Below are 57671 nucleotides of genomic sequence, written 5' to 3'. Positions count from 1 at the left end.
GGGGTATTTGTATGCTTAGGGGTACTAGCCCTGTTGCAGGGCACGATGACCATCCTACAAGCCATTTATTTAGCGACAGCGATTACGCATGTTTTCCACAACGAGCCGCTGTCTGAACAGTGGCTTCTTTTATTGTTATTTGCGGTGTGTTTTATTGGCAAACAAGTCATTGTTGCCTTACGTGAACGCTTTATTACGGCCTATGCGAAAAAAATCGGTCACCATTTACGCAATGATTTACTACATCATATTTTTGATGTAGGATCGCAGCGTACTGCAACCGGACAAACGGTGACATTAGCCGTTGAAGGGATTCGCAATGTTGAAACGTATATTAAGCTCTTTTTACCGAAGCTGATGAATATGCTGATAATCCCGACCATGATCGTCGTGTTCGTTTGGACAGAAAATGTGCGCTCTGCGATTATATTGGTTGTCGTCGTACCGATCCTCATTTTCTTCTTGGCGCTTGTAGGTCTTGCAGCAAAGGCAAAAGCTGATCGCCAGTATGAGTCCTACGAACAGTTATCAAACCACTTCGTAGATTCCTTACGCGGCATTATGACATTACGTGTATTAGGACTTAGTAAACGTTATGACCGTAATATTGAACGGGTTAGTGAACAATACCGCAAAGCAACGATGAGCACATTACGTTTGGCCTTTTTATCAACATTTGCCCTCGAGTTTTTTACGAGTTTATCCGTTGCCATTGTTGCATTGTTTTTAGGGCTTGGTTTAATTAATGGCACAATCGTGTTATTACCGGCATTAACTGTTCTCATTGTGGCACCGGATTATTTTTCACCAATTCGCGAGTTTGGTAGTGATTATCATGCAACACTTGATGGGAAAAATGCTTTTAAGACAATTCAACAAGCACTAGAGGAGCACCGACAATCGCTTGACCATACGCCGGTAGCACAGTGGGATGAGAAAAGCCAATTAATGCTCGATGGCGTGCGTGTTAAAGATCGTGTAATACCAAAAGCGTGGCATGTAACGGCACAAGGCTATGAGAAAATTGGCATTATTGGTGCGTCAGGTGCCGGGAAATCAACGTTATTATCATTACTTGGAGGGTTTTTAACTACGACAGGCGGCCGTATTACGGTTAATGGTCAAGTATTACCATCGTTATACAATGCAGATTGGCAACGCCAATTGTATTATATTCCACAACACCCTTATATTTTTCACGATACATTACGCAATAACATTGCCTTTTATACACCACATGCGAGTGAGGAGGCGATTATAGCGGCTTGTGATCGTGCGGGATTACGTGAAGTAATTGAGGCATTGCCCCATGGTTTAGATGAATGGATTGGGGAATCGGGAAGAATATTGAGTGGAGGACAAGAACAACGAATTGCGCTAGCACGTGCTTTTCTGGAAGACCGCCGCATATTATTATTCGATGAACCGACCGCGCATCTAGATATCGAAACGGAAGCGGAATTAAAGGAGCGCATATTACCGTTATTTGACGAGCGTCTTGTCTTTTTTGCAACGCATCGCTTGCATTGGATGCACAATATGGACCGGATTATTGTCATTGATGATGGTGAAATTGTCGAAGTTGGCACCCATGAACAACTGATGAAACAACAAGGTCACTATGCTGCACTTATTGCCGCACAAGGAGGAAAATGTCATGAACAATTGGATTAAGCCTTATGTAAAAGCGCATAAAGGCCTGCTTATATTGACGATTCTTTTCGGCGTGGGTGCACTCATTGCTGCATGTGCACTCTTGTTTACATCGGGATATTTAATTTCAAAGTCGTCATTACGACCTGAAAATATCTTGCTTGTCTACGTGCCAATTGTCTTAGTACGTGCATTTGGGATTTCACGTCCCGTACTTAATTATTTACAACAGCTTGCAAGTCATTCCTTTGTATTAGCCGTGTTATCAAAAATGCGCGTGCGATTATTTCAACGATTAGAGACGCAGGCGCTCGTTTTAAAAGAACGTTATGCAATCGGCGATTTATTAGGGTTACTGGCCGATGACTTAGAGCATTTGCAAAACTTTTATTTAAAAACAATTTTCCCAGCGCTATTTGCACTTATATTGTATGGCATCGCGATTATCGCATTGGGTGTATTTAGCATTCCATATGCTTTGTTGTTAGCTTTGCTATTTGGCATCCTTGTATTTGTATTGCCATATGTAGCATTAAAACGCAACCGACAACATATGCTTGATATGAAAATAGTGCGGGCGGAACTTTATAATGACTTAACAGATGCTGTAATGGGTGCAACAGACTGGAAATTAAGTGGTCGTGCAGATCAAATGATTGCCGGGAAACAACAAATTGCAGCGCGTTATGACCGACTAGAAGCAAAAATTGAAGCATCGAGTCGTCGACGTTCGATTGTTTTTCAAGTAGTCGCTGCTGCGTCAGTGATTCTATTAGTTATGTTTGGAAGCGACATGGCGCAAACTGCTGTTTTTCATCCAATGTGGATTGCGGCCTTTGTACTTGTTGCGTTACCGCTACTTGAAGCGTTTATGCCAATTAGCGATGCAATTAGCCATTTCCCAAGTTATGACACGTCATTTGCACGTCTTATGGAAGTCGAGGGACGAAGCGAAGACGCACAGCCATGCACTACATTACCTACTGGGCCTTATACCGTTGATATATCAAATGTCGCTTTTCAATATGATAATAGGACCGTACTCCGGGATGTATCAATGACATGGCACCCACGTCAAAAAGTCGCGATTTTAGGGAAAACAGGTACCGGTAAAAGTACGCTTGGGAAGTTATTACTGGGGGCGTATAAGCCGACTGCTGGTACGGTAACGATTAACGGCGTGCATATGCATACGCTACGTCATGACACATCACAGCTTATCGCGGTCTTAGAACAAAAGCCGTATTTATTTGATACGACGATTATGAATAATATTCGACTTGGAAATGTTTCGGCAAGTGATGCGGAGGTCATTGAAGCGGCGAAAAAAGTTCAGTTGCATGAGATGATTGAGACATTACCACATGGCTATGACACGCGTGTCGAAGAACTTGGCACACGCTTTTCTGGGGGAGAACGTCAGCGTATCGCACTTGCTCGTATTTTATTACAGCAAACGCCCATTGTATTATTAGATGAGCCAACTGTTGGTTTAGACCCCGTAACTGAGCAGGAATTGATTCATACGATATTTGAGGTTCTTAGCAATAAAACAGTCGTATGGATTACGCACCATTTAGCAGCAATGGCTCATATGGATACCATTTATATGCTTGAAAATGGTCGAGTGCGTGTAAAAGGTTCACATGAACAGTTGTTAGCAGATGACGCAAGATACCGCAAATTATACGACTTAGACTATCCATTTGACTAATTTTATGATACAGTAGCGGGGACGATTGCTAGGAGTGTCAGTGTGACTGACTGAGAGAGCGCTACAGCCGCTTAATCCTTGAAACCTGATCTAGTTCATACTAGCGGAGGGAAGCAACTTACAAAGATAATAAGGGCCTGGCTCTTTTTCTTTTGGCAATCGCATCAGAAAGAGAGGGGCTTTTTATATGAAAAAAATGACGTTATTAGCGATGTATATCGCGATTTGTGTTATCGGCTCAAGTGTTGTGAGCATCCCGATTGGTGTGGCAAAAGTGGCGCCCATTCAGCATATGATGACCATTATTTGCACGGTAACACTAGGGCCGATTCCGGCAATTATACAGGCTATATTGGCATCACTTATTCGACTGATGATGGGGACGGGGACTTTATTAGCCATTCCAGGAAGTGTTATAGGGGCAGTGCTTGCAGGTATGCTCTATAGGATAACGAAAAGACGCATAGCCGCAATCAGTGGGGAAATAATCGGCACAGGCATCATCGCATCCCTTGTTGCGGTACCTTATAGTATGTTCTTTATGCATGCACCCGCGGTATCTGCGTTATTTTTCATGCCGTCCTTTTTATTGTCGACGGTGACAGGCGCCATGCTAGCGCTCGCGATACTAAAAGCTGTCCCAACACGCTATTTAGCGATTCAGTAGTGTAAAAGCCGACGTATGAACGACGTCGGCTTTTTTATTGCCAAATACAGGCACAATAGAAGCCAATAGCGATAAGGATGCGGTATACTTTTTAGTAATGAATAATGGAAGAAGGGAATACTGTGCACTCAAAAGCTGTGCAATTTTTACGAACGATGGGCATTTTAGACGGCCTATCGCTATTAATTTTATTAGGTGTCGCGATGCCACTAAAATATGTGTGGGATTTGCCACTAGCGGTAACGATTATGGGCAGTTTGCATGGCGCCATTTTTATGTTGTATCTCGCGTCGATTGCGTGGGCCCAGTTACGTATGCAATGGCCCATTGTTTATTCCATTGTAGCGGTCCTTGTCGCCTTTATCCCATTTGGGAACTTTTTATTCGATCGATACATAAAGCGGGCTGAAGCACGTTATCGACCGCAACCATTTAAACAAATTTGGTTATTGTATGGTGCGATTTTCTTTACGTTTCTCGATTTATTCGCACAGCTTCCCGTCATGAGTACCTTTGCACTGTCATTAGGCGCTTCGACGATGATAGCCGGACTTGTCGTTGGGATGTATTCCTTTACGAATATGTTTGGGAATATGGCGTCGGGTATTTTAACTGACCGTGTGGGAGCGAAGCGTATTGCAATAATTGGACTGATGCTTACGGTGCTATCATTATGTGCATATATGGTTATTGATTCACCGACCACCTTGCTCGTACTACGTGCCTGTCATGGCTTTGTGGCAGGGCTTATTACACCGGCTGCCTTTACGCTTGTCGCCAATCAAACAGCCCAGCAAACACAGGGCAGTCAGTCGGCATTAACCGGCGCCTTTGTCGGCATCGCGGCGATTTTAGGTCCTGCTTATAGCGGCATCGTGGCAACGCGTACCTCCGTACCATTTGTGCTGATGACGGTCGCAATAATTGGTGCCGTTGTCGTTGTGGCATTAATATTTTTACAGCTAACGGTGAAAAAGAAATCGCAGACGACGCAACAAAGGTTTAGCTGGAATACACGCGCCATACGTGCCTTTATGGCCGCCTTTTTGCTGATGATGTCACAAGGGGCGCTGGCGTATTTATTACCAATTCGTATCGAATTATTAGGCTATGAATCGCGGTTAAGTGGCACACTAATGAGTATGTTTGGCATTGTGGCAGTCTTATTATTTGTACTGCCAACACGTTATGTATTTGATAAATGGTCTGCTAAATGGCTCATGGTGTTAGGGATTGCCTTTATTGGAATCAGTCAGTTTTTTATTAGTATCACAACGTCGCAAGCGCTGCTTTATGCGATACTTGCCCTGTATGGTATTGGCTTTGCGCTATTATTCCCCGCAATGAATCGCATGCTTATTGAAGGAACGACCGAACAAACGAGAGGGCGTGCGTACGGGTATTTTTATGCGTTCTTCTCGCTTGGTACGGTCGTTGGCTCATCGGGGCTGGCGTTATTACCATTGTCACTTACTGGTCAATTTTATGTCATTGCAGGGGTGTTGCTAATCGCAAGTTGTCTTCTAAGCGTTACGAAGGACCGCGACATGCTATAATAAGCGCATAGTTAAAGGGGGCATTTAGAATGGAATGGCAATTAGATGCGCACATGACGTTACAACAATTAAGTGATGCGCATGCAGAGGCGATGTTTGCAGCAGTAGATGGACACCGTAGCTACTTACGCGAATGGCTTCCGTGGGTAGATGGCACGAAAACGATTTTAGATACGCGTCAATTTATCGCCTTCACCGAAAAGCAATTTGCGGTATCAGGCATTTTAAATATGGCGATTTTATATAAGGGACAGTTTGCAGGGACCGTTGGCACACATGCGCTCGATCGTGAAAATCGTTCGACATCGATTGGCTACTGGCTTGCGGAAGACTTTCAAGGGCATGGTCTTATGACGCGCAGTGTCGCAAGACTTGTCGACTATTTATTTGATGCCGTAAAGCTTCATCGTGTGGAAATTCGTGCAGCCGTTGAAAATCGTGCAAGTCGTGCCATTCCCGAGCGCCTTGGCTTTACACAGGAGGGTATCGCGCGTGAGTCGGAATGGCTGTATGACCATTTTGTTGACCATGCGGTGTATGCACTATTGGAAGGGGAACGTTCGTAATATGAAGATTCCATGGCAATTTGTATTATTTTTTGCATTAGCGTGGCTCGTTGTCATGCTAATTGTTAGCTATCTCGTCGTTGGGCGTGTCGTGTTTGGTCCAACGATTGTCGGCCTTGTTATTTTTGTCGGTGGTTGGTATTTACTTTTAAAATGGTATGCAAAGAGAAAAAAATAGCATGAAAAAAGGAGGCGCAGTATTGCGGCTCCTTTTTGCTTACATTTCTAATTCCGTAAACGCAAACGGTAATAATTCTTTTAACGCAAGCTCTTTAATATCTCCCGCGCGATTTGTTAAATAAACCGGCATATTCGGTGTGAAAAATTCAGCCATGACTTGGCGGCAAATGCTACATGGTGGTAAGAAATCGTCCGTATCACCGGCAACGGCAATCGCTACAAAATCGCCTTTTTTATACCCCTGTGTTAGCGCCGTGAAAATCGCCGTACGCTCTGCACAGTTTGTGGCACCAAATGACACATTTTCAACATTGACGCCCGTAATGACCGAGCCATCTGTTAAAAGTAACGCAGCTCCTACTGGAAATTTGGAGTATGGGCTATACGAGTTTTTTAAGACGCCGCGCGCCTCGTTCATTAACTGTTCTTTATTCATAAAAAGTACCCCTTTGTTATGTAGTGTATAGATAAACATACTTGATTGCTCTGCCTTTTGTAAAGCAGTAGTGAATGTTAAAATGAAATTACTAGATAGAATGCGAGGGATTTTATGAATTTTCAAACGACAGCATCATTTATTTTAGCATCACAGTCACCGCGCCGTCGTGAGTTATTTGCACAGCTCCATATACCATTTGACGTGCAATCAGCCGATGTTGAGGAGACAAGCGTGGCATTTCAGACAGCACCGCAATATGTGCAAGACGTCGCGTTATTAAAGGCACAGGCCGTCTCGGCTAAACATCCAGATGCCGTTGTCATTGGCTCGGATACGATTGTTGTCTATCATGACCAGCTTTTACATAAACCAAAAACGACAAATGAAGCGGTACAGCATTTGCAAAAACTACGCGGTAAAACACATGAGGTCCTAACGGCAGTTGCGATTGTCACCGCACAGAATACCTATAGTTTTGTCGAAACGACATCAGTGACATTCCGTATGGTTTCGGATGCTTTTATTGAGGCATATGTCGCAACAGGAGATCCATTTGATAAGGCAGGTGGCTACGGCATTCAAACGGATGGCGTCTTTTTTGTCGAAAAAATTGACGGCGATTACTTAACGGTTGTAGGCCTTCCACTTAGTCGCTTAACCGACGAATTACTACAGCATAACCTACTACAACTCGAAACACAGGAGGTGCAGGCATGAGCATTGTCATATTAGCTGAAAAACCATCGCAGGCAAAGGCGTATGCAGAAGCCTTTCCTGTCGCGAAAAAAACAAAACATTTTATTGAGCTTGCGCCAAATGAGGTCTTTCCATCAGGGGCTGTCATTACATGGGGCATCGGCCATTTAGTGGAGCTAAAGGCACCGGCTGAGTATGATAGTGCTTGGAAGCGCTGGAAGCTAGATGTGCTGCCGATGATTCCTTCAAAATATGAATTTAAAGTAGCAAAAGGCAAGTGGGAGCAATTCCAGGAAGTGAAGAAATTACTCAAGGGAGCAGACGTCTTAATTAATGCCTGTGACGTGGACCGCGAAGGCTCGAATATTTTTTATTCGATTTTGCGTCAGGCCGGCGTGCGCAATAAGCCGATTCAGCGTTTATGGATTAATTCACTAGAGGCCGACGAAATTCGTGCGGGTTTTCGTCAACTTCAAGACAATGCGAAGGATTTACGGATGTTTAAAGAGGCTGAAACACGCCAAATTAGCGACTGGCTTGTTGGCATGAATGCGAGTCGTCTCTATACGGTGCTGTTAAAGCAGCAGGGGCTAAATGAGGTCATGTCGATTGGGCGCGTGCAATCGCCAACGGTCTTTATGATTTATGAGCGCCAATGTGAAATTGAAAACTTTAAGCCGAAAAAATTTTATGAGCTAATAGGGAAATTCAATGCGGCACAAGGAGAATACAGTGGCAAAGCGAAGGTGAAAAAGGAGACATATGAAGAAGCACTAGCGATTTTAACGCAGGCAGGTATTGCGGAGAATACGCCATTACCGGGTACGATTCAAAAAGTGACGAAAAAGATGAAGCGCAATTTACCACCAAAGCTGCATTCCCTGTCAACGCTTCAACAAAAGGCCAATCGTCTATGGAAATTTAGTCCGAAAATGGTGCTTGAAACAGTACAGAAATTGTATGAGAAAAAGCTCGTATCGTATCCACGTTCGGATTGTCAGTTCATTACACCAGCAGAGTTTGCGTATTTAAAAGAACAATTACCCGCCTTTCAGGACATTATGAAGGCGAATTTTGAGCCCGCTAGTCTTGCGCCGTCGAAGCGCTATGTCGATGCCTCAAAAGTAGAGGAGCACTATGCCATCATTCCGACGAAAACGGTACCGACTGTAGCGAAGCTCGCGAAATTAAGTGACCCAGAAAAACGATTGTACGTTGAAATTATGCGCACGACACTGGCGATGTTTCACCGAGATTATATGTACGAGGAAACGACGATTGAAACAAATGTACAGGATATTGTCTTTTATTCGGTCGGCAAAGTCGAAAAAGACCGCGGCTTTCAGGAGCTATGGCCACAGAAGAAGGATGACAAGGAGCCACCGAAGCTACCGATTGTCGAGCAGGACGAGGAGGTTGCCGCACTTATTCATGTCCATGAGGGTGAAACGAAGCCACCGAAACCATTTACCGAGGGCCAGCTCATTCAAATGATGAAAACATGCGGGAAGCTTGTCGATGATGAGACAGAGAGCGATATTTTAAAAGAGGTAGAGGGCATTGGGACCGAGGCGACGCGTGCGGGCATTATTGAAACGATAAAACGCCATGAGTATATTCAAGTGACGAAAAACATTGTGTCATTAACGCCAAAGGGTCGCGTATTATGCCAGGTCATTACCGGCTCACTCCTTGCGAGTCCAACGATGACCGCTAAGTGGGAAACGTATTTGCGGAAAATTGGCGAAGGAACGGGGACACAGGAGGCCTTTTTTGCGAGTGTCGAGAAGTTTTTACGTCATTTAATCGACACGACACCAGCTATGGTCGCGAAAACGGATTTATCGGAGGCGAAGGAAGCAGCGACACCGGTGTCATCGACGAAGCCAATCGTTACCTGTCCAGCATGTAAGGAAGGACAACTTATTGAGCATAAATCCTTTTACGGCTGTACGAACTATAAGGGCGGTTGCAAATTTACGGTATCTAAAATTATCGCACAGAAAAAAATTTCACCGAAGCAATTAACCGATTTAGTGACGAACGGTGAAACAGCTGAATTAAAAGGCTTTAAATCGAAAAAAGGCAATCCATTTAACGCGAAACTAATGTTAGAAAATAATAAAGTAACATTCGCCTTTGCGGACAAATAGGAGATGAGCATCATTGAGGAGTTAGCAGTTTTTAATGAGCACGATCAGCGAGTAGGTATCGCCACACGCGACCATATTCATGCGTCTGGTTTATGGCATGAAACGTTTCACTGTTGGTTGATTGAAGAGAGGGAAGGCGAGCGCTTCGTTTATTTGCAGCTGCGAAGCGCCAATAAAAAAGATTATGCACTGCGCTATGATATTACAGCAGCAGGGCATTTACTCGCAACGGAAACGCCAGAAGATGGCATTCGTGAAGTGGCGGAGGAATTAGGAATTGACGTGAAGTTTTCTGAGCTACAGTCCATTGGCACATTACAAAATATCGTGCTAACACCAGCGATTTCAGACCGCGAATGGGCTCGATGTTACGTCTATAAGGTGACGACACCTCAAACGTTCACACTACAGCAAGAGGAGGTAGCGGCTCTTTTAACATGCCGTCTAGCCGATTTTGCGGCATTGATTTACGGAGATGCACCAACTATATCATTGTGTGATGTTCAAAGCGGGGAAATCAAGACCGTAACACGTGCCCAGCTCGTACCACATCCGCAAAGTTATTATGAGGCAATTGTTGAGGCACTCATAAAAACACTATAAAAAAGACTAGACGAAACACGTCATTTTCCTTTTTTAGCGTTCACAACGAAAAACCGGAACCGTGCTATAGCACGATTCCGGTTTTTCTTATGCTCATAAGAGAGGTTATTTTTAAACGTATGTCAAAGCCTCTTTTTCGTTAATATTTTTTGAAAAGTTCTGCTAAACGTTTGATGCCCTCATCAATGACTTCTGGTGTCGAGGCCGTATAATTTAGGCGCAGGGTTGGCACATGTTGTGAACCTGTGTAGAAGGGGTCACCCGGTACGAAGGCAATATCCGCTTCCATTGCTTTTGAAAACATATCAAGTGCAGATTTATTATCCGGTAATGTCGCCCAAATAAACATCCCACCCTCAGGTTTTGTCCATGTCACACCTTCTGGCATGTATTTTTCAAGTGCGTCAAGCATCGCGTTTGCTTGTTTACCGTATAAATCAATGATTTTCTCAACATGCTCTTTATATTCATTATGTGTTAAATAATCATGCAGCACATATTGCGAGAAAATATTAGTGTGTAAATCAGCCGCTTGCTTCGCTGTTTCGACATGTGTCATTAATTCTTTGTTTTTTGAAATGATAAAGCCGATACGCATACCCGGTGCGACTGTTTTTGAGAATGAGCCTAAAATAACGCTATTTGGAAGGCGTCCACCACCAATATATGGCAGTGCTGTGCCTTCAAAGCGTAGCTCGCCGTATGGATCATCTTCGATTAATACGATATCTGGGTAATCTTTTAGAATGTCATACACTGCGTCACGTTTTTCTTGTGTATACGTTAAACCGGTTGGATTTTGGAAATTTGGTACAGTGTAAATGAATTTTGCATTTGGTTTTTCAAGCGCTTCTTTTAATTCATCAAGGTTTAAACCATCCTGCTCGAGTGTCACAGGGTAGAAAGTTGGCTGCGCAAGCATAAAGGCTTGAATCGCACCGAGATAGCCTGGCTCTTCGATAATAATGCCATCGCCCTCATTCACTAAAACTTGACCAAGTAATGTCAGTGCTTGCTGTGAGCCGGTTGTAATAATAATATCATCCGCTGTAATGCCTAAGTCGAAGTTATGATTGTACTTGTCTGCAATGTATTGACGAAGTGGTGCATAGCCTGTTGTTGTTGAGTATTGGAAAAGCTTACTACCGTCTTCATCGATGGCGCGGTTGACAGATTCACGTAGTTTTTCAACCGGGAATGAGATTGGATTTGGTAGTCCACCCGCAAAAGAGATTACATTTGGTGAATCTGTTACTTTTAAAATATTACGAATAAATGATGAAGGAGTGTCTAAGATTCGTTGAGAAAATTCCATATGCCTAACTTCCTTTACTTAAATAATTTTTTATAATTTTCTAAATTGTATCACTAAACAAATAGTGAACACAATATATCACCGACATCTATTTTCAGACAATTTTTAAAATTAAATGAATTAAATGGGTGAGTGCCGAAAATATTATCACAAAATAGCAAAAAAGCGCATAGGAAATATTCTGCGGGTGAATCAGTCATAAATCGCCGTAGCGAATATAGATGTCGCCATTTCTTCTAGAATCGATTTCTCACGTAATATATAGCATCTTCCGTCTTTTTGGAGAAGACCGCGCTCTACAAACTGTGCTAAAACATGCAATAAATGACGATATGAAACGCCTAAAAATTCTGCGGCTTCGGTATGTTTTTCTTTATAAATGCCATTATTTTCAGACATCAAAATAAATTCAGCCAAACGATTTTCAAGCGGATAGGCTAAACTTTGCGACATTTTGGCGGAGTTATGCATGATTTTTTTACTCATATACAACGCTAAATGACGTAAAAAGGTGACATCATTTAATAAAAGCTCGCGCACATGCACGGTCGGGAATGCGAGGCAGCGTGTTTTTTGAGATGCTTGAATGCCCTTTGAATAATACCGTGCCTCAAGCAGCTCCATATCACCGATAAAAGAATGCGTGCCGAGGAAATGCAGCAGCGCGACTTTGCCGTTTGATTGGGTAAAATAAACCTTCACTTTACCGGATAAAATATAATACAAATACGCTGGCTCATCGCCCTCGACATTAATAAATTCACCGGCTTCAAAGTCATGAATCTCTGCAAATTGTTCAATGCCCTTTGGGAAAATCGCTTGCAGTGTGTCCTCTTCAATGAAGTGTTGTCTCGTTTCAGTCATTATTTTTTTCATCAAATGCCTCCAAAATATGAGATATCTCCTATTATACTAAAAAGTTTTCATGATACGATGCGAAAAAGGAGTGAGTGACATGAACGTACAACGCTGGATGTCCGTCCGTTTTTTCTTATTTTTTATGGGCTGGGGCATCTTTTTACCGTATTGGACGGGCTATTTAGTTGATGGCAAAAACCTCTCGATTGAGCAGGCAAGCGTCATTATGAGCATCGGCTTACTTATGCGCGGGTTATCGACGATTACGCTTTATCCCATGATGAAAAAAACCGCGAGTGATTTACGTGTCTTACAGTGGGTCAGTGCGGCGGCCTTTTTGCTTGCTTGTAGCTATATCCCAGCACAGGGCTATATGCCACTGCTTATAATTACCGCTTTATTTAATTTCTTTTTCCCAATGCTGATGCCCGCGCTTGATGCGACGGCCGGTTCACTTACGCAACATAGTCAGCTACGCTATGCGAAGGCGCGCTCATTTGGCTCAATCGGCTTTATTTGTATGGTACTCATTATTAGTATGCTATCAGGTGCATTTGGGGACCAATTATTCCTCGGTGGCATGATTGTCATTTTGGCAATTTTTACTGCGCTGACATGGACGAAGGCGCCGGATAGTGTACGATTAGCACCCGCAGCGACCACAGAACGCCCATCCTTTAAAAAATTATTTCAAGTGCGCCATTTCCCGCTTATTTTACTGCTGGCGATTTTACTACAAGGTGCACATGCTGCCTATTACAACTATGGCTATTTATATTTACAGGAGCTTGGCGTGTCGAAGTATTACATCGGTATGATTATTAATGTGTCGGTGTTATTTGAAATTATGCTGTTCACATACGCCGATCGATTGTTTAAAAAATGGACGCCTGGCATGATGTTTGCGCTTGCGGCGGCAGGTTCAACTGCGCGCTGGTGCATCATTTATTTCTTCCCAAATGTCGAGCTGTTTATCGTTAGTCAGCTGTTCCATAGTTTATCGTTTGCGCTTGCACATTATGCGTTTATGCGCTTTATTACCGCGAATGTACCAACGAATTATTTACCGAGTGCACAAGGACTGTATGCGACATTTGCACAAAGTTTTGCGACCGCGCTCATGACCTTTTTTTCGACGTACTTGTACACAATGTCGATGCAGGCGGCTTTCCTCGGCATGATTGTCTTTACAATTCCCGCATTTTTCATCGCTTTTTACATTGGTAGAAAACAGTTGTCCAGTACAGAAAAACACGCATAGAACAGCTATTTTCAGAAAAAACTTTTAACAGTTATTTCGCGATATTTTGCACTATAATTACGTTGATTAAAGCATTTGAACGTAAAAGGGGATAGAGAAATGCATCATGTACGCGACATTAGCATGATTTTAATTGGCTCGATTATTATTGCACTTGCTTACAATTTTTTATTAATTCCACACGAAATTTTAAGTAGTGGTTTAAGCGGGATTGCGATGATGCTCGGGATTATTACACCATTTGATACCGGAGTACTTAACTTTTTATTAAATTTACCATTATTGATTTTAGGCGTTTGGAAATTAGGTAAGAAATTTATTACGTATACGATTTTATCGGTTGTGACCATTTCAGTGAGTTTATCGGTTATTCCAATTGTCGGCTTTACCGAGGACCCCATTTTAGCGGGTATTTTCGGCGGGGTGATTGCGGGGCTTGGGATTGCGATTGTCTTTAAGGCATCGGGGTCATCAGGTGGCTTTGATATTATTGCGATGCTCCTTAGCAAGCGTAGTAATTTCCCACTTGGAACGATTATTTCTGGTTTAAATGCAGTTGTTGTCATTGCATCTGGCTTTGTATTTGGTTGGGATGCGGCATTAAATACGCTTGTCAGCATTTATGCGACAGGTAAGGTAATCGACTTAATTCACACGAATCATATTAAGCTAACGGTGACGATTATTACCGCCAAAGGGGAAGAAACAAAAGATGCACTGCTTTCAGGACTGTATCGTGGTATTACGATGACAGAAGGTAAGGGTGGTTACACGGGCGAAAAACGTGACATTTTAATGACGGTTATTACACGTTATCAATTAAATGAAGTGAAAGAAATTGTCAAACAAGTCGATCCACAAGCATTTATGAACATTACACAAACGGTTGAAGTGGCAGGTAATTTTGACCGAGGCTAATACGAGGGAATCGTGCAGTTGCACGGTTCCTTTTTTAGATATTTGGTATACTAAACATACTTAAAGCGTAAGGAGTTTTTTTAGATGAATGAATTCAAACAATTTTTAGTCGACAGTGTCGCACAGGATTATAGTCAAGCGTTCGACAGCTTATCAAGCGAGGAAAAACAGCAAGTGACGATGAAGCTCGCGGAAATTTATACCATACTAAATGAGCCACAAAAGGCGCAGCGTATGGCTGCAGTCATTCCGACAGCCGAGGCACGTCAAATCGAGGCACAAGCTCTTTTTGCGCAACAAAAAAAGGACGCGGCGATTACGCGTTATTTGGAGTCTTTTCAAATGGAGCCGACAGCCGCAGCCTATTTACAACTCGCAGCATTGTATGAACAAGCCGGTCAACGAGAAGATAGTGCCTACTATACGATGATGGCACATAAATTAAATGCCTACAAATCACTCGCGGCATTACACGACATGGCAGTGCAAGAAGCGGTTTTTGAGCAGGCTCGTCAAATGATTGACCATCCAGGAAGCTTTGATGGCTGGCTTGAATCCGTCATGCGTTTAAATGATGACGAATTAGCGCAGTCTGACAATGTGCTACTGATTGAAGAACCAAAGCGCACGACAGTAAAGCCGAAAATTGTAGTAGCAGCAGCGACAGAGCCTGTCATCGCACAAAAAGAGGAACGACCACTAGTAGAGACGCCACTGCTCGCACCAGAACAAGCGATTCAGCCACCAGTGATGCCACCACAGCAACAGGCATCACCTTATGTCGACCCACATGCATTTATTGCTGCACAGCAAGCACAGTTAGAAGAGACGAAAGAAACAACGGATAATGATGATTTAAATGACTTTGAAAGCATGTATTTTGGTGAGATGTACGAGGACTAGGTAGTAAGGTATGTGAATTTTCATTCGTTAAAATCAACTAGAAGTATCATTCAACCGCCGGTAATAAAGGGAATAAACCATATAGGAAGCGCTAATGAAGATGTTCGATATGATTTTATGGCCCATTTTTATCGGCATGCTTGTCGGATTTATCGCATTAAAACTGACGATGCGCTTTCGAGCGAAACGGAAATCCTTTGCGGTAGTAAGTGGACCAAGCATTGTACTCATGGTGCTTGGGGGTGTATGCGCCGTATATGGTGCATTGAACTACAGCTATGTCGGAAAATCACTATTATTTTTAGGCATGGCCCTTGTGGCATTTGGCTGTATGGCATTTGCGACATCACGTCCAGTTAAGCCTCATTAAAAAATCGAGCAATCACACTATTTGCGGATTGCTCGATTTTTTGCGAATTCGTGTCAAATTAACAGAATATATTGACAGAACAGACTTTGTAGTGCATGATAGACAACAAATATAAGCGTAAGAAAGATTAGTACATGCAGCATGCACGGGTAGAGAACGCTCTCCATCGGCTGAAAGGGAGCGACGCAGCACTACATCGAACCTACTTTCTAGCTCCTATGCAAACATAGGCGCAGCCTCAAGCGTTATGAGAAGAGCGGAATATAGTCATGTACTATATTCAATTAAGGTGGTACCGCGAACAAGCCCATTTCGTCCTTAAACTATAGGATGAAATGGGCTATTTTAATGGAGTGAATCGCATGGAACAGAAACGAATTGTCGTAAAAATTGGGAGTAGTAGTTTAACAAATGCAAAAGGAGAGATTGATGACGCCAAAGTGCAAGACCATCTAGCAGCCATTGCACAATTAAAGCAAAATGGTCATGAGGTGATTCTTGTGTCATCTGGAGCTGTGGCGTGTGGCTTTAAAAAATTAGGCTATCCGTCGCGCCCGGTGACATTAAAAGGTAAGCAGGCAGCAGCTGCCGTTGGGCAAGGCTTACTCGTACAAAAGTATACAGAAGTATTAGCCAACTATAACATCACGCCGGCGCAAGTTTTATTAACACGCACCGATTTTTCAAAGAAAGATCGCTATCAAAATGCCTATGAAACATTCGAGGAATTACTTGAACGCGGTATTATTCCAATTATTAATGAAAATGATACCGTATCGGTACAGGAATTAACATTTGGTGATAATGATATGCTATCTGCCCTTGTAAGTGGCTTAGTTCATGCCGATCAGCTCATTATTTTAACCGATATTAATGGCTTGTATTCAGACAATCCAAAGAAAAATCCGGATGCTATCCATTTTAAGCATTTGACGAAAATTACCGATGAACTGCTTGGTTTTGCGACATCGGAAGGTTCGAAGGTAGGTACAGGTGGCATGCAGTCGAAGCTACAAGCCGCAAAAACCGCGTATGACCTAGGAGTTAGCGTGTTTATTGGTCGAGGTGAAGGGAAAAATAAATTAATCGATGTGTTAGCAGGTCACGGCGATGGTACGTATATCGAAAAAGAACATGCTATCGTTGTACCAAGTAAAAAACAATGGATTTCTTTATTTTCCGATGCAGCAGGTCGTATTTACATTGATGAGGGTGCTGCAGAAGCACTGCTTTATAAGGGGAAAAGTTTATTACCTGCAGGTGTTTACATCGTACAAGGGGCATTTGAAGCGGGAGAAGTCGTTGAGGTATACCGCGAACGTCAATTAATTGGACGCGGCGAAGTACTGTACGACGCACAAACATTAAAAGAAGCGATGGGTAAACGCACAGATGAAATCGACGGCGCACTCGATGTCGTCATTCACCGTGATCGTTTCGTACAAACAGAGAGGGTGGATTAAAATGTCAGAAGTACATGACAAAGGGTTATTAGCAAAGCAAGCAAGTTACTTAATGAATGAGCGTACAACCGATGAAAAAAATGAGGCATTACGCTTAATTGCACAGCAGCTCGTTGAGGATGCTGTCTATATCGTTGATGAAAATAATAAAGATTTAGAGGTAGGCCAAGAAGTTGGTTTATCACAATCGGTGATGGACCGTATTTTATTAACAGAGGAGCGCATTGGCGACATGCATGATGCCATTATGCAACTGATTGATTTACCAGACCCAGTCGGTGAAGTATTGGAAACGATTGATAAAGAAAACGGTCTGCATATTGAAAAGCGTCGCGTGCCACTTGGCGTCATTGCGATGATTTATGAGGCACGTCCAAATGTTACAGTTGACGCCGCGACACTGGCGATTAAAACAGGAAATGCCGTTATTTTACGAGGCTCTTCATCAGCAAAGTTTTCAAATATTGCCATTATGAATACCATTCATAAAGCACTTGAAAAATCAACGCTGCCAATCGATGCCGTACAACTCATTGAGGACACGAGCCGTGAGACAGCGAGCGATTTATTTAACTTAACAGAATACTTAGATGTCCTGATTCCACGCGGCGGTAAAGCCTTTATTGATATGGTCATCCGCGAGGCAAGTGTGCCGGTCCTTGAAACGGGTGCGGGCAACTGTCATATTTTCATCGACGAGGATGCCGATGTTGCGATGACCTTTAATATTGTGAAAAATGCGAAGCTACAGCGCCCATCTGTTTGTAATGCGGCGGAAAGCTTATTAGTAGAGCGTACATGGTTTGATGCACATGGGCAAGAGCTTGTCGATATGCTATTAGGCGAAAACATTATCGTGCATGGTGATGAAGCGGTATATGAGTTAAATCCAGAAAATATTAAGCTTGCGACAGAAGATGACTGGAGCACGGAATATTTAAATGAGGAACTTTCTGTTAAAGTAGTGGGAACTCTTGACGAAGCCATTCGTCATATTAATGCGTATGGCACAAAGCACTCAGAGGCCATTATTACACCACATCCAGAACGTGCACGCCGTTTCCAGCAAGGCGTCGATGCTGCAGCGGTGTATCATAATGCATCAACGCGCTTTACCGATGGCTTTGAATTTGGCTACGGTGCGGAAATCGGTATTAGTACACAAAAGTTACATGCACGCGGACCAATGGGCTTACCAGCATTAACGTCCACAAAAGTGTATATCGAAGGCACCGGCCAGGTTCGAGGCTAATCATCGCCAATCAAACGTTTTCTTGATATAATAAAAGAACAATAGACAGAAAGTAGTGATGTGACGTGGCAGAAACAACGTATAAAACAAATATCGCAGTAGAACAACAAAAAGTATGGTCTTTCGTATCTGATATCGAAAAATGGGCAAAATTAGTACCAGGATATCGTCAGCACGAAATGTTAAATGATAAAGAATCTACTTGGACATTCGGTGGTACAGTAGCGGGTATTACGAAAAAAGTAGATGCAAAAATCACGATTACAGAATGGCAAGAGCCATCAAAAATTGGCTTTTCATTAGAAGGCCTAAGCGATAAATTTACGGGTGCTGGTTACTTCCAAGCGAGTGAAGTAAGCCCAACTGATACAGAAATGGTTATGCATCTTGAAGTGAAAGCGGGCGGTGTTGCAGGTGTTGCACTAAACCCAATCTTTAAATTAGCATTGCCAATGGCTGCAGAAAAATTAGCAAACCGTGTTGTGAATAAAATTACAAAAGCATAATTGATAAAAAAGAGCCTTTTCCATTGTCGGAAAGGGCTCCTTTTTTGTATAGTAAATTGTAGGAGGAAGGCAATGAAACAATACTTTTATACACACCCGAATACAATTGTAGAAACACCTGAAATTTTTGTGAAAAATGAGGCTACACAAAATGTTGGTACGGTTCAACGAATGTATGGCAATGGCGTGAGCCGCTTTTTTGATCGCATGATGGATTACAAATATTTCGTAAAATACGAGGCACATATTCAAGACTATGACCGCGCAATGTGCCGTAAAATTTCACGCAAAGGTCGCGTCTTTTATCGTGCGGAAATCGAAGGCGAAAAACCTTTTGAAATCGGCTATATTGGCTGGCGTGATTTAATTCCAGATTTACAAATTACAAATGGCGACACGACAATGATTTTGCATAAGGAGCACGAGGGCTGGTCTAATTTTGAGTGGCAGGATACTGACTATGCCCGCTGGCAAGCAATATTTAATGAAGAAACGAATCATTTTGATATAGAGTTGCAAATTGAAACGATTGCACCGATTCAAAATCCAGCCTTTTATATAGCGATTGCTCAAACAACCTTATTTATTGGTGGCTAGTTGACCAAAGTAAAAACCGTTCAAGATTTTGACTCTTGAACGGTTTTTTTATTATTATAAGGATTTTTTAAAATAATACGGGTTTATCATTTGAGATGATTTTAAAGTGAATGCCAGGAACTTCCGTAGCAATTTTTTCTTTTAAAACATCTAAATTTATAAGTTCTTCATTCGTAATTAATGCCGCGATATGTTCAAGTAAATGATCAAATGCTTTTGTGAATAAATCACGCATATTATCAAAATCTAAGCTACGAAAGCTACCATTAATATCAAATGCTTCAATTGAATTTAATTGCTTTGATGCGCCAGCGAAGCGATCATCATAGACCGTATAATTTTCATCAGTCACCGCGATAATAAATAATTCCTCACCTGTAATCGTTTGAAGTTGTAAATTATTTTTATGCTTTTTCACGTCATCAATAATATGTATGCCGTCTGTATGTTTCATTTTAAATAAATGCATCCAATTCCTCCTTTAATCATTCTGCATTTTATATCGGTTAAAGAGAATGGAATTTTTACCTATTTAAATCAATATATTATGATGAGCGATTATCGTTATGAGCAAAGCCTATTTTTTAGCCTGGCTAAGTAAAAATTGCTCATTACCTCATGGAGCGTGTTTTGGATACGACATATTTTTCGATAAGTGACAGCCACGGGGCTAATGAATTAGTAATATGCTATGAATTTGCTTAAAATCATCGAGATGATAAAAAAATAGTATGCTAGCGCCTATTTTTTTGCGCATTGACAAGTTGTTTTTTAACAAAAGTTTGCTGGAAAAGGATAAAATCGGGCTATTTTTGTCCCGAAATGGCTTGTTTTAGGTTCGGAAAAGCCGTTATTATCGCCAACTTCATGCCTGTGAATAAATGACACACTTTTTATGCCACTAGGTCTTTTTTTAGGGGATTATTGTGTTGAAAACACCCCTTAAAGCATCCCTAAAGGCTCTTTTTTAGCCTTTTTTGTGATGTTAAGCCCCTGTTTACGGTCATGTTTTTTTAATAAATGACATGCTTTTACTACGTTTCCTGCTTATTGATAAATAATAGCATAATCATTTGCGCATCTGACACATATTTTTAAGTAAGTCGTAGTCAAAAGACGCTCCTTAGGGAAATGCGTGATTTCATCTAAATTAGTTGCGCTTGGCTAGGTGAAAATCATTGCTAACGAAAAAATTAAAACAAAACATTTGTCCAGATGTTTCGTGCGATGCGTAGTATGCTGCTACGAAATTTTTCGGCGGTGTTACTCGCTTGTTAAAAACAATAATCAATGACCGAACTTAATAAAAATAATGACGTCTTAATTAGAAGGAAGAGGCATCGAGAAAATGGCAAATAGACGTGCGTCATCGCAAAAGTGTATAGGTGCAAGCTGTCTTTAAATTGACACAGCTTGTAAAGGATTTGTTAAAAAAATGTGATGTTAAAAGCGCGAGTAATCGTTTTTTCTGATAAGATAGAAGGGGAAAACTTTTGAAATTGAAGAAAGCAGGAATTCAAACACATGAAACATACTAAATGGCCGCGGCATACATTGTTACTCATTGCAGTGCTTGCGACTTGGTTACAAACGTATTATACGTATCGTACGGCCTTTGATTTAGACATTGAAAATGGCATGCAGGCGTTTATTTTATTCATTAACCCACTTGCCGCGCTTCTTTGTGTGTATGGTATTTCACTATTTTTTAAAAGCGCAAAAGGTCGAAATGCGTATATCATTACCGTAAAAGTTATTTTATCGGTTGTTTTATACGGTAATGTCGTATTTTATCGTTTTTACAATGATTTTATTACGCTGCCTGTGTTGTTCCAAACGAATAATTTTGGTGATTTAGGTAGCTCGGTTGCAGGACTTGTTGGGTGGGCAGATGTTTTTTATTTTGTCGATTTAGTGCTCATTATTTTAGCTGTATTATTTTTACCAGCAGCAAAAGAATTTAACCGTATGGCAAGCAACCGTCGCAACACGTATTTTGCGCTTAGCTTTGCCTTATTATTTTTAAATTTAGGCTTAGCTGAAAAAGAACGACCTCAGTTACTAACACGTAGCTTTGACCGTGAATTATTAGTGAAAAACATTGGAACATATAATTATCATTTATATGATATTTACGTGCAATCAAAAACACACGCACAAAAAGCATTTGCCGATGGTGGCGAGTTGACGACAATTGTTAACGATGCTAAATCAAATGAGGTAAAGCCGGATAAGGATTTCTATGGTATTGCCAAAGGAAAAAACGTCATCTTTATTTCACTAGAGTCTACACAAAATTTTGTTATTAATGAAAAAATGAATGGTCAAACAATTACACCATTTTTGAATAAGTTAATTAAAAGCGATGACACCTTGTATTTTGATAACTTCTATCATCAAACAGGGCTAGGTAAAACATCCGATAGTGAATTTGTGATGGAAAATTCATTGTATGGCATTGGCGGGGGGGCAGTATTCTTTACGAATGCGGGCAACTCACTAAATTCAATGTCTGAAAAGCTAGGCGATAATGGCTATGCGACAAGTGTACTGCATGCTAATAATAAATCGTTTTGGAATCGTGATTTAATGTATCATGCAATGAATATCGACACGTTTTATGATATTGAGTCATATGATGTCAATGAAAAGAATTCGGTCAACTGGGGCTTGAAAGATATTCCATTTATGAAACAGTCAGTAGAGATTATGAAAGACATGAAACAACCATTTGCGACACGTATGCTGACGCTCACAAATCACTTCCCGTTTACATCGGATAAGAAGGATCAATATATTGATGCTTATGATTCAGGCGATAAAACAGTGGACCGTTATTTCCAAACAGTCCGTTATACAGATGAAGCGGTGAAAGTATTATTTAAAAAGCTGAAAAATGCCGGGCTGTATGACAATACAGTTGTTGTGATGTACGGTGACCACTATGGTATTTCTGAAAATCATAATAAAGCGATGGCGAAATTTTTAAATAAAGAAGAAATTACACCGTATGATACGGTCATGCTACAAGAAGTACCATTTATTATTCATGTGCCAAATACTGACATTAAAGCAAAAGCTGATAAAAAAGTGCATGAAGTAGGTGGGCAAGTAGATATTCGTCCAACAGTATTGCATTTATTAGGTGTAGATACGTCAAACGACATTCAAATCGGAACGGATTTATTAGCGAAGAAGCATGATGATTTAATTGCGTTCCGTGATGGCCGTTTCGTCACGAATGATGTCGTGTATACACAGGAATTGTTCTATGACCGTAAAACAGGCGAGCCATTAGGGGAAACGGCAGAAAATCGTGAGCTTATTGAGCGCGCAAATGCCAAAACAACGTTATCGGATAAAATCATTAACGGAGATTTATTCCGCTTTTATGATGAAAAAACAGGTACGGTGAAACAATAATGAACTCAAAAACCGCGTATTTTCGCGGTTTTTTTGTGTTTTCACATCTATTCACATAGATTTATTGTACAGTAAATACCAATTCCGATAAAATAAGAGATACAATATGTAGACGAATGGAAACTTTTATCGAATAGCCGGCGTCATAACGCTAGAATAGGTGGACGGACTAACTACATCCAGAAGGAGAAGACTGCATGGAAGAAAAACAACCTGAGAAACAACCGAAGAAAAAACGCCGCGTGCTACGATGGCTTATTTTTACACTTGTAGGTATATTTATTTTCGCTGCCTTTACAGTAGGAGGCTATGCCTATTATTTATATGAAAAGGGTGAAAAGGCTGTCGCTGAGTCATACGATGCGGGCCGCGATGTGAAATCTTCGTTGCGTGAAGAGGAAGTAGAGCCGCTAGAGGATAATTTGTCGATTTTAATTGTTGGGATTGATGATAGCACAGAGCGTGCACAAGGCTCGAATCATGCGCGTTCAGATGCTTTAATGCTTGCAACATTAAATAATGCGGATAAAACAATTGATTTAGTGAGTATTCCACGTGATTCGTATACCTTTATCCCAAGCGTTAATTATGCGACAAAAATCAATCATGCCCATGCATTTGGTGGCATTGATAGCACGATTGAAACCGTGCAAAATCTATTAAATGTGCCAGTTGATTATTATGTGGAAGTAAACTTTAATGCCTTTATTGATGTCGTTAATGCACTAGATGGTATTGAAGTGGATGTACCGTATGATTTACATGAGCTAGACGAAAATGACAAACGTACGGTGAACTTGAAAAAAGGTACACAAGTCGTTGATGGTCGTGAAGCCTTAGCACTTGCGCGTACGCGTCACCAAGATAGTGATATTGAACGTGGTAAGCGGCAGCAAATGATTTTAGAGGCGATTACCGATAAAGCGATGTCAACATCATCATTAACGAAATATAGTAGTTTAATTACAGCGCTAGGCGATAATATGACGACAAACATGTCCTTTGATACGATGAAGTCTCTATTTGTGTATATGCAATCTGGCTCGCCGTCCATTAAAAGTTTATCTCTAGAAGGTGATGATGACATGTCTACAGGGGTGTATTATTATAAATTACGCCAAGATAATGTTTTAAGTGTTCGTCAAACATTACAAAAGCAATTAGCATTACCAGAAGATAAAGAAATTACATTAGAGAATAGCTATTTAGTTGATCATGTAACGAAAAAAGATAGCGCTAGTAGTAATAAATAACGGTCGTTCCGAGGATAGAGCCTGTGCTTCTATCCTCTTTTTTAAATGAACAATGTCAGAAGTAGCATTCAAAAGCGGTCTTTGATATGCTCTATAGTGGAGGTGTACTATGTCGTACATAAAAGAATTTATTATTTACATATTGGTGCTGGCAATTTTATTACGCGATAGCTTTAGTGAGTGGGCGATTTGGGAAAGCTTACCGACGAAACCATTTTATATCGTCGTTATCGTGTTATTGCTCGTATTATTTTACCCAACAAAGAAAGTATCGCTTATGCAAAACTTTTGGATGCAGCTGCGCGTGATTGTCCTTATTTTAGCAGCCATCGTTATTATGCCGCTGCTAGGTGGGCATTCAGCAATTGGTCTAGATGTGCGTCAGCCGATTTTCTTTATGATTATCGTGCTTAGCTTGTTTCAATTATCGATGCAGTACAAGCGTGCGAAGCAACAAGTAGCGCGTGAGAAAGAAATTGAAGAAGAACTAAAGAAACAGCATCAAGTAAAGTAGGCAGAGTCTTGGGACTTTGTCTTTTTTAGGAGGGAACCACATGCATGATGTAACGATTATTGATTTTGCATGGAATGGCACGACATTATTTATTGAATTTACAGGTTTTGATGGCGAGCGCAATGCACGCTTTAACGGCATGGTACGCGTTGTTGGCGACATACCATACGGCGATATTATTCATGAGCGACGCAGTGAATTATCCCCGTCATGCCGCGCGTTTGTCGTTGAAACATTGACGGCAAAAATTCAACAACATGCATTTGATTAAGGGGGGATGATTAATGTGGTGGGCAACAGCTATTTTACTAGCAATTTTTATCATCGTTTATTGGCTTGAACCACGCCGTTTTGTGAATGTGTATGTGTTTGGCATTGTCTTTGGATGGTGCTCACTGATTGGCCTTGTGTGGGTACTGCCAGATATTTTAAGTGAATCCCCGATTGTCGTGCAATTTTATTATGTATTGCTCTTTGCAATTATTCCACTATCTTTATTGGTCATTAGCTTTTTAACATTTTTCAATGGCAAAATTTTATTAGAAAAAGAAGGGCGTCGCCCACGCAATTTATTGTTTAGCTCGATCGGCGTTATTATTGTCGGGATGGTCATTTGGTTTTTATACAATTCTATTATTCGTGATTTAACGCCTACCGATGAAATCGTCTTTTTATATGTCGCTGGCTTAGTCGGATATGGGCTGTATTTATTTACGAGTACGACGTTGTATGCCATTTTGTATCATTATCGTCCGATTTTATATAAGCCGGATTTTATTATTGTATTGGGCTCAGGATTGATTGGTAAAAAAGTGCCGCCGCTACTAGCAAGTCGTATTAACCAAGCAGTAGAAGAATGGCGTAAAAATCCTTCGGCAACGATTATTATGTCGGGGGGACAAGGGGCAGATGAGCTTGTATCCGAAGCAGAAGCGATGCGTGATTATGCTTTGGCGCATCACGAGGATTTAGACGAAGGGAAAGTTCTTATTGAAAATAAATCCACGACAACGTATGAAAATTTCTTGTTTTCAAAACGTATGATGGATGATTTAAAGGACACATATCGTATTGTTTTCGTGACGAATAATTTCCATGTTTTTCGCGCAAGTTTATACGCACGTAAGCTCAAATTAGCCGGGCAAGGTGTTGGTTCTAAAACAGCTACCTACTATTTAGCGAATGCCTTTACGCGTGAATACATCGGCTTAGTTGTCATGACAAAGAAAATTCATATCGTATTCTTTATACTTTGGACATTGTGTATGGCCGTACTTTATCGAGCCTATTCCTAGTAAATAGAAACGGCAATCAGAGAAAGACGTGATTGTCGTTTTTTGATGTTATTTTTTTGATAGAATGAAAGACAGGAAAAGAGGGATTTACATGGAAGATGTTCAATTAGTCGCACTTGATATGGATGGCACAACGTTGTTACCTGATTTAACAATTGCACAACAAACAAAAGAAAAAATTTCAGCCTGTATCGCAAAAGGAACGGCGGTTACGATTTGTACAGGGCGTACACTTGCAGAATTAAAATGGGAATTAGAGGAGCTAGGCGATGTACCGTATGTCATTACCGGAAATGGTTCTGCGGCATGGTGTCTTCGCGATGGTACTAAGCTATACGAGGATACAGTAAGCTATGACGATGCCATGCATATTATGGAGATTTTACGTCCATATGATATGCGGATTGAGGTATATTATGATGGCAAAGTGTTTGTGAATCAGCATGTACTCGATCATATTGTGGCGTATGGCGCGACGGAGTTTCCGGAATTTATTTTAGAAACACGTACAGCGGTTGAGGATATTTATGCCTTTATGGAAAAGCTACAGCAACCGATTGATAAATTTAATTTATTTTTCAAATCAAGTACAGAGCGTCAAGCAGCTTGGGATGCATGTATTGCAGCAGGCTATAATGTCACAAGCTCGTTTTTGCAAAACATGGAAGTGAATTCGAAAACGGCGAATAAAGGCAATGCCTTAAAACATTTAGCACAATCATTACATATTCCGGCGCAGGCTGTCATGGCCGTTGGGGATCAATTGAATGATGTGTCGATGCTAACGTATGCTGGCGTGCCGGTCGCAATGGGAAATGCGGTGTCTGAGGTGAAGGAATTAGCGGTCTTTATTACAAAATCAAATGCTGATAATGGTGTGGCTTATGCACTTGAGCGTTACGTTTTAGGAGGACAGGCATGAACATTATTTCACTAAGCGGTGCGAGTGGTACGGGGAAAAGTACGGCCGCATTAGCGTATGCTTATAGTCATCGTATTGATGCTATTATTGATGATGGTCTGCTCATTATGAATGGCAAAAAACGTGCGGGTACGTCGGCTAAATTTGAAAAAAGTGCCCTAAAGGCTGTACGCCGTGCGATTATTTCAGATGATGCCCACCGCGATGAATTATGCGAGGCTATTGATGAGGAACATATCGAATCTTTAATGATTATTGGCACATCGGATAATATGACATCAAAAATTGCTGAGCGCTTACACCTAACGATTCAGCAACGAATTTATATAGAAGATATTAATTCGGAAGCGGAAATCAAGCTGGCGCGTTTTATGCGTAAAAATGAAGGCCAGCATACGATGCCGTTACCAATGCAACAAATTGAACAAAACTTTTTTAAACGTTTAATGCGTCGAGGTGCAGAAATCTTTTCACCGAAACGTGAAAAAATTGGGGAAACAACGATTGTGCATCCAGATTTCCACGACGACTTCACACAAATCTCAACAAAGGATATGATGGAAGCCTTTAAGGAGGCTATTGAGCAAAAGAAACGCTTAACGGTGAAAAAGATGCAATTTAAATTATTACCACTACCAGCGCTTGAAGTACAAGTTGTCTTGAAAATGTCGTCACAAATGGAACTAATGACGACACCGAATGCGATTGAAGAAGCACAAAAAACATTAATTGAATGCTTTAGTCAGCTATATGATTTACAGTTTGGAACATTAGCGATGAAAGTGGTCGACATTGAATTTGTAGAGGAAAGGGGAGCGTCAAATGATTCGAAAAGCAAACATAGATGATTTAGCGCGTATTATGGACATCGAACGTGCGGGATTTTCTGAAGCGGAAGCTGCAACAGAAGCAGCGATGAAGGAGCGTATTAAAAAAATCAGCGATACCTTTTTTGTGGTAGAGGAGCAGGGGGATGTGCGTGCCTTTGTCGTTGGCAATGTCATGACAAAGCGCTACATAACAGATGATCAATTTGAAACATTACAAGCCAATCAGCTAATCGGTGGGCACCAAAGTGTGTTAAGTATTGCGGTGGACCCTGCGTATCGTAGTAGAGGTTATGGATCCCAGCTACTGACGCATATCGAAGCGGTTGCGCGTGAGGCAGCGCGTGAAAGTGTATCGCTTACATGTTTAGCACGTTTAATTGGTTATTATGAAAAACAAGGCTACGTGAATGAAGGTGCTTCATCGTCAACACATGGTGGTGAGCAGTGGTTTAATTTAGTGAAGCCATTGTCATAATAAGTGAAAGAGGCTTTGACATATGTATAAAAACAACCGTTCATATGAGCATAAGAAAAACCGGAATCGCGCTGTAGTGCGGTTTCGGTTTTTCGTTGCGAACGCTAAAAAAGAAACATGACGTGTTTTGTCCCAGCCTCTTTTTTGTTGAAACAAAATACTTGTCTTTTAAACCCCTATGAGGTATATTTATATCAACATCAAGTATCTTGAGTTACAGATAAAATTCAAGTATGTTAGATGTTAGTTTAATTGGAAGAGGTGGCAACATGATTCAAATCTTACCACGTATTAATGAATTAGCAAAAAAACAAAAAGAAGGCATGTTAACAGCCGCAGAAAGCGCTGAACAAATCATCCTTCGTAAACAATATTTAGAACAATTTCGTGCACAAGCGCATGGCATTATTACGAATGTAAAAGTTATTGACCCAAACGGGGACGATGTAACACCACAACAAGTAATTGATGCGAAAAAAGCGCGTCTAGATAACAATAACGATTAAATTACGCAAGTGTGTGATACAAATAAACGGCTAAGACAATAAAATTGATCTAGCTGAAAAGAATAGCATAAGAAAAGAAGGCATTGCGCCCGGAACTGAGCCTCAAAAGTGAGACAAAGAAAAGGCCAATATTCTTCAATAGAATTTGACGGACGCTTTCCTGGGGCATGGCGGAAGCCGCCTCGCTCGCAAGCTCACTGCGGGGTCTTCCGCTCATGCTAAGGGCTCCCCTAGGAGTCGCCGTCAAATTCTTGTTTCACATCTTTTTTTGTAGTCAACTGGCGTTCCACTTTGCCAAAATGCGCGTATTATTATCGTAACTAGTTACGATAGAACGTTTCACACTTTATACTGGCGTTATCAGCGAGCGTACCTTTACTGGCCATGCTCATGATAACGCCTTTTTGTTTGACTGCTACTACTTATGCGTTGTCACTTCATCTAACCGCTCTTTAGATGATATTTCCCCGTCTTCGTACCACTGCATCTATTGGTAAATTTTAATCATCATGTCCTTCAACGCTATTTTTTACGACTCCAAATTAAGGACTTTTAATTTTGTTTCGTATAAATACGCGTGTTTTTGCCCACTAAAAAACACCTCCAAAGATTTATACTCCTTGAAAGTGTTCTTCTTTTTGGTGTAATTAAATGCGACGTTTAAACTGGGCAGGACGTTTTTCAACGAAGGCTTGCACGCCCTCGGTAAAATCCGAACCAACAAATGGTGTCGAGCCGTTCCATAAATTCGGTACAGAATCGATACATTCTTGTACCGATGTTTTAACAGCAAGTAGTGAGGCTGGTGACATTGATGCCACTAATTTTCCCATGCGAATCGCATAACGATCCAACTGATCATCACTCGCAACATAGTTCAGCATCCCAACGCGGTAAGCATCATCGGCTTTTAACATACGCCCTGTATACACAAGGTCCTTTGCCATACTTGGGCCAACAAGACTTACGAGACGCTGTGCGAATTGATTATTTAATGTAATGCCTAATTTACCGACAGGAATGCCAAGCTTCGCCTTATCAGAGCCAATGCGCAAGTCGCAAGCAAGTGCAAGTTCTAAGCCAGCACCCATGGCAGGGCCATTAATAACGGCAATCGTTGGGATTGGTAAACGCTCGATTGTTGAAATCGTACGTTCCATATCGACAAATGCCGCTTCCGCTTTTTCAAGGGAAATCGCATTAAATTCTTTAATATCTGAACCAGCAGTAAAGCTTTCGCCATAGCCACGAATAATTAATACTTTATTTTTTGGATTTTCTAATGTTTGCAGTGCAATACTGCGAAGCTGCTGCCACATATTTGCTGTTAATGCATTTTTAGCTTGTGGACGACGAATTGTAATAATCGCTAAACCAGCCGTCTCTTGGTAAATAATTTTGGCATCTTCTTTTTCTAAACGTGTTGTTGATACTTTCATATGTAAGTCCCCCTAGACGAATAATAATACTATTGTATAACAGTTTTCGCTGTTATAGTATTGAAAGCGATAAATTGACTGATAAATGGCATATTTGCGAAAATTAATGCACCGAAAGGTAGTCGAAATGCGAATTCAACGGTAAAATAAGAAGGAGTGTTAAAGAGTATGATATCGTAGTGGAGTTGAGGCATATGGTCGGTATAGTAATCGGAGTGATTGTCGTTGCAGTTGTTCTTTTTTTTGCCATGCAATCATCTTTGCCACTAAAAAAATCAGATGATATAAAAGAATCGTTTAAACAACTCGAAGGAAGGTTATGGAGAAGCTATGTGGATTTTTCCATTACAAAGCAAAATGAACTATATGCGCGTTATCTAGATGAAGAAAGCAGGGCGCGGGTAGTGGAAACAAATGAGCTACCGAATGAACTTGTTTTGGCAATTCGTGAATTTCATGAACAGTTAGGCAAAGAACTTATGGAAATGGAGATGTATTATGCGTCGATAGAAGAGCCAGCGAATCAGGAGCTAGTGCGTTATTTTATCACATATTTACAAGCACGTAATACATTTTTAAATAAGGAGTGGGGCTATACGCGCGCGTTATTAAAACAGCAAGAAGATGCTCTTTTAGCGACGCAACTGTATCGTCATGCACGAAACCAGCAAACCGCTGCATATGAGGTGTTTGCTGCGCACATTAATCAACGTGCAAAAAAATTAAAAGTAGAAAATCGATTTCAATAATAACAAAGGACGTGGTGACGACGTTTTTAGAACGAGTCAAAAAGAAAACCCGTGAACAGCAGGTAGCTGAAAAACTATGGAATGCTTATTCCCACGCGGTCGCACTTATCATTACGCTGCCGATGGCGTATTTTTTATTAAAACAAGCGAATACAAAAATAGAATGGATTAGCTATAGTATTTTTATGCTATCAATGATGCTATCATTTGCTACATCAACCATTTTTCATGCATCGTATTCAAAATGGCGCGAACTGTATCGTAAACTCGACCACTCCGCTATCTATATGCTAATTATCGGAACATATGCGCCGATGATGCTGATTGCAGTTGGCGGCACGCTAGGAATTGTCATCTTTAGCATCGTATGTGTGTTAGGCACGGCTGGGATTATCTTAAAATTATTTTATTATAAAAAGATTCAGCGTATTTCTATCCAGTTATACGTAGCACTTGGGTGGTTAATGATGCTTGCCATTATTCCGATTTTTCATCATATCGGCTGGCCAGGGATGTTTTGGCTTCTTCTGAGCGCGGCATTTTTCATGAGTGGTGTATATTTCTTCAAGGAAACAAAATTACTATTTAGTCATACGGTATGGCATGTGCTCGTATTATTTGGGAGTTTTGCGATGTATGTGTGCATTTATTTATATGTATAAGGAAAAAAGCCGAAATTGCGTCCTGCAATTTCGGCTTTTTCTATGAATGATTAATTATCAAATTCTTGTTCAAGCTGGTTTAAGCGTGCGCGGATTTCATCGATATTATGACGAACGTTTGCATCCGCCTGTTTTTTAAATTGCGCTTCATATAATTTATCTGATTTGGATAAAGCAATGGCCGTAATAGCACCTGTAGCAACGATGCCACCAATCGCGAATAATAGTTGTTTTTTTTCTTTTTGCATACGACAAGCCCCCTCCTCTAATCATAAACTCCCTCCTATAAAAACGCAAAAAGTCTTGTAGTAAATAGGAAAATACGTCGTAATTAGCGATAAAAAAACGCCGAATTAACATATTAGAAGGGTTTCATCTCAAAATGATATAGATAAATTTACAGAAAATATAGACAACGGAGAAAGATTGTGAAGAACTTCACGAACCCTTGATATGACGGGATTTTGCTTATGCTTGAAGGTATCATAATCATTACAAAAACGCATAAGTAATTTAAGGTTTATATAGTGTACATTATTGAAGAAAGGTGTTAGAGTGTATGTAGCTTCAAGTTGTGTACAAAATTTGTGCAACTTATTCATAAAAAAACTTATTTATAACTATAAACAATTGACATATTAAATGGATTAATATAAAGGAGACGTTTTACATGAAACTACTAGCACCTCAACCATTTACATTAGAAGGTGGCAAACGCGCCGTACTATTATTACATGGCTTTACTGGAAGTACAAAAGACGTGAAAAAACTTGGCCAATTTTTAAATAAACGCGGCTATACATGCCATGCACCAATGTATCGTGGTCACGGTGTCGATCCAGAGGAAATTTTAAACTATGGCGCTAAGTATTGGTGGGAAGATGTAACACGCGGTTACATGCACCTTAAAGACTTAGGCTATGATGAAATTGCTGTAGCAGGAATTTCTCTTGGTGGCGTATTTACATTGAAAGTCGGAGCAGAATTCCCGGTAAAGGGTGTTGTCGCAATGTGTGCTCCTATCAAACGTCGTTCAAAAGAAGGACTATTTGAACGTCTTTATAAATATGCGGAAGTTTACAAACGCTTAGAAGGTAAACCAGAAGCCCAAGTTCAAATGGAATTAGATGATTTAGAAATGATGGATCGTCATGCCTTAACGGAAGTACAAAAAATGATTGCTCATACAAGTGATGAAATTGAAGATATTCATACACCAACACTTGTATTACAAGGTAAATTAGATGATGACTTATACCAACAAAGTGCACCATTTATTTACGATACCGTTGAAACAGATGACAAAGAATTAATCTGGTACCAAAATTCAGGTCACATTATTACACTAGGAAAAGAGCGCGAAAAAGTATTCCAAGATACGGTTGAATTCCTTGATACATTGGACTGGAGCGTACCTGTAGCACAAAAACAAGTAGCAGCACTATAATAATAACGATGAAACACGTTCCAATTGGAGCGTGTTTTTTTATATGAAAACTATGAATGATTATTCATTTTGCGTGCAAATACGTCTTTTCGAGCATATAATGATGTTAAAAGAGTAAAAAGGAGGATTTTTGATGGCGACAATTCAAGATGTAATAGATGGGAAGATTGATATTCCAGAAAGCGAGCGTTTACTGGGGGTAAAGGTGATTGGTGGGGATATGGCAACGAATGAAGTCGTCTGTGAATGGACGATTGAGGAACAACATTTAAACCGAGCAGGTATTGCGCTTGGAGGATTTACGGCTGCGGTTGCGGATGTCGCAATTGGCTATGCGGGAGCGCTTGTAATGGAAGAAGGTTATACGTTTACGAGTGTGAATTTAGTGACGACCTTCCATCGTCCGATTCATTTAGGTACCGCTATTTTTACGGCTCGTTTAAAACGTCGTGGGCGCACGATGCTTTACGGCGAAGTCGAAATTACACAGGAGGGCAAGCTCGTTGGCGATGTGGTCACAAGCCTAATGACATTCCCGGTACGTTAAAATTCTTAAAATCCCTGTTTTTTAGTGTCCTTAATGTTAGAATAGGATTGTTCATCTGGCTAGTGGGAGAGCCTGCTAGAGTAAGGTGAACCCGGATTATTCCGGCTAGAGCAGAGTTTGGAGGAGTTTTTATGCAACAAAAAGGTCAATGGTCAACAAAACTTGGCTTTATTCTGGCATCAGCAGGTGCCGCGATTGGTCTCGGAGCGATTTGGAAGCTACCATATGTGACCGGTGAAAATGGTGGTGGCGCATTTTTCTTATTATTTGTGCTGTTCACATTACTAATTGGCTTACCGATGCTAATTTCAGAATTTATTATTGGACGCAGCACGCAAAAAGAAGCAATTTCTGCGTATAAAAAATTAGCCCCAAAATCATTATGGACATGGATTGGGAAATTCGGCGTTATCGGCTGTTTCCTATTATTATCGTTTTATAGTGTAGTAGGTGGATGGATTTTAATTTACACTGTGAAGGCATTAGCTGGCAAAGCCATCGTACCAGGTGTTTCAGCAGGTGACATGTTTAATCAAACGGTCGGAAGTCCTAGTATTACAATTTTAGGTGTCGCATTATTTACATTATTAAATGTCATTGTGGTCGCATTAGGCGTGCAAAATGGTATTGAAAAATCAAATAAATTTATGATGCCATTATTATTTTTATTCTTTATCATTTTAGTTATTCGCTCATTAACATTAGACGGGGCGATGGAAGGGGTACAATTCTTCCTGCAACCCGACTTTTCAAAAATTACCGGTGAAGGTGTGTTGTATGCGCTTGGGCAATCGTTCTTTGCGCTCGCAGTCGGCTTCTCTTGTATGGTGACGTATAGCTCCTACTTGAAAAAGGATGAAAGTTTACCATATTCAGCAGGTTCTGTCGTTTTAATGAACATCTTTGTCTCATTATTAGCAGGTCTTGCCATCTTCCCAGCCGTTTTCGCAACAGGACTTGAACCAACAGGAGGACCGGGGTTATTATTCGTCGTCCTCGCAACTGTTTTTGGTCACTTACCATTTGGTGAAGTGTTCTTTGCAATCTTTCTCTTGCTGTTCTTATTTGCAACGTTGACATCATCATTTAGCTTATACGAAATTATCGTTGCTGCATTTGAGGCAAAATTCCCAAATGCACGCCGCATGATTACGATTTTACTAGGTGTTATTGTGTTAGTCGCTGCGATTCCGGCCGCATTATCAACGTCTACATTAAGCGATGTGACAATTTTCGGTAAAACGGTATTTGATGCAACCGATTATTTAGTGAGTAATGTTATGCTACCACTTGGCAATTTATTAATTGCGATTTTCATCGTCCATAAAGTGGATAAAAACTTAGTCGAGCAAGAATTTTTCAGCGGTAGCCGTATTTCAACAGGTTATTACCGCGTATGGCGCTTTTTAATGACCTTCATTGTGCCGGTCATTATCGCCATCGTGCTAATGTATACCGCTAATCAATAATTCGAAAAGATAGTGCCGTTCATGGTGCTATCTTTTTTTTGTTGCTATAATATGAATCAGAACAAACATTCGAGGAGGATGGACGCATGAAAATTTTACATACCGCCGATTGGCATTTAGGAAAACTTGTGCAATCGGTCTATATGACGGCAGATCAGCGTCATATTTTAAATCAATTTATCGAGCATGTGGATATAGAAAAGCCAGATGCCATTATTATCGCGGGCGATTTATACGACCGCTCTATTCCACCAACAGAGGCCATTCAACTCTTAGATGATACGCTACAAAAAATCGTCGTCGAGCGCGGTATTCCAGTACTTGCGATTGCAGGGAATCATGATAGTGCGAGTCGCATTGATTTTGCGACGTCACTAATGACACAAAGTGGCTTATACATGGTCGGGAAGTGGACCCCAGACAGTGAGCCAGTGTGCTTGCAAGATGACGAAGGCGAAGTGTATTTCTGGTTAATTCCGTTTATGGACCCATCCGAAGTACGTTATGTCCTGAATGACGATAGCATTCGCACACACCAGCAGGCGATGGAGGCGATTATGGCATCGATTACCCCAAAAATGAAGGCAGATGCACGCCATGTTTTTGTTGGCCATGCCTTTGTAACAAAGGGTGGTGTAGAGGAAGAGAAGGATAGTGAAGGCGAACGTCCATTAGCAATTGGTGGCTCTGAGTGCATTGATGCCGCGCTTTTTGACGCCTTTGATTATGCAGCATTTGGTCATTTACATGGCGCCCATTTCGTTGGCAAGGAAACGATTCGCTATGCGGGGTCACCGCTGAAGTACTCGATTTCTGAGGAACATCATAAAAAAGGCTATTTAGTCGTAGAGCTGTCAACAGAGCAAGCAACGATTACGAAAAAAGAGCTACAGCCCCTACGTGATATGCGCCGCATTAAAGCGTATATGGCCGATATTTTAGCGAGCGAGCCGAGCGATGATTATGTTTTCGTGACGCTATTAGATGAGCAACCGATTTTATCACCGATGGAAAAAATTCGTGGCATTTATAAAAATGCGATGCATGTCGAGCGTCAAACAATCGTTCATGTAAACGACAAGCAGCAGACGACATCACGCCGTCAAATGGATGATGTCGCTTTGTTTAAAGCATTTTATGCCGAAATGCTCCCGGGGGATATACCGGATGATACGTTATCATTATTTAATGAGCTCTTAGCCGAGCAACTACAAAATGAACGTGAAGGGGGCAATTACGAATGCAACCGTTAGAACTAAAAATGACCGCTTTTGGTCCGTATAAGGACTGTGAAACGATTGATTTTCGTGCGCTAGGTGACCGTAAATTATTCGTTATTTCTGGGACGACAGGTGCTGGGAAGACGACCATTTTTGATGGCATTTTTTATGCGCTTTACGGTGCAGCTAGTGGTGAGGACCGCAGTGAAGTGAAAGGCTTACGTAGTCATTTTGCTGACGATAAAGTAGCGACTTCTGTTGAGCTATTATTTGCGATGAAGGGCCATACATACCGCGTTTATCGTCAGCTACCGTATAAAAAAGCTGGCAATAAATCGGAAACACCTGGGAAAGTTGAGCTTTATGAGGTAACGGATCAAGGCGATGTGCCACTCGTTGACCAGCAAAAGGCCACGGAAGTAAGTGATAAAATTCGTGAGCTGCTTGGCTTAACGAAAGAGCAATTTAAACAAATTGTCATGCTGCCGCAAGGAGAATTCCAAAAGCTTTTAACATCAACAACAGCAAATAAAGAAGAAATATTACGTAAAATCTTTAAAACGATGAAATATGACGATATGGTGCATCGCTTAAAAGACAAACGCAATGATGCGCAGCAAGCATTAGATAAAGCGCAGGCACTTCAGCAACATACAGTACGTACCATTCACCAAGCGTTGCCACTGCGCGAAGCGAGCTCACTTGAACAGCTATTAGCACAAGAACATTTTACAACAGCGCGCTTAGTGCAAGCATTAGCGGAAGAACAGCAGCATTATGAAGCGCTATTACCGGGGCAGCAACAAGCATATGAAGAGGCCATGGATAAACAAAATGTCCTACAGGAAATGCGTGCAAAAGCTCGTCAATTCAACGAAGAGTTAACAACGTATCAGAATCTAAAAACAGAATTAACGAAGTTGAACGAGCAACAGCCCGCAATCGACACAATGCAAAAACAATATGACTTTGCGGAGAAGGCACAGCAGCTTGCGCCCTATGATGAGCAGTTCCATACATTAAATCAGCATAAGAAGAAATTAGAAAATCGGTTGCCAGCATTACAAGAGAAGCTTGTAGATGCAATCAAGAAGCAGGAAGAAATATCGCTGCAATGGCAACAGGTAACCGAGGATAAAAAACAACTACCGGTACTCGAGCAACAGCTACGAACATGGCAGCCACTTATCGCAATGTATGAACGTGTCGATGATTCAAAGGCACGTCAACAAACGTTACAACAACAGCTTCAAAGACACCAACAACAAGTGCAAAAAAACCATCATGAGCAGCAACAGGTCATGGCAACATTTGAAACGCAAAAAGCACAGTATACACAGGCGATGGAAGCCGTTCATGCCTTGCCGATGTTACAACAACAGCTGTTTGATGAGGAAAAAAAGGTCAACGCCTATACACAATTCACGCAGCGAAAAACACAGCTTCAAACACTTGCAAAAGCGCTACAAGAAGCAAAAAAGGAACAGCAGCAAGCACAAACCGCCTATGAAACGATGCATCAAATATCACTGCGTAATCAAGCGTATACATTAGCACAGCAACTAGTAGAAGGGGAAGCGTGTCCAGTATGTGGCTCAGCCGATCATCCCGCTCATGCACAGCTGAGTGACGCTGTAGATGAGCAAGTACTCGAACAGCAACGCGTGCAGTATGAAGCAACGCAACGTATGTACTATCGTGCGGAAAGTGCATGGCAGTCTGCACAGCTACAACTAAATGAGGCCACAGCAGCATGTGATGCACTGGCAATCGATACAACACGTACGTATACAACAACACGTTATGAGCACATAAAGGCACAGGTTGCACAGTTAATGCAGGCACAAACGAAAGCAGAACAGCAACAGCACACGCTCCAACAGCTCGAGCAGCAATTAAAGCAATTTGAACAGCAACAGCAAACGCTTCAGCAGCAGTTGATTGTAACAGAGCAACAACTTCAGACCAATACCGTCTTATTAGAAGAGCAACAGCAGCAACTGCCGGAGCAATACGGTACGAAAGCGGAATTACAACAGTATTTAACGGCTGTTGAACATCAAAAAATACAGCTTGAGCAGCGAGTAGAAGCGGTACGTCAGCAGCTTGAACAGGCGACCCAAACGCTGCAACTAACAAAAAATGACCATGTGCATTTAACGACGCAAATCGATGAAGCTGTGCATAATCTTCAAGAAGCACAGGAGCATTTTAAAGAGCGTGTTCTTGAACATTTTGACAACGGGCAGCACTATACGGAGATGAAGCATTTTATTCCGCAAATGCCATCGATGCGCACGAAGCTTGAGCAATTTGCACAGCAACTGTATGCAACAACACAGGCGTGTGAAAAACGCCAGCATTTAGAGGGCAAGGAGCCGCATGATATGGCGACGATAGAGGCACAGCTACAGCAGGCACGTCAGCAAGGAGAACAATTGTTCACGAACTGGCAGCAAACGAAAAGCTATGTGAAAAATACACAGGCACTTATGCAGCAACTCGATGAAAATCGTGCGCAAATAGAGGCGCTTGAACAACGTGCCACACATATTATTGCGCTGTATGACCTACTGCGAGGCAATAATGAGCAGCGCATTTCTTTTGAACGTTATTTACAAATCGAATATTTAGAGCAAATTATCGAAGCGGCGAATGAACGCTTGCAGCCCTTATCAAATGGCCAATTTTTATTACAGCGTAGTGAGCGCTTAGAATCTCATGGCAAGCAAAGTGGGCTTGGCTTAGACATTTACGATGCTTACACGGGTCAAACACGTGATGTGAAAACGATGTCGGGCGGCGAAAAATTCAATGCGGCGCTTTGCTTAGCACTTGGTATTAGTGATATTATTCAAAGCTACCGCGGCCAAGTCGAAATTGATACGATGTTTATTGATGAAGGCTTTGGGACATTAGATGAAGAGGCACTAGCTAAGGCGATTGATACGCTTGTTGAGTTACAAAAATCCGGTCGTATGATTGGCGTTATTTCACATGTTGCGGGCTTAAAAGAGGCGATACCGGCAGTCCTTGAAGTGAAAAAATTACGTGAGGGCTACAGTCATACGAAGTTCCATATCGATTAGGTGTGTTCTTGACTTGCGAATTTGAAATGCGTATCATAAATAGCAGTGTTAAATAAAAAACGATATACGAGTCGTTTTGAGGAGTAAAAATGATATGGAAAAATATATACTAGCACTTGCTACGAGTGCTATGCTGTTTATTGTATTTGCAAGTAATCCAGCATTAGCAGCGACGACTACAGCAATTGAACAAACGAACTATGACAAAATTTATTTTGGATTAATGATCTTTTTTCTGATTTTGGCATTGTTTACATTCCGTATGAAAACAATTAAAAAGAAAAAATAAAGCGTCTTGTTGACGTCGAACATATAAAGTACTCAGGCACATTCAGCGTATGAAAGACGGTGAATGTGCTTTTTTTAATAAAAAAGAGGCTTTGACATACGTGTAACAACCGCTCCTATGAGCATAAGAAAACCGGAACCGCGCCATAGCACAGTTCCGGTTTTTCATTGCGAACGCTAAAAAAGAAAAATGACGTGTTTTGTCTCAGTTTCTTTATATAGTCTATTAACTATTTGCTAGTTCACGTGATTTTGCTTCCGCATCAGCAATACATGTCGTGAAGGCTTCTTTCACATTGAATTTTTCAAGTGCTTTGACGCCCGCTTCGGTTGTACCGCCTGGGCTCGTAATTTTTTTACGCAGTAATTGAGGCTCCTCATCAACACGCTTTAACATTTCTGACGCACCAGCCATCGTTTCAACGACAAGCTGTTTCACCGTTTGTTCATCTAAGCCATACGTTAAGCCGGCTTCCTTCATCGCTTCAACGACATAGTAAAAATAAGCTGGACCACTACCTGAGATAGCAGTCACCGCATGAAGCTGATCTTCTTCTACTTCAATGACGGTGCCAATCGATTGGAGTAGCGTCGTAATCGCTTGTTTTGTTCCATCATTAACGGCCGCATTGTACGCAACACCTGTCGTGCTTAATGCGATTTGTGCCGATGTATTCGGCATAATACGCGCTAATGGACGTGCACCTAAAATGGCTTCAATCGATGCCATCGCATAACCCGCCACGATTGATAGTACAGGCGTCTGTGCTGGAATATGTGCCGCGATTTTTTCAAGTGCCGCTTTGACATCTTTTGGTTTCATCGCAAGAACGACTAAATCGGCCTGCTGTAAGGCGTCAGCTAATTCGTACGTTGCTGAAATACCGTATGCCTCATGTAATTGAGTTAATTTCGCTTCGTTTGATTTATTCGTAACGAAAATATGCGCTGCATCGATCACTTGTTGTGCTGTTAAGCCATGGATAATTGCCTCTGCCATGGACCCTGCACCGATAAATAAAATATTTTTCATATTGTCTCCTCCTTCATTTTAAGCAAAAAGAAAAACATACTCATCCGAAAGGACGAATATGTTGTATTCGCGGTACCACCTTGATTCGCTAGTTGAACTAGCGCACCTCATTCCTTGTTATCGCTAAGGAAACGGCTATGTTTGCATAGCGGCTCAAAAGTAGGTTCCACTACGACTTCACGCATCGATTGCAGCAAGCACGATGCTCTCTTTAGAGAAGTGATGTAATGTACTAGTCTTTGTCTTGGCCTTAATGTATATGTGATGATTATAAGCATAATGATAAATAGAAGTCAATGGTTGAATTTGGAATAATCAGAAAATGACGTCCCTTTAAAAAACGGGTATGATAAGAATGTAGTGACATAAGGGGGACTTGGATTATGGAAGAAATTATTCGCATTGAAACACCGACACCATTTGGGGTAGGGACAGCAAATTCATTTTTAATAAAAGGGGATACATTATCCATCATCGATGTTGGGACAAAATTTCCGCCGGCCTATGAGGCACTAGAGGCAGGCCTGAAAGCGCAAAATTATCGCTTTGAAGATATTGAACAGGTCATTTTAACGCATCATCATCCAGACCATATTGGCTGGACAGATGCATTTGCGAAGGCGGATGTGATTGGTCATGCCTATAATGATTACTGGCTACGCCGCGATAAAGCATTTTTTAATTATCAGCGCCTATTTTATAAAGAACAACTAGCTGAAGAGGGCGTACCACAATTGTATGATCGCTGGGTTGATAAGATGATTCGTGAGGTCGATTATATGGGGACGACACCACTTTCTACTATAATAAAAGACGGGGATACATTACCAGGGCATCCAAATCTCGTGGCAGTTGAAACGCTTGGGCATGCGCAAAGTCATTTCATGTTTGTCGATGAAAACGCGCGCTATGCTTTTGGTGGCGATTTATTAATTGACTTTATCGCCTCAAATCCACTCGTTGAAGTACCAATGGGCATGACCGGACCACGCCCGAAATCACAGCTACAATACAATGACTCATTAAAAAAATTAGCGTCCTATGATTTTGAGCGTGTCTATTCAGGGCATGGCAATGTAATTACGAATGCCACCGAGCTTGTAGCAACACGACTAGAAAAACAGCATCAGCGTGCCATGCGTGCCTATGCTTTAATTGATGCTCCGTTATCTGTTTTTGAGATTACAAAACGCTTTTATCCAACAAAAATGCAGGCAGAGCTCGGCTTAACATTGTCGTCGACATTAGGACAGCTTGATTATTTGGAGGATCAAGGTCTTGTAGTACGAACACTAGACGAGGAGGGAGTAGCGCGCTATGAGCAAGTATAAAACGGTATTAGTGACCGGTGCGACCTCAGGCGTTGGCTTTGAATTAGCGATACAGCTACATGCGCAGGGGCATCGCGTGATTGCGACTGGGCGTAATGAGGTCAAGCTACAGCAATTAAAAAAGCAGCGACTCGAGACGATTGCGGCAGATTTAACGAATCGAGCGTCCCTGCAGCAACTCGTTGATCAACTCCCAAACATTGATGTGGCGATTATTAATGCTGGCATTGGTACTTTTGAGTATGCTGCAGCGTTAGAAGATGCGGCCATTCATGAAATGATTCAATTAAATGTCGCGACACCGGCGATTCTTGTGCGCGAATTATTACCGCATATGACGCGAGGAGGCCAATTTATTTTTATGGGCTCGCAAGCAGGGAAGGTCGCGACGCCGAAAGCGAGTATGTATGCAGCGACAAAACATGCATTGATCGGTTATACGAATGCGCTTCGCATGGAGCTGGCAGCACAAAAAATTGCAGTATCAGTTATCTATCCGGGACCGATTGATACACCATTTTTAGACCATGCAGATGCAACAAACGCATATCGAAAAGTGATGAAAAATGTATTATTAGCGCCAGAAGCGGTTGCGAAGGCGACAATTCATACAATAAAAACACGAAAACGTGAAGTGAATTTACCATGGTATATGGGGATCTCAAGCAAATTATACGCGTTATCACCAAGGCTTGTTGAAAAAATCGGCAAACCACTATTTAATAGGAAATGATTAAAAGTGATTTTTTATGCATTAAAATTGTATAAAAAATCACTTTTATGCATTTTATCTGTATAAAAATAAAAATACTAAAAAGAAATGAACAAAAATTCTCGCTTAAATCATTGATTTACTTACTATTTGAGAACTTTTTACATAAAATGATGTTTTTCGAAAAAATTTATAAAAATACACTTGCGCTTATAAAAATAGCATGCTATTATTAGTGCATAAATATTAAAAACAAACGCATAAACATACAAATAAACATTACAGCTTTGGAGGAATACATTATGACAAACACAAACAAAAAAGTAGTACTTGCCTATTCAGGCGGTTTAGATACATCTGTAGCCATCACATGGTTACAAGAACAAGGATACGAAGTAGTTGCTTGTTGCTTAGACGTTGGTGAAGGGAAAGATCTTGCACACGTAAAAGAGAAAGCATTAAAAGTTGGCGCTGTTGAATCATTCGTAATCGACGCAAAAGACGAATTCGCAGATGATTTCGCATTAATGTCTCTACAAGGTCACACATGGTATGAACAAAAGTATCCACTAGTATCGGCACTATCTCGTCCGTTAATCGCTAAAAAACTAGTTGAAATCGCTGAACAAACTGGTGCTACTGCTGTTGCACATGGTTGCACAGGTAAAGGGAATGACCAAGTTCGTTTCGAAGTTGCTTTCAACGCATTAAACCCAGATTTAGAAGTATTAGCACCTGTTCGTGAATGGGGCTGGAGCCGTGAAGAAGAAATCGAATATGCGAAAGAACGTAATATTCCGATTCCAATCAACTTAGACTCTCCATTCTCAATCGACCAAAACTTATGGGGCCGTGCAAACGAATGTGGTATTTTAGAAGATCCTTGGGCAAAACCACCGAAAGATGCGTACGACTTAACAGTTGAAATCGAAGATGCGCCAGACGAAGCAGATGTTATCGAAATCGAATTCGTAGCTGGTGTACCAACAAAATTAGATGGCGTTGAGTACAAACTATCTGACATGATCTTAAAATTAAATGAACTTGCTGGTAAACATGGTGTGGGCCGTATCGACCACATTGAAAACCGTCTTGTAGGGATTAAATCTCGTGAAGTATACGAAATTCCAGGTGCACACACATTATTAATCGCACACAAAGAATTAGAAGATTTAACATTAGTAAAAGAATTAGCTCACTTCAAACCAGTTGTTGAAAAACAATTAACAGAGCTTATTTATAACGGCTTATGGTTCTCTCCATTACGTGAATCAATCCAAGCATTCATCAAAAACACACAACAATATGTAAACGGTACGGTACGTGTACGCCTATTCAAAGGTCATGCAATCGTTGAAGGACGTAAATCTCCAAACTCTTTATATGATGAAAAATTAGCAACATATACAAAAGATGATGAGTTCAACCACAACTCAGCTGTAGGTTTCATTGAATTATGGGGCCTTCCAACGAAAGTAAATGCTATCGTGAACGGTAAAAAAGTAGGTACAAACTAATGAGCGGAAAAGCATGGGGCGGTCGCTTCCAAAAATCTGCCGAAGCTTGGGTAGATGAATTTGGCGCTTCAATTGGCTTTGATCAGCAACTCGTTACAGAAGATATTGAGGGCAGTATTGCGCACGTAACGATGCTTGGTGAATGTGGTATTTTAAAAGCCGATGAAGTAGAGGCAATCAAAGGCGGCCTAGAACAATTAAAAATTAAAGCAGACAATAACGAATTAGAGTTTCAAGTGGAAAATGAAGATATCCACTTAAACCTTGAAAAAATGTTAACCGATTTAGTAGGACCTGTTGGCGGTAAACTACACACAGGACGTAGCCGTAATGACCAAGTCGCAACGGATATGCACTTATTCCTTAAAAAACGTGTTGTTGAAGTCATTGCATTAATCGAAAGCTTACAAGATGCAATTATCGCGCAAGCAGAAGATAATGTGGAAACATTAGCGCCTGGCTATACACATTTACAACGTGCGCAGCCTATTTCGTTCGCACATCACTTAATGACCTACTTCTGGATGTTAGAGCGTGACAAACAACGCTTTACAGAATCTGTGAAACGTATCGACATCTCACCACTTGGTGCAGGGGCATTAGCAGGGACAACTTTCCCAATTGACCGTGAATTAAGTGCGAAATTATTAGGCTTCTCAACGGTATATCAAAACTCAATTGACGCGGTAAGCGATCGTGATTTCATCGTTGAATTCCTATCAAATGGCGCGTTAATGATGGCGCATTTATCACGCTTTGCAGAAGAAATCATTCTTTGGTCAACAGATGAATTCAAATTTATCGACTTAGATGATTCCTTCTCAACCGGCTCAAGCATTATGCCACAGAAGAAAAACCCGGATATGGCGGAATTAATTCGTGGTAAAGCAGGTCGTACGTACGGCAATCTAATGGGCTTACTAACAGTTTTAAAAGGCATTCCACTAGCGTACAACAAAGATATGCAAGAAGATAAAGAAGGCATGTTCGACACATTACACACAATTGTCGGCGCGCTAAAAATCTTCGAAGGTATGGTTCGTACGATGACTGTCAACAAAAACGTGCTACATACAGCCGTTCACAATGACTTCTCAAATGCGACAGAACTTGCAGATTATTTAGCTGCAAAAGGCATGCCATTCCGTGAAGCACATGAAGTGACAGGGAAACTTGTTTTCACATGTATTAAACGCGGCATCTACTTATTAGATTTAACACTTGCGGATATGAAAGAAGGCAGTGACTTAATCGAAGAAGATGTCTACGAAGTATTAGCACCAGAAGCTGCGGTAAAACGTCGTCATTCTCTTGGTGGCACAGGCTTTGATCAAGTGAAAATTCAATTAGATAAAGCAAAAGCATTACGCAAGTAGTGAACATTGGAGAACGTATCACAGAGGGGATGCCAATCCGATAAACGGAACATACATATGCTCCGAAAAAGCGAACATCCAGAGGGGTGTTCGCTTTTTTTATGGTATTTTTTTTGTCTTTCACGTAACATAATAAGTAGCCTTGAGTCGTTCAAATAGACTTCACAGTTCGCACATAATTTTGCGCTATACTAAAAGAAAGATTGGAGGCTTTGATGTGACAGATTTAACGTATTTCTTTGCGTTTGCGGCGGGACTTCTCAGCTTTATATCACCTTGTACACTGCCGCTTTATCCCGCCTTTTTATCCTATATAACAGGTGTTTCAACTGCACAACTTACCGCAGATGGCCTTCGACGAAAGCAAGCACTTCTACATACGATTGCCTTCCTTGTTGGATTTTCACTTATTTTTATCGTCTTAGGCTTTAGTACATCGTTTATTCGCGTGTTATTTATTCAATATGACGAATTAATTCGGCAGCTTGGCGGCATTTTAATTGTCATTTTTGGCCTTATTGTAGCAGGTGTTTTTAAGCCAACCCTTTTAATGAAGGAACATCGCTTTCAACTAAAAAATCGTCCTACAGGCTATGTTGGCTCCGCATTAATCGGTCTTGTTTTTGCGGCAGGATGGACACCGTGTACAGGTCCGATTTTAGCGAGTATTTTTCTGCTTGGTAGCACGAATCCAACAAGCGCGGTTAGCTATATGTTGCTGTATGTGCTAGGCTTTTCAGTGCCATTTTTAGTCATGGCATTTTTCTTGCCAAAAATTCAATTATTAAAACATCATATGCAGCGTGTTGTCACATTAGGCGGCTATGTTATGATTGTAGTTGGTATACTCATTTTCTTTGATCAATTGAGTAAATTAAATCAATTATTCACGCCGATTTTTGGCGACTTTACAGGATTTTAATTTATAAAGTAGAGGTGATATGATGACACGTATTTTAATAGTGGATGATACATTTTTTATTCGAGAAACGATTAAGCGTATGATTGATGGTGAAGATTTTACCGTCGTAGGTGAGGCAGATAACGGGGAAGATGCGGTGAACCTTTATCGCGAGCTTCAACCAGACATCGTGACGATGGATATTACGATGCCGCTAAAAAATGGCTTAGAAGCAACAAAAGAAATTTGCGATGCGTTTCCGGAGGCGAAAATCTTAATGATAACAGCTGTTGGCCAACAGAAAAATGTGATTACCGCGCTTGAAAATGGTGCCAAAGATTTTATGACAAAGCCTTTTACACAGGAGCGCCTAGTAGAAACATTAAAACGACTCGTAGAAGTATAAATGGAAAGAAGAGATTAATGTGTTAGACTTTTTAAAAGAACTCCCAACGCAGTTTTGGGTTATTGCCTCGACCGTTTTTGTCGTCTTTATGGGTGTGAGTGCAATGCTGATGCGTGCAAAATCAGCAAAAAAGCCAGCAAGTGCTAAAAAAATAATGATTCCACCTGTTGCGATGTCAACAGGGGCGTTAATGTATATTTTCCCGTATTTCAGATTATCTTGGGAGCATTTAGCCATCACAGTGATTATCGGTGTATTATGCTCATTGATTTTAATTAAAACATCAAAATTTGAAATAGTCGCCCAAGATATTTATTTAAAACCATCGAAAGCATTTATTTTCGTGTTAGTAGGCCTTTTAATTTTCCGTACCGTAGCGAAGATTTATTTAGGTGGTACATTCCATTTAGGCGAGCTTGGCGGCATTTTCTTTTTATTGGCCTTTTCAATGTTATTACCGTGGCGTTTAGCGATGCTCGTGCAATTTAAAAAACTTGAAAAACAATTAAAAGAAGTGTAAATGTGGAGAAACCTGTCACAACTTGTGACAGGTTTTTTTCGTTTCGTCAGAATACGCTATTTTTTTCAGTAAGTATGCTAGAATAGGTGAGACTATAGAAACAGTAAGGAAGAGTGATTACATTATGAAAAAAGGGCTTTTACTTGTAGCAACGGGTGTATTGTCGCTGTCATTAGCAGCGTGTAGTAGCAATATGACGGGGACAACAGAAGAAAAAGATGCAGCGAAACAAGCAGAGACAACCGAACAATCAGCAGCAGAAACAACGTCAAAAACATCATCAGATGCTACAATGAATAAAGTTTTTGTCATTCCGAATGTTTACTTGAATCGTGAAGGATTATCAAGTGAAATTGATCCAGCTTCTGTAGAACATACAGATGTTAGTGATGAACAAACGAAATTTACAATGAGCGAAAAAAATATGGCAGAACAAAGCGAAAAAATTAATAGTGGCATTATCGGTGCGCTAACAGCATTAGCAGAAGGCAAAACAATGGAATCGGTTAAAGGTGTCGATACCGATGATATGTATGAACATGTAAAAATTTTCGTTGACGGGGATAAATTTGATAAGCAAAAAGATCCGACTGTCTTTGGTGCTATCGCTATTTCAATTGCAACGTATCAAATTTTAGAAGGCTGGGACGAGCCAAAGAGTAAAGTTGATTTCGTCGATAACGATACCCAAAAAGTATTGGCAACAAAATCAATTCCGGATGACGTATCAAAAGAATAATCGCTTCTATACCTCCAAGTGCGAATGCGCTATGGAGGTATTTTTTATATACTTAACTAAAGGGGGAATGATATGAGAAAATGGGGATTAATCGCTTGTCTGCTCGTACTAGCGGGGTGCAGTTCGTTTCGAGGGGATATGCACTGGAAGGTGGCAGAGTTCAACTATACGAATCAGCATCAAACAAACACGAGCTTAGCATCACTTCAAGGCACACCATTTATTGCGTACTTCTTTTTTACAAATTGTACGACCGTATGCCCGCCGATGACGATGAATATGGTCAAGCTTCAAAAGGAATTAAAGGCAGCTGGCATGGACGACTATGCGCTTGTTGGCTTTAGCGTCGATCCTACGCGTGATACGCCAGCTGTAATTACACAATACATAAATCAGTTTCCGGTAGCGGATAAATCGAAATGGCATCTTTTAACGGGCTATGATGAAGCAGCTATTACTACTTTAGCAGCAACATCCTTTAAAGCGATTGTGAAGCTTGAGGAAGGGAGCCAACAGATGATGCATGCGACGAATTTTTATTTGGTTGACCAACAGGGCTTTGTTCGAAAATCCTATGATGGTTATGGTCAAGTACCTGTCAGTGAAATCCTTAATGATTTAGCACATATACAGCCAAAATAAAAAAGAGACTGGGACAAATTACGTCATTTTCCTTTTTTAGCGTTCACAACAAAAAACCGGAGCCGCGCTACTGCGCGATTCCGGTTTTTCTTATGCTCACAAGAGCGGTTGTTACACATATGTCAAAGCCTCTTGTTACATACTTATTTATGTTCGTTTTGTTGACGTAATAATTCACGAATATCTTTAAGCACGTCTTCTTGTGTCTCAGCTGCTGCTTCTTCTTCAACAACTTCATTTTGACGACGCATTTTATTTCCAAGCGACATAACAATTTTAATAAATAAGAAGATAGAAAATGCAATAATCACGAAGTCAATGACACTTTGGATAAACGCACCGTATTTAATGCTTTTGTAAGCTAAGTCTGAAACGTCCACTTTACCAATTAGTAAAGTAACGATTGGCATGATGATGTTTTCTACTAAAGAAGTAACGATTTTACCGAACGCTGCCCCGATGATAACACCGACTGCAAGATCTAATACATTACCTTTTAACGCGAACTCTTTAAATTCTTTCCACATACTTGAGTATACCTCCTTTATAACGAAATAATTATATGAGTTAACAAATTGTATGATACCTAAAAAATGGGTCTATGACAAATATTTTTATAATAAATTGGTTAAAATAAAGAAAAAGATACAAAATTAATGTACCATAACAAAGGAGGTGTCGAGTTTGAACTATGTTTTTCTTGCCATTTTATTGGCAACTGCGCTTGCTGCAATTGAAGGGACCATTGTAGCAACGGCAATTCCAAGCATCACCGCTGACCTAAATGGCGTCGAATTAATTAGCTGGATTTATTCTGCTTATTTATTAACATCGGCGATTGCAGCGATTTTATTTGGGAAATTGGCCGATTTATTCGGTCGTAAAAAAATGATTATAATTGGGATTACCTTATTTGCGGTAGGATCCTTGTTATGTGGAATATCACAAAGTATGGTAATGCTCATTATATGCCGTGCCATTCAAGGGGTTGGCGCTGGTTCAATTTTGCCGATTACGCTGACAATGGTTAGTGAATTATTTGAAACAGAAAAAGCCCGTGCACGAGGCCAAAGCTATATTAGTATGGTATGGGGCGTTGCAGGTGTTGTTGGTCCATTAATTGGTGGCTTTTTAATTGATAGCTTATCATGGCATTATATTTTCTTATTAAATGTACCGTTTGCAATTGGTTCTATTTATTTTATTGCGCGTTATTATGAGGAACAGCTTGTTGTGACGAAGCATAAAATTGATTATGTGGGTGCTGTCTTATTCGCGGTAGCCATTTTATGCTTAATGTACGCGATTATTACGGGGAGTAATAGTGGGGATTGGTGGACGACGACGCAAATTGTTTGCTATAGCATCGTATTCATCTGTCTAGCTGCTTTTATTGCAGTAGAGCTGCGTGTAAGTGAACCGCTAATTCCGTTACAACTCTTTAAAAATCGTCGCCTAATGACGATTAATGCACTGTCATTTTGCACCATGGCCATCGTCATCGGCATGTCGGCATATGTACCACTTTATGCGCAAAATGTTCTAGGTAAGAATGCGACAGTAGCAGGCTTGATGCTAACACCATTATCCATTATGTGGACACTCGGTGCGATGGGCATCGGTGTTTTTATTGGCAAAATAGCCAATAAATATTTTATTGTCAGTGGTACGGTATTTTTAATTATCGGTACGCTAATGATGGCGCAGCTAACGGCACATACATCTGCCATCTTTATTATTGGCGCAACGGCACTAACGGGCTTAGGCATGGGTTGTATTGCGCCATTACTAATTATTACGCTTCAAAAAACCGTTTCAAAAGAGCATGTTGGCTTAGCGACAGGATTAAATTCATTTACGAATACGTTTAGCCAATCACTTGGTGCGGCGATTTATGGCGTCATTTTCAATGTAGTGACCGTTACAACGGTTGCGGCTACATCTGCTAATATGTTCGCAACTGGCATTCAGGCAGTCTATGTCGGTACGCTTGTGTTTGCGGTTATCGCCTTATTACTTGCGCTAACAATTAAAAAAGAAGCTGTCACACAGTAAAAAGACAGGAATCGTGTAAGAAGCGCGATTCCTGTCTTTTTTAAATAACCGTAGCTCCTAAAGAGCCTGTGAAGTGTGCCAGTGCCCAGTCATGGCCGGCTTGATTAAAGCTTGCGACACCTTGTTCATGAATAATAATTGTAAAACCTAAGTTATACGCATCAACAGCGGTGTGTAGTACACAAATATCGGTACAAACACCGACTAAATGTAACTCATTAATACCACGCTCGCGTAGTCGTAATAATAAATCAGTACCAGCGAATGAAGAATAACGAGTTTTATCCATCCATTTCACATGACTGCGGTTCGCATAGGTTTCATAAACCGCTTGCAAATCACCGTAAAGTTTTCGTCCGTCCGTATCTCGAATATTATGTGGTGGGAACAATGCAGTTTCTGGATGATACGGGTCATTTTTTTCATGTAAATCACATGCAAACACAACGTATTGCTCGTCGTTAATAAATTGTGTCGTTAATTTTGTAATATAAGATTCGAGCGCTTGCCCGGGCGCACCACATGTTAATGCGCCGTCCGTTGCAACGAAATCATTTGTGTAATCAATGATGATTAATGCTTTATTCATCTGTATCGCCTCCTGTCTTTACTGTACGCAAGTTATCGAAAAATGTCTACTTTGAAAAAATGTCACAATTTCGACAAAAAATGTTTGCGTTTTTTATTTTCAAGGTATATGATATTTACAAATAATAATCATAAAACAGCAAAAAATGATTGTTATGAAGAGAAAGGTGGAGAATCGTATGTACGAAATGTCAAATAAAAAATATAACACAATTGGATTTGTAGTAGCAGGCTTGCATTTATTCGTCATGTTAAATTTGGCATTAGACTTAACGCTGATTCCGGGTGTTAATGTGTAATAGGTGGTGCAACCAAATAGTCATCCTCTCCTAAGAGCATCTTTATGCTTTGATTAGTGAGAGGATTTTTTTATGGAGGAGAAGACAATGAAAAAAATGCCAGCAGTTTTTCAAACATTTGAGCATCCGTATGCGTGGCTTGATTTAGATGCGCTAGATGCGAATATTCGTACGATGATTGCAGGAAGCGGTGACAAAGACATTCGCATCGCTACAAAATCGATTCGCTCAACAGATGTTCTACGCTATATTGAGCGTGCTGTCGACCAGCGTTTTGCAGGGTGGATGACATTTACAGCAGCCGAAACCGCTTATTTATGCGAACAAGGATTTGATCACTTTTTATTAGGCTATCCGACGCTTGAGGAAAAGAGTGTGCGCCAGTTAATGCGCTGGATTCATCAGGGGAAAGATATTACGTTTATGGTCGATGCAGTCGAACAGGTGGATTTTTTAAAGCGCCTAGCAGAGGAGGAAGATGTTGCCGCTGCGCTTTGTATGGATTTAAATGTGTCCCAGCAATATCCATCGCTTTATTTTGGAACGCGACGGTCAGCACTAACGAATGCGAAGGATACGGCGCGCTTTATCGACGCCATTTTGCCCAGTCCATATATTTATGTTGTCGGCTTGATGGGCTATGATGCACAAATTGCTGGTGTAGGTGATCGTCCAGCGAATAAAGCGACTGGCACCGTTATTCGTCGCCTACAGCAGCGTGCTAAAAAAGAGGTGCAAAAGCGTCGTCAAAAGGTTGTTCGTTATATCGAAAAAAAACAAGGACCGCTGCGCTTTGTAAATGGTGGTGGAACGGGGAGTATGGCGTATACCGCAACCTGTCCCGAAGTGAGCGAGGTAACAATTGGTTCCGGTTTATACCGGCCAGGACTCTTTGATTATTATGACGATATGCCGTTTGAAGTTGCAGCGGGCTATGCGATCCGTGCAACAAGGAGGCCCTCACAAACAACGATTGTGGCGCATGGGGGCGGCTATATCGCAAGTGGCGCGACAGGCAGTGATAAAATGCCGGTGCTCGCTGATGACGAGTTAGCTTTTTATGCAACAGAAGGGGCAGGGGAAGTGCAAACACCGTTAGCAATGCCGAAAAATAAATATGCCATTGGGGATTCCATCGTGCTACGCCATGCGAAAGCGGGCGAGCTATGCGAGCGTTTCCAAGTATTACATGGCTATCGTCATAATACGTATATTGGGCCGATGACAACCTATAGGGGGGAAGGACAATGTTTTCTATAGAAGAAAGATGGTCAAACTGGGCAGGGACATTTACAACACCGAAGGCAATGATTTATGAGCCTGCTTCTATTGAAGAAGTAAGTTTACTTATAAAGCAAGTCACACAGAAGCAGCAAACAATTCGTGCAATGGGGGCTCGCCATTCCTTTAGCGGTGTCGCAAAACCCGATGACGTAGGGGTGAGCTTAACACGTATGCGAGGGCTTATTCAGCTAGATAAGCTGAAGCAGGAGGCGACGTTTTGGGCAGGCACGCATTTATATGAAATCGGACCGCTCTTAGAGGAGCATGGCTATGGACTTGCGAATATGGGCGATATTGATGTGCAATCCCTCGCTGGAGCCACAAGTACAGGGACACATGGTACAGGTATTACGCTTGGCTCTTTATCGAGTCAGGTGACACGCTGGGGGCTTGTGGATGGCGAAGGAAATTACCGAGAAGTGACGCGTGAAGATCCGTTAGCACAGTCGCTACATATTGGGCTCGGTTTATTTGGCATTGTCGTACAGATTACAATAAAAGTTGTGCCCGTATATGGCTTAGCCTATGAATCGTCACGTATAACGGTGCAGGATACGCTAGCGCAGTTTCAATCGATTATTGAAACGAATCGTCACGCCGAATGGTATTACTTCCCAGGACAGTCGCAGATGCAATTAAAAGTGATGAATGCAGTTCCGTATGAGCAGTTAGAGCGTCAGCCAACAAAACCTTTCGACAATTTTATCGAAAATCAAGTGTTACAAGGCATGTCGTCCCTTTGTAAGCGCATGCCACAAACAACTAGCCTCGTGAGTAAAATTTCGGCTAAGGCCGTGCCGATTGGGGCAAGACAGGATGTTAGCTATCGCATATTCGCCTCGCCAAGACAAGTGAAGTTTGCAGAATGTGAGTATGCGATGCCATTACACTATTTCGAAGCATTTCTTGAAGAGCTTCATTTTACGATGTCGCGGGAGCTTTTTCATGTGCATTTCCCGATTGAATGCCGCACACAAAAAGGCGAAGCGGGCATTTTAAGCCCCACACAGCAGCAAGATAGTGCTTTTTTTGCGTTCCATATGTATAAAGGGATGCCGTATAAGCGCTATTTTCGCTATATGGACCATCTTTTACAAAAATACGGAGGACGCGCGCATTTTGGGAAGATGAATCGTTACACGCAATGTGAGCTTAAAAAGCAGTATAGCGATATTGATATATTTCTAACACACCAACAGCAATGCGACCCTAACAGCGTTTTTATGACTGAATATATGAGAAAAATTCTCATTTAGCTAAAAATGACCTACGCGATATATTGCATGAAAATTTTTAAAAAATTTTTGAAAAATTCAAAAATGAGCAGAAAAGCGTAATTATGCGTTTGTAAACGCTTTAATGTACAGAATAATTTTTTTAATTGTCTGATAATTCTAAATAGACTGTTGACTTCATAGAGTATACATACTATGATAACAACAATTTAATAAACGTATTTGAAACGAGGTACAGTCAAACGTTTATAGATTTTATAAGAAGTAGCAGCCGTCAAGTAACGTTGATGCAACTGATACGCTTCTTACTTAGATATAGAAGAGGTGTCGTGAATGCGTAGTGATATGATTAAAAAGGGTGTCGATCGTGCACCTCACCGAAGCTTACTTTATGCGGCTGGTGTTAAAACAAAAGATTTAGACAAACCGTTTATCGGAATTTGTAATTCGTATATTGATATTATTCCCGGACATGTCCATTTACAGGAGTTCGGTAAAGTAGTAAAACAAGCTATTATTGATGCAGGGGGGATTCCATTTGAGTTCAATACAATCGGTGTAGATGATGGGATTGCGATGGGGCATATTGGTATGCGCTACTCATTACCATCACGTGAGTTAATCGCCGATAGTGCAGAAACAGTCATTAACGCACACTGGTTTGACGGTGTGTTCTACATTCCAAACTGTGACAAAATCACACCAGGGATGTTGATGGCGGCTGTTCGTACAAATGTTCCGTCTATCTTTGTAACAGGTGGCCCAATGGAGCCTGGTGTTTCATCAAAAGGCGAACCATTATCCCTTACTTCGGTATTCGAAGGTGTCGGTGCTTATAAAAGTGGCCGCATGAGCGAATCAGAATTACTTGATATCGAGCAAAATGCCTGTCCAACATGTGGTTCTTGCTCAGGGATGTTCACAGCGAACTCAATGAACTCATTAATGGAAATGGTCGGTTTAACCGTACCGGGGAATGCGACAATCGTTGCAACATCCGATAAACGTCATGAGTTGATTAAGCAAGCAGCACGTAACTTAGTTGATATGATTAAAAATGATGTGAAGCCACGCGATATCGTGACGAAAGAAGCGATTGACGATGCTTTCGCCTTAGATATGGCAATGGGTGGCTCAACAAATACGGTGCTCCATACATTAGCACTCGCACATGAGGCAGAAATTGATTACGACATCAATGACATTAATACAGTAGCAGAGCGCGTACCGTATTTAGCGAAAATCATGCCAGCATCGAATTACTCGATGCATGATATTCACTTGTCAGGTGGTATCTCAGCAATCATTAATGAATTAACAAAAATTCCAGGCGCGATTCATCCCGATCGTATTACCGTTACAGGTAAAACAATTCGTGAAAATGTCGCGAACGATGAAATTACAAATACAGATGTGATTCGTACAAAGGATAATCCATATAGTAAGGTTGGCGGCTTATCGATTTTATTCGGTAATATCGCACCAAACGGCGGCGTTATTAAAGTCGGAGCAGTTGATCCATCGATTCAAACATTCCGCGGTGAAGCGATTTGCTTTGACTCACAAGATGCGGCACAAGAAGCGATTGATAATGGTACTGTGCAAGCAGGACATGTTGTTGTCATTCGCTATGAAGGCCCTAAAGGTGGCCCTGGTATGCCAGAGATGCTTGCACCAACGTCTGCTATTCAAGGGCGTGGGCTAGGCAAGGAAGTCGCATTAATTACAGATGGTCGCTTCAGCGGCGCATCTCGCGGGATTTCAATTGGTCATATTTCACCAGAAGCTGCAGAGGGTGGTCCAATCGCTCTAATCAATGACGGTGATATCATTACAATTGATTTACCAGCGCGTACGATTAATGTTGAAGTCGCGGAAGAGGAATTAGCAAAACGCGCAGAAACATTACCAGTATTTGAGCCAAAAATCAAAAAAGGTTGGTTAGCACGTTACTCAAGTTTAGTAACATCTGCATCAACTGGCGGTACGATGAAGTTTTAATTAAAAAATTCTAAAAATTCAATATTTAAAGCGTTGAAGAGGTAAAAGGAAATAGATATGGACTTTCCAGAGAGCTGATGGCCGGTGTGAATCAGTAGCCAGCTATTTCTGACATCCCCTCGGAGTGAATGACTAAACGCCTCATGCTACTAGGTCGTTCCGGGTGCTCGCACTCGTTATTAAAAGAATAGATTCGTCTATTCATAAGGCTATAAAGGTGACTTTATAGCGAAGCAGGGTGGTACCATGAAAGTTTTTTCATCCCTACGCAAAGAGGAGCAATGTATTTTTGCGTGGCATGAGAAAACTTTTTTTCGTGAATAATTAACTGAATAGGGAGGAGCCATACGAATGAGCGCAGAACTTGAACTAGCAAATCATCCAACACAGGCACAAGAGCAAGAAACGAAGACAAAACCGAAAACAGGTGCAGAAGTATTTATTGAAGCACTGAAAGATCAAGATGTTGATATTATTTTCGGTTACCCAGGTGGTGCAGTCTTACCATTATATGACGCATTATACCGCAACCCAATCAAACACATTTTAGCACGCCACGAGCAAGGCGCAATCCATGCAGCGGAGGGCTATGCACGTGTGACAGGGAGACCGGGTGTCGTCATTGCTACATCAGGGCCAGGAGCGACAAACCTAGTTACAGGTATTACGGATGCGATGATGGATTCCCTTCCATTAGTAGTATTCACTGGTCAAGTAGCCACAACGGTCGTTGGAACGGATGCATTCCAAGAAGCAGATATCGTAGGAATCACACAGCCAATTACAAAGCATAATTATCAAATTAAAGATGTACAAGATGTACCACGCATCATTAAAGAGGCATTCCATATTGCCAATACAGGTCGTAAAGGGCCAGTTGTCGTTGACTTCCCAAAAAATATTGCCAATGCCATCTTTGATAGCGAGGCGTATGTCGATGAGCCAATCAACTTACCAGGCTATCAACCAACATTACGTCCCAATTACTTGCAAATCAAAAAAGCGGTAGAGCTATTAAAAACCGCAAAAAAACCAATTATTCTTGCAGGTGCTGGCGTACTCGCAGCCGATGCTAAACAAGAATTCAATGAATTTATCGAGCGTCATAACTTCCCAGTCGTAAATACATTATTAGGTTTAGGGACAATCGATAATGATCATGCAAACTTCTACGGTATGGCAGGGATGCATGGTACGTACGCATCGAATATGGGGATTTCAGAAGCCGATGTTC

At 41.1% G+C, this 57671-nt stretch carries 57 protein-coding genes, 1 riboswitch and 2 other annotated features (2 of these 60 cut by a window edge); of the genes, 48 read left to right on the top strand and 9 right to left on the bottom strand.

All coding sequences use genetic code 11. The features are described from left to right. The 6 genes from cydD to QI30_RS20820 all read left to right on the top strand — a co-directional run. On the top strand, positions 1-1674 hold the 3' portion of the coding sequence (cydD, locus tag QI30_RS06815; protein ID WP_126990314.1) for a thiol reductant ABC exporter subunit CydD. 36 nt of this gene lie to the left of the window's left edge; 1674 of the gene's 1710 nt are visible here — the last part of the coding sequence; its start codon lies beyond the left edge, outside the window; the stop codon is at positions 1672-1674. Continuing rightward, positions 1658-3367, top strand: a complete 1710-nt coding sequence (gene cydC, locus QI30_RS06810; protein ID WP_158620979.1) for a thiol reductant ABC exporter subunit CydC — start codon at positions 1658-1660, stop codon at positions 3365-3367. Before cydD ends, cydC begins: the two co-directional genes overlap by 17 nt. 20 nt (positions 3368-3387) lie before the next feature. After that, positions 3388-3496, top strand: a riboswitch (TPP riboswitch). Between the two features lie 58 nt (positions 3497-3554). Then, complete coding sequence (gene thiW / locus QI30_RS06805) at positions 3555-4034, top strand: energy coupling factor transporter S component ThiW (protein WP_126990180.1); 480 nt, start codon at positions 3555-3557, stop codon at positions 4032-4034. 122 nt (positions 4035-4156) lie between these two features. Then, positions 4157-5590 (top strand): MFS transporter, encoded by a 1434-nt coding sequence (locus QI30_RS06800; RefSeq protein WP_233600539.1) that lies wholly within the window; start codon positions 4157-4159, stop codon positions 5588-5590. A 29-nt stretch (positions 5591-5619) separates the two neighbouring features. Beyond that, positions 5620-6156 (top strand): GNAT family N-acetyltransferase, encoded by a 537-nt coding sequence (locus tag QI30_RS06795; protein ID WP_126990178.1) that lies wholly within the window; start codon positions 5620-5622, stop codon positions 6154-6156. Position 6157: 1 nt separating this feature from the next. After that, positions 6158-6334, top strand: a complete 177-nt coding sequence (locus QI30_RS20820; protein ID WP_186439509.1) for a hypothetical protein — start codon at positions 6158-6160, stop codon at positions 6332-6334. A 39-nt stretch (positions 6335-6373) separates the two neighbouring features. Here QI30_RS20820 and cdd read toward each other — a convergent pair whose 3' ends face one another. After that, positions 6374-6811: a cytidine deaminase gene (gene cdd / locus QI30_RS06790; RefSeq protein WP_126990313.1), complete on the bottom strand. Its 438-nt coding sequence runs from the start codon at positions 6809-6811 to the stop codon at positions 6374-6376. Positions 6812-6886: 75 nt separating this feature from the next. On the opposite strand from cdd, the gene QI30_RS06785 reads away from it, so the two are divergent. From QI30_RS06785 to QI30_RS06775, 3 genes are read left to right on the top strand one after another with little or no spacing between them, the layout of a single operon-like run. Continuing rightward, positions 6887-7492, top strand: coding sequence for a Maf family protein (locus QI30_RS06785; RefSeq protein ID WP_126990177.1), 606 nt, complete (start codon positions 6887-6889; stop codon positions 7490-7492). After that, entirely contained in the window at positions 7489-9624 is a 2136-nt protein-coding gene (locus tag QI30_RS06780) for a type IA DNA topoisomerase (protein ID WP_126990176.1), read from the top strand. Before QI30_RS06785 ends, QI30_RS06780 begins: the two co-directional genes overlap by 4 nt. Before the next feature lie 3 nt (positions 9625-9627). Next, on the top strand, positions 9628-10227 hold the full coding sequence (locus QI30_RS06775) for an NUDIX hydrolase (RefSeq protein WP_126990175.1): 600 nt from the start codon (positions 9628-9630) through the stop codon (positions 10225-10227). Positions 10228-10366: 139 nt separating this feature from the next. Here QI30_RS06775 and QI30_RS06770 read toward each other — a convergent pair whose 3' ends face one another. Beyond that, positions 10367-11542, bottom strand: a complete 1176-nt coding sequence (locus tag QI30_RS06770; protein ID WP_126990174.1) for a PLP-dependent aminotransferase family protein — start codon at positions 11540-11542, stop codon at positions 10367-10369. A 192-nt stretch (positions 11543-11734) separates the two neighbouring features. Next, positions 11735-12418 carry a transcriptional regulator YeiL gene (gene yeiL / locus QI30_RS06765; RefSeq protein WP_126990173.1) on the bottom strand — a complete coding sequence of 228 codons (684 nt, stop codon included), beginning with the start codon at positions 12416-12418 and terminating at the stop codon, positions 11735-11737. Between the two features lie 79 nt (positions 12419-12497). Between yeiL and QI30_RS06760 the strand changes: the two genes are divergently transcribed. From QI30_RS06760 to QI30_RS06725, 8 genes are all read left to right on the top strand, one after another. Next, positions 12498-13661, top strand: a complete 1164-nt coding sequence (locus QI30_RS06760; RefSeq protein WP_126990172.1) for an MFS transporter — start codon at positions 12498-12500, stop codon at positions 13659-13661. Positions 13662-13760: 99 nt separating this feature from the next. Continuing rightward, positions 13761-14579: a YitT family protein gene (locus QI30_RS06755; RefSeq protein ID WP_126990171.1), complete on the top strand. Its 819-nt coding sequence runs from the start codon at positions 13761-13763 to the stop codon at positions 14577-14579. An 84-nt stretch (positions 14580-14663) separates the two neighbouring features. Continuing rightward, on the top strand, positions 14664-15482 hold the full coding sequence (locus tag QI30_RS06750; RefSeq protein ID WP_126990170.1) for a hypothetical protein: 819 nt from the start codon (positions 14664-14666) through the stop codon (positions 15480-15482). Between the two features lie 94 nt (positions 15483-15576). Then, positions 15577-15852, top strand: a complete 276-nt coding sequence (locus QI30_RS06745; protein WP_126990169.1) for a hypothetical protein — start codon at positions 15577-15579, stop codon at positions 15850-15852. Between the two features lie 362 nt (positions 15853-16214). After that, positions 16215-17315 (top strand): glutamate 5-kinase, encoded by a 1101-nt coding sequence (proB, locus tag QI30_RS06740; RefSeq protein ID WP_126990168.1) that lies wholly within the window; start codon positions 16215-16217, stop codon positions 17313-17315. Between the two features lies 1 nt (position 17316). After that, on the top strand, positions 17317-18567 hold the full coding sequence (locus QI30_RS06735) for a glutamate-5-semialdehyde dehydrogenase (RefSeq protein WP_126990167.1): 1251 nt from the start codon (positions 17317-17319) through the stop codon (positions 18565-18567). Between the two features lie 65 nt (positions 18568-18632). Continuing rightward, positions 18633-19073 (top strand): CoxG family protein, encoded by a 441-nt coding sequence (locus QI30_RS06730; protein WP_126990166.1) that lies wholly within the window; start codon positions 18633-18635, stop codon positions 19071-19073. Positions 19074-19145: 72 nt separating this feature from the next. Continuing rightward, positions 19146-19670, top strand: a complete 525-nt coding sequence (locus QI30_RS06725) for a tubby C-terminal domain-like protein (RefSeq protein ID WP_126990165.1) — start codon at positions 19146-19148, stop codon at positions 19668-19670. Positions 19671-19737: 67 nt separating this feature from the next. On the opposite strand, the gene QI30_RS06720 is transcribed toward QI30_RS06725, so the two are convergent. After that, positions 19738-20139: a hypothetical protein gene (locus tag QI30_RS06720; protein ID WP_126990164.1), complete on the bottom strand. Its 402-nt coding sequence runs from the start codon at positions 20137-20139 to the stop codon at positions 19738-19740. 1055 nt (positions 20140-21194) lie between these two features. Here QI30_RS06720 and QI30_RS06715 point away from each other — a divergent pair. From QI30_RS06715 to QI30_RS06675, 9 genes are all read left to right on the top strand, one after another. Beyond that, complete coding sequence (locus QI30_RS06715; protein ID WP_126990163.1) at positions 21195-23093, top strand: LTA synthase family protein; 1899 nt, start codon at positions 21195-21197, stop codon at positions 23091-23093. A gap of 197 nt (positions 23094-23290) precedes the next feature. Beyond that, positions 23291-24346 carry an LCP family protein gene (locus QI30_RS06710; RefSeq protein ID WP_126990162.1) on the top strand — a complete coding sequence of 352 codons (1056 nt, stop codon included), beginning with the start codon at positions 23291-23293 and terminating at the stop codon, positions 24344-24346. A gap of 109 nt (positions 24347-24455) precedes the next feature. Further along, positions 24456-24860 carry a hypothetical protein gene (locus QI30_RS06705; RefSeq protein WP_126990161.1) on the top strand — a complete coding sequence of 135 codons (405 nt, stop codon included), beginning with the start codon at positions 24456-24458 and terminating at the stop codon, positions 24858-24860. 40 nt (positions 24861-24900) lie between these two features. Continuing rightward, a complete protein-coding gene (locus tag QI30_RS06700) occupies positions 24901-25131 on the top strand; it encodes a hypothetical protein (RefSeq protein ID WP_126990160.1) in 231 nt (76 codons plus the stop codon). A 13-nt stretch (positions 25132-25144) separates the two neighbouring features. Next, on the top strand, positions 25145-26155 hold the full coding sequence (locus QI30_RS06695) for a YdcF family protein (protein WP_126990159.1): 1011 nt from the start codon (positions 25145-25147) through the stop codon (positions 26153-26155). A gap of 91 nt (positions 26156-26246) precedes the next feature. Further along, positions 26247-27077, top strand: a complete 831-nt coding sequence (locus QI30_RS06690) for a Cof-type HAD-IIB family hydrolase (protein WP_126990158.1) — start codon at positions 26247-26249, stop codon at positions 27075-27077. Beyond that, positions 27074-27925 carry a hypothetical protein gene (locus tag QI30_RS06685; RefSeq protein WP_126990157.1) on the top strand — a complete coding sequence of 284 codons (852 nt, stop codon included), beginning with the start codon at positions 27074-27076 and terminating at the stop codon, positions 27923-27925. Before QI30_RS06690 ends, QI30_RS06685 begins: the two co-directional genes overlap by 4 nt. Beyond that, complete coding sequence (locus tag QI30_RS06680; protein WP_126990156.1) at positions 27900-28382, top strand: GNAT family N-acetyltransferase; 483 nt, start codon at positions 27900-27902, stop codon at positions 28380-28382. Before QI30_RS06685 ends, QI30_RS06680 begins: the two co-directional genes overlap by 26 nt. 269 nt (positions 28383-28651) lie before the next feature. Further along, positions 28652-28888 carry a DUF896 domain-containing protein gene (locus QI30_RS06675; RefSeq protein WP_126990155.1) on the top strand — a complete coding sequence of 79 codons (237 nt, stop codon included), beginning with the start codon at positions 28652-28654 and terminating at the stop codon, positions 28886-28888. Positions 28889-29535: 647 nt separating this feature from the next. On the opposite strand, the gene QI30_RS06670 is transcribed toward QI30_RS06675, so the two are convergent. Continuing rightward, on the bottom strand, positions 29536-30327 hold the full coding sequence (locus tag QI30_RS06670; RefSeq protein WP_126990154.1) for an enoyl-CoA hydratase/isomerase family protein: 792 nt from the start codon (positions 30325-30327) through the stop codon (positions 29536-29538). Positions 30328-30521: 194 nt separating this feature from the next. Between QI30_RS06670 and QI30_RS06665 the strand changes: the two genes are divergently transcribed. Both QI30_RS06665 and trhA read left to right on the top strand, forming a co-directional pair. After that, a complete protein-coding gene (locus tag QI30_RS06665) occupies positions 30522-31076 on the top strand; it encodes a hypothetical protein (RefSeq protein WP_126990153.1) in 555 nt (184 codons plus the stop codon). 14 nt (positions 31077-31090) lie between these two features. Next, the gene (gene trhA, locus QI30_RS06660; protein ID WP_158620977.1) at positions 31091-31738 is read left to right on the top strand and encodes a PAQR family membrane homeostasis protein TrhA; all 648 of its coding nucleotides are present in this window, start codon (positions 31091-31093) and stop codon (positions 31736-31738) included. A gap of 50 nt (positions 31739-31788) precedes the next feature. On the opposite strand, the gene QI30_RS06655 is transcribed toward trhA, so the two are convergent. Beyond that, complete coding sequence (locus tag QI30_RS06655; RefSeq protein ID WP_126990151.1) at positions 31789-31986, bottom strand: hypothetical protein; 198 nt, start codon at positions 31984-31986, stop codon at positions 31789-31791. A gap of 422 nt (positions 31987-32408) precedes the next feature. Between QI30_RS06655 and QI30_RS06650 the strand changes: the two genes are divergently transcribed. From QI30_RS06650 to QI30_RS06625, 6 genes are all read left to right on the top strand, one after another. Next, positions 32409-33185, top strand: a complete 777-nt coding sequence (locus QI30_RS06650) for an alpha/beta hydrolase (protein WP_126990150.1) — start codon at positions 32409-32411, stop codon at positions 33183-33185. A 133-nt stretch (positions 33186-33318) separates the two neighbouring features. Further along, on the top strand, positions 33319-33732 hold the full coding sequence (locus QI30_RS06645) for a PaaI family thioesterase (protein WP_126990149.1): 414 nt from the start codon (positions 33319-33321) through the stop codon (positions 33730-33732). Between the two features lie 131 nt (positions 33733-33863). Then, positions 33864-35201 (top strand): sodium-dependent transporter, encoded by a 1338-nt coding sequence (locus QI30_RS06640; RefSeq protein ID WP_126990148.1) that lies wholly within the window; start codon positions 33864-33866, stop codon positions 35199-35201. Between the two features lie 86 nt (positions 35202-35287). Further along, complete coding sequence (locus tag QI30_RS06635) at positions 35288-36454, top strand: exonuclease SbcCD subunit D (protein WP_126990147.1); 1167 nt, start codon at positions 35288-35290, stop codon at positions 36452-36454. Then, positions 36442-39510 carry an AAA family ATPase gene (locus QI30_RS06630; RefSeq protein ID WP_126990146.1) on the top strand — a complete coding sequence of 1023 codons (3069 nt, stop codon included), beginning with the start codon at positions 36442-36444 and terminating at the stop codon, positions 39508-39510. The genes QI30_RS06635 and QI30_RS06630 overlap by 13 nt, the downstream gene beginning before the upstream one ends. Positions 39511-39604: 94 nt before the next feature. Further along, positions 39605-39799 (top strand): hypothetical protein, encoded by a 195-nt coding sequence (locus QI30_RS06625; protein ID WP_126990145.1) that lies wholly within the window; start codon positions 39605-39607, stop codon positions 39797-39799. A gap of 225 nt (positions 39800-40024) precedes the next feature. Here QI30_RS06625 and proC read toward each other — a convergent pair whose 3' ends face one another. Beyond that, positions 40025-40831, bottom strand: a complete 807-nt coding sequence (gene proC / locus QI30_RS06620) for a pyrroline-5-carboxylate reductase (protein ID WP_126990144.1) — start codon at positions 40829-40831, stop codon at positions 40025-40027. A gap of 45 nt (positions 40832-40876) precedes the next feature. Beyond that, positions 40877-41086: a binding site (T-box leader), on the bottom strand. A gap of 128 nt (positions 41087-41214) precedes the next feature. Here proC and QI30_RS06615 point away from each other — a divergent pair. From QI30_RS06615 to QI30_RS06575, 9 genes are all read left to right on the top strand, one after another. Further along, entirely contained in the window at positions 41215-42162 is a 948-nt protein-coding gene (locus QI30_RS06615; protein ID WP_126990143.1) for an MBL fold metallo-hydrolase, read from the top strand. Further along, positions 42149-42895 carry an SDR family NAD(P)-dependent oxidoreductase gene (locus QI30_RS06610; protein WP_126990142.1) on the top strand — a complete coding sequence of 249 codons (747 nt, stop codon included), beginning with the start codon at positions 42149-42151 and terminating at the stop codon, positions 42893-42895. Before QI30_RS06615 ends, QI30_RS06610 begins: the two co-directional genes overlap by 14 nt. Before the next feature lie 281 nt (positions 42896-43176). Next, the gene (locus QI30_RS06605; protein ID WP_126990141.1) at positions 43177-44391 is read left to right on the top strand and encodes an argininosuccinate synthase; all 1215 of its coding nucleotides are present in this window, start codon (positions 43177-43179) and stop codon (positions 44389-44391) included. Then, the gene (argH, locus tag QI30_RS06600) at positions 44391-45767 is read left to right on the top strand and encodes an argininosuccinate lyase (protein ID WP_126990140.1); all 1377 of its coding nucleotides are present in this window, start codon (positions 44391-44393) and stop codon (positions 45765-45767) included. The genes QI30_RS06605 and argH overlap by 1 nt, the downstream gene beginning before the upstream one ends. Before the next feature lie 217 nt (positions 45768-45984). Continuing rightward, positions 45985-46689: a cytochrome c biogenesis CcdA family protein gene (locus QI30_RS06595; protein WP_126990139.1), complete on the top strand. Its 705-nt coding sequence runs from the start codon at positions 45985-45987 to the stop codon at positions 46687-46689. Positions 46690-46708: 19 nt separating this feature from the next. Continuing rightward, positions 46709-47074: a response regulator gene (locus QI30_RS06590; RefSeq protein WP_370323594.1), complete on the top strand. Its 366-nt coding sequence runs from the start codon at positions 46709-46711 to the stop codon at positions 47072-47074. Positions 47075-47093: 19 nt separating this feature from the next. Then, positions 47094-47594, top strand: coding sequence for a CcdC family protein (locus tag QI30_RS06585; protein ID WP_126990137.1), 501 nt, complete (start codon positions 47094-47096; stop codon positions 47592-47594). Between the two features lie 124 nt (positions 47595-47718). Then, positions 47719-48333 (top strand): hypothetical protein, encoded by a 615-nt coding sequence (locus QI30_RS06580; protein WP_126990136.1) that lies wholly within the window; start codon positions 47719-47721, stop codon positions 48331-48333. A 72-nt stretch (positions 48334-48405) separates the two neighbouring features. Beyond that, complete coding sequence (locus tag QI30_RS06575) at positions 48406-48975, top strand: SCO family protein (protein WP_126990135.1); 570 nt, start codon at positions 48406-48408, stop codon at positions 48973-48975. Positions 48976-49118: 143 nt separating this feature from the next. Here QI30_RS06575 and mscL read toward each other — a convergent pair whose 3' ends face one another. Further along, positions 49119-49502 carry a large conductance mechanosensitive channel protein MscL gene (mscL, locus tag QI30_RS06570; protein WP_126990134.1) on the bottom strand — a complete coding sequence of 128 codons (384 nt, stop codon included), beginning with the start codon at positions 49500-49502 and terminating at the stop codon, positions 49119-49121. Between the two features lie 148 nt (positions 49503-49650). Between mscL and QI30_RS06565 the strand changes: the two genes are divergently transcribed. Further along, positions 49651-51030, top strand: coding sequence for an MDR family MFS transporter (locus QI30_RS06565; protein ID WP_370323593.1), 1380 nt, complete (start codon positions 49651-49653; stop codon positions 51028-51030). Positions 51031-51070: 40 nt separating this feature from the next. On the opposite strand, the gene QI30_RS06560 is transcribed toward QI30_RS06565, so the two are convergent. Beyond that, entirely contained in the window at positions 51071-51619 is a 549-nt protein-coding gene (locus QI30_RS06560) for a cysteine hydrolase family protein (RefSeq protein WP_126990132.1), read from the bottom strand. 385 nt (positions 51620-52004) lie between these two features. Here QI30_RS06560 and QI30_RS06555 point away from each other — a divergent pair, with 385 nt between their 5' ends. The 4 genes from QI30_RS06555 to ilvB all read left to right on the top strand — a co-directional run. Next, a complete protein-coding gene (locus QI30_RS06555) occupies positions 52005-53177 on the top strand; it encodes an alanine racemase (protein WP_126990131.1) in 1173 nt (390 codons plus the stop codon). Continuing rightward, a complete protein-coding gene (locus tag QI30_RS06550; protein WP_126990130.1) occupies positions 53165-54457 on the top strand; it encodes a D-arabinono-1,4-lactone oxidase in 1293 nt (430 codons plus the stop codon). Before QI30_RS06555 ends, QI30_RS06550 begins: the two co-directional genes overlap by 13 nt. Before the next feature lie 312 nt (positions 54458-54769). After that, positions 54770-56437: a dihydroxy-acid dehydratase gene (ilvD, locus tag QI30_RS06545; protein WP_126990129.1), complete on the top strand. Its 1668-nt coding sequence runs from the start codon at positions 54770-54772 to the stop codon at positions 56435-56437. A 24-nt stretch (positions 56438-56461) separates the two neighbouring features. Beyond that, positions 56462-56706: a binding site (T-box leader), on the top strand. A gap of 82 nt (positions 56707-56788) precedes the next feature. After that, a protein-coding gene (gene ilvB, locus QI30_RS06540) for a biosynthetic-type acetolactate synthase large subunit (protein WP_126990128.1) crosses the window boundary here: on the top strand, positions 56789-57671 show its 5' portion. The gene runs 869 nt beyond the window's last position; only the first 883 of its 1752 coding nucleotides appear in the window; the start codon lies at positions 56789-56791; the stop codon falls past the right edge of the window.

It is taken from the genome of Candidatus Kurthia intestinigallinarum (genome assembly GCF_003991225.1).
GTDB classification, from domain to species: domain Bacteria; phylum Bacillota; class Bacilli; order Bacillales_A; family Planococcaceae; genus Kurthia; species Kurthia populi.
Note: the sequence above shows the minus strand (reverse complement) of the source record. Positions and strands in the feature narration are given on the sequence as shown.

Coding starts and splice junctions, on each gene's coding strand:
- cydC (WP_158620979.1), top strand. CDS start 1,658: ATGAACAATTGGATTAAGCCTTATGTAAAAGCGCATAAAGGCCTGCTT.
- thiW (WP_126990180.1), top strand. CDS start 3,555: ATGAAAAAAATGACGTTATTAGCGATGTATATCGCGATTTGTGTTATC.
- QI30_RS06795 (WP_126990178.1), top strand. CDS start 5,620: ATGGAATGGCAATTAGATGCGCACATGACGTTACAACAATTAAGTGAT.
- QI30_RS20820 (WP_186439509.1), top strand. CDS start 6,158: ATGAAGATTCCATGGCAATTTGTATTATTTTTTGCATTAGCGTGGCTC.
- cdd (WP_126990313.1), bottom strand. CDS start 6,811: ATGTTTATCTATACACTACATAACAAAGGGGTACTTTTTATGAATAAA.
- QI30_RS06785 (WP_126990177.1), top strand. CDS start 6,887: ATGAATTTTCAAACGACAGCATCATTTATTTTAGCATCACAGTCACCG.
- QI30_RS06780 (WP_126990176.1), top strand. CDS start 7,489: ATGAGCATTGTCATATTAGCTGAAAAACCATCGCAGGCAAAGGCGTAT.
- QI30_RS06775 (WP_126990175.1), top strand. CDS start 9,628: ATGAGCATCATTGAGGAGTTAGCAGTTTTTAATGAGCACGATCAGCGA.
- QI30_RS06770 (WP_126990174.1), bottom strand. CDS start 11,542: ATGGAATTTTCTCAACGAATCTTAGACACTCCTTCATCATTTATTCGT.
- yeiL (WP_126990173.1), bottom strand. CDS start 12,418: ATGAAAAAAATAATGACTGAAACGAGACAACACTTCATTGAAGAGGAC.
- QI30_RS06760 (WP_126990172.1), top strand. CDS start 12,498: ATGAACGTACAACGCTGGATGTCCGTCCGTTTTTTCTTATTTTTTATG.
- QI30_RS06755 (WP_126990171.1), top strand. CDS start 13,761: ATGCATCATGTACGCGACATTAGCATGATTTTAATTGGCTCGATTATT.
- QI30_RS06750 (WP_126990170.1), top strand. CDS start 14,664: ATGAATGAATTCAAACAATTTTTAGTCGACAGTGTCGCACAGGATTAT.
- QI30_RS06745 (WP_126990169.1), top strand. CDS start 15,577: ATGAAGATGTTCGATATGATTTTATGGCCCATTTTTATCGGCATGCTT.
- proB (WP_126990168.1), top strand. CDS start 16,215: ATGGAACAGAAACGAATTGTCGTAAAAATTGGGAGTAGTAGTTTAACA.
- QI30_RS06735 (WP_126990167.1), top strand. CDS start 17,317: ATGTCAGAAGTACATGACAAAGGGTTATTAGCAAAGCAAGCAAGTTAC.
- QI30_RS06725 (WP_126990165.1), top strand. CDS start 19,146: ATGAAACAATACTTTTATACACACCCGAATACAATTGTAGAAACACCT.
- QI30_RS06720 (WP_126990164.1), bottom strand. CDS start 20,139: ATGCATTTATTTAAAATGAAACATACAGACGGCATACATATTATTGAT.
- QI30_RS06715 (WP_126990163.1), top strand. CDS start 21,195: ATGAAACATACTAAATGGCCGCGGCATACATTGTTACTCATTGCAGTG.
- QI30_RS06710 (WP_126990162.1), top strand. CDS start 23,291: ATGGAAGAAAAACAACCTGAGAAACAACCGAAGAAAAAACGCCGCGTG.
- QI30_RS06705 (WP_126990161.1), top strand. CDS start 24,456: ATGTCGTACATAAAAGAATTTATTATTTACATATTGGTGCTGGCAATT.
- QI30_RS06700 (WP_126990160.1), top strand. CDS start 24,901: ATGCATGATGTAACGATTATTGATTTTGCATGGAATGGCACGACATTA.
- QI30_RS06695 (WP_126990159.1), top strand. CDS start 25,145: ATGTGGTGGGCAACAGCTATTTTACTAGCAATTTTTATCATCGTTTAT.
- QI30_RS06690 (WP_126990158.1), top strand. CDS start 26,247: ATGGAAGATGTTCAATTAGTCGCACTTGATATGGATGGCACAACGTTG.
- QI30_RS06685 (WP_126990157.1), top strand. CDS start 27,074: ATGAACATTATTTCACTAAGCGGTGCGAGTGGTACGGGGAAAAGTACG.
- QI30_RS06680 (WP_126990156.1), top strand. CDS start 27,900: ATGATTCGAAAAGCAAACATAGATGATTTAGCGCGTATTATGGACATC.
- QI30_RS06675 (WP_126990155.1), top strand. CDS start 28,652: ATGATTCAAATCTTACCACGTATTAATGAATTAGCAAAAAAACAAAAA.
- QI30_RS06670 (WP_126990154.1), bottom strand. CDS start 30,327: ATGAAAGTATCAACAACACGTTTAGAAAAAGAAGATGCCAAAATTATT.
- QI30_RS06665 (WP_126990153.1), top strand. CDS start 30,522: ATGGTCGGTATAGTAATCGGAGTGATTGTCGTTGCAGTTGTTCTTTTT.
- QI30_RS06655 (WP_126990151.1), bottom strand. CDS start 31,986: ATGCAAAAAGAAAAAAAACAACTATTATTCGCGATTGGTGGCATCGTT.
- QI30_RS06650 (WP_126990150.1), top strand. CDS start 32,409: ATGAAACTACTAGCACCTCAACCATTTACATTAGAAGGTGGCAAACGC.
- QI30_RS06645 (WP_126990149.1), top strand. CDS start 33,319: ATGGCGACAATTCAAGATGTAATAGATGGGAAGATTGATATTCCAGAA.
- QI30_RS06640 (WP_126990148.1), top strand. CDS start 33,864: ATGCAACAAAAAGGTCAATGGTCAACAAAACTTGGCTTTATTCTGGCA.
- QI30_RS06635 (WP_126990147.1), top strand. CDS start 35,288: ATGAAAATTTTACATACCGCCGATTGGCATTTAGGAAAACTTGTGCAA.
- QI30_RS06630 (WP_126990146.1), top strand. CDS start 36,442: ATGCAACCGTTAGAACTAAAAATGACCGCTTTTGGTCCGTATAAGGAC.
- QI30_RS06625 (WP_126990145.1), top strand. CDS start 39,605: ATGGAAAAATATATACTAGCACTTGCTACGAGTGCTATGCTGTTTATT.
- proC (WP_126990144.1), bottom strand. CDS start 40,831: ATGAAAAATATTTTATTTATCGGTGCAGGGTCCATGGCAGAGGCAATT.
- QI30_RS06615 (WP_126990143.1), top strand. CDS start 41,215: ATGGAAGAAATTATTCGCATTGAAACACCGACACCATTTGGGGTAGGG.
- QI30_RS06610 (WP_126990142.1), top strand. CDS start 42,149: ATGAGCAAGTATAAAACGGTATTAGTGACCGGTGCGACCTCAGGCGTT.
- QI30_RS06605 (WP_126990141.1), top strand. CDS start 43,177: ATGACAAACACAAACAAAAAAGTAGTACTTGCCTATTCAGGCGGTTTA.
- argH (WP_126990140.1), top strand. CDS start 44,391: ATGAGCGGAAAAGCATGGGGCGGTCGCTTCCAAAAATCTGCCGAAGCT.
- QI30_RS06590 (WP_370323594.1), top strand. CDS start 46,709: ATGATGACACGTATTTTAATAGTGGATGATACATTTTTTATTCGAGAA.
- QI30_RS06580 (WP_126990136.1), top strand. CDS start 47,719: ATGAAAAAAGGGCTTTTACTTGTAGCAACGGGTGTATTGTCGCTGTCA.
- QI30_RS06575 (WP_126990135.1), top strand. CDS start 48,406: ATGAGAAAATGGGGATTAATCGCTTGTCTGCTCGTACTAGCGGGGTGC.
- mscL (WP_126990134.1), bottom strand. CDS start 49,502: ATGTGGAAAGAATTTAAAGAGTTCGCGTTAAAAGGTAATGTATTAGAT.
- QI30_RS06560 (WP_126990132.1), bottom strand. CDS start 51,619: ATGAATAAAGCATTAATCATCATTGATTACACAAATGATTTCGTTGCA.
- QI30_RS06555 (WP_126990131.1), top strand. CDS start 52,005: ATGAAAAAAATGCCAGCAGTTTTTCAAACATTTGAGCATCCGTATGCG.
- QI30_RS06550 (WP_126990130.1), top strand. CDS start 53,165: ATGTTTTCTATAGAAGAAAGATGGTCAAACTGGGCAGGGACATTTACA.
- ilvD (WP_126990129.1), top strand. CDS start 54,770: ATGCGTAGTGATATGATTAAAAAGGGTGTCGATCGTGCACCTCACCGA.